Annotated in this window: 55 protein-coding genes and 1 pseudogene (1 of these 56 running past the window's edge); 30 read left to right on the top strand and 26 right to left on the bottom strand. The window is 73.3% G+C overall.

Annotation, left to right across the window (positions count from 1 at the left end; genetic code table 11):
• Positions 1-219: the start of a helix-turn-helix domain-containing protein gene (locus IE251_RS18410; protein WP_189754080.1), read on the bottom strand. 606 nt of this gene lie to the left of the window's left edge; only the first 219 of its 825 coding nucleotides appear in the window; its start codon is at positions 217-219; its stop codon lies off the left edge, out of view.
• 128 nt (positions 220-347) lie between these two features.
• On the opposite strand from IE251_RS18410, the gene IE251_RS18405 reads away from it, so the two are divergent.
• Genes IE251_RS18405 through IE251_RS18395 form a run of 3 tightly spaced genes read left to right on the top strand, consistent with a single transcriptional unit; the run spans position 348 to position 1,432 of the window.
• Positions 348-551: a hypothetical protein gene (locus IE251_RS18405; RefSeq protein WP_189754079.1), complete on the top strand. Its 204-nt coding sequence runs from the start codon at positions 348-350 to the stop codon at positions 549-551.
• On the top strand, positions 548-853 hold the full coding sequence (locus IE251_RS18400) for a hypothetical protein (protein WP_189754078.1): 306 nt from the start codon (positions 548-550) through the stop codon (positions 851-853). Before IE251_RS18405 ends, IE251_RS18400 begins: the two co-directional genes overlap by 4 nt.
• 39 nt (positions 854-892) lie before the next feature.
• Positions 893-1,432, top strand: a complete 540-nt coding sequence (locus IE251_RS18395; RefSeq protein WP_189754077.1) for a GNAT family N-acetyltransferase — start codon at positions 893-895, stop codon at positions 1,430-1,432.
• 42 nt (positions 1,433-1,474) lie between these two features.
• Here the strand turns inward: IE251_RS18395 and rbsD are convergent, their stop codons facing one another.
• The 5 genes from rbsD to IE251_RS18370 all read right to left on the bottom strand — a co-directional run bounded on the left by rbsD (position 1,475) and on the right by IE251_RS18370 (position 7,359).
• On the bottom strand, positions 1,475-1,864 hold the full coding sequence (rbsD, locus tag IE251_RS18390; protein WP_189754076.1) for a D-ribose pyranase: 390 nt from the start codon (positions 1,862-1,864) through the stop codon (positions 1,475-1,477).
• Positions 1,861-2,763 carry a ribokinase gene (locus IE251_RS18385; RefSeq protein ID WP_189754075.1) on the bottom strand — a complete coding sequence of 301 codons (903 nt, stop codon included), beginning with the start codon at positions 2,761-2,763 and terminating at the stop codon, positions 1,861-1,863. The genes rbsD and IE251_RS18385 overlap by 4 nt, the downstream gene beginning before the upstream one ends.
• Before the next feature lie 87 nt (positions 2,764-2,850).
• Positions 2,851-4,800 (bottom strand): ABC transporter permease/substrate-binding protein, encoded by a 1,950-nt coding sequence (locus tag IE251_RS18380; RefSeq protein WP_189754074.1) that lies wholly within the window; start codon positions 4,798-4,800, stop codon positions 2,851-2,853.
• On the bottom strand, positions 4,790-6,337 hold the full coding sequence (locus tag IE251_RS18375) for a sugar ABC transporter ATP-binding protein (protein WP_189754073.1): 1,548 nt from the start codon (positions 6,335-6,337) through the stop codon (positions 4,790-4,792). Before IE251_RS18375 ends, IE251_RS18380 begins: the two co-directional genes overlap by 11 nt.
• A complete protein-coding gene (locus IE251_RS18370) occupies positions 6,334-7,359 on the bottom strand; it encodes a LacI family DNA-binding transcriptional regulator (protein WP_189754072.1) in 1,026 nt (341 codons plus the stop codon). The genes IE251_RS18375 and IE251_RS18370 overlap by 4 nt, the downstream gene beginning before the upstream one ends.
• A 330-nt stretch (positions 7,360-7,689) precedes the next feature.
• Between IE251_RS18370 and IE251_RS18365 the strand changes: the two genes are divergently transcribed.
• Both IE251_RS18365 and IE251_RS18360 read left to right on the top strand, forming a co-directional pair.
• Positions 7,690-7,950, top strand: coding sequence for a hypothetical protein (locus tag IE251_RS18365; protein ID WP_189754071.1), 261 nt, complete (start codon positions 7,690-7,692; stop codon positions 7,948-7,950).
• Positions 7,951-7,965: 15 nt separating this feature from the next.
• Positions 7,966-8,637: a DUF2637 domain-containing protein gene (locus IE251_RS18360; protein WP_229896835.1), complete on the top strand. Its 672-nt coding sequence runs from the start codon at positions 7,966-7,968 to the stop codon at positions 8,635-8,637.
• A 430-nt stretch (positions 8,638-9,067) separates the two neighbouring features.
• Here IE251_RS18360 and IE251_RS18355 read toward each other — a convergent pair whose 3' ends face one another.
• The 4 genes from IE251_RS18355 to IE251_RS18345 all read right to left on the bottom strand — a co-directional run bounded on the left by IE251_RS18355 (position 9,068) and on the right by IE251_RS18345 (position 10,697).
• Complete coding sequence (locus tag IE251_RS18355) at positions 9,068-9,298, bottom strand: hypothetical protein (protein ID WP_189754070.1); 231 nt, start codon at positions 9,296-9,298, stop codon at positions 9,068-9,070.
• A 14-nt stretch (positions 9,299-9,312) separates the two neighbouring features.
• Positions 9,313-9,546 (bottom strand): hypothetical protein, encoded by a 234-nt coding sequence (locus IE251_RS42115; RefSeq protein ID WP_373302022.1) that lies wholly within the window; start codon positions 9,544-9,546, stop codon positions 9,313-9,315.
• A gap of 25 nt (positions 9,547-9,571) precedes the next feature.
• Positions 9,572-9,847, bottom strand: coding sequence for a hypothetical protein (locus tag IE251_RS42110; protein WP_373302021.1), 276 nt, complete (start codon positions 9,845-9,847; stop codon positions 9,572-9,574).
• Positions 9,848-9,950: 103 nt separating this feature from the next.
• The gene (locus IE251_RS18345) at positions 9,951-10,697 is read right to left on the bottom strand and encodes a GAF domain-containing protein (protein ID WP_189754069.1); all 747 of its coding nucleotides are present in this window, start codon (positions 10,695-10,697) and stop codon (positions 9,951-9,953) included.
• Positions 10,698-11,042: 345 nt separating this feature from the next.
• Here IE251_RS18345 and IE251_RS18340 point away from each other — a divergent pair, with 345 nt between their 5' ends.
• The 3 genes from IE251_RS18340 (at position 11,043) to IE251_RS18330 (ending at position 15,080) form a co-directional block, all read left to right on the top strand.
• A complete protein-coding gene (locus tag IE251_RS18340) occupies positions 11,043-11,282 on the top strand; it encodes a hypothetical protein (RefSeq protein WP_189754068.1) in 240 nt (79 codons plus the stop codon).
• A gap of 55 nt (positions 11,283-11,337) precedes the next feature.
• Positions 11,338-13,593 (top strand): SF1B family DNA helicase RecD2, encoded by a 2,256-nt coding sequence (recD2, locus tag IE251_RS18335; RefSeq protein WP_189754067.1) that lies wholly within the window; start codon positions 11,338-11,340, stop codon positions 13,591-13,593.
• A 197-nt stretch (positions 13,594-13,790) separates the two neighbouring features.
• Positions 13,791-15,080 carry a citrate synthase gene (locus IE251_RS18330; protein ID WP_189754066.1) on the top strand — a complete coding sequence of 430 codons (1,290 nt, stop codon included), beginning with the start codon at positions 13,791-13,793 and terminating at the stop codon, positions 15,078-15,080.
• Between the two features lie 675 nt (positions 15,081-15,755).
• On the opposite strand, the gene IE251_RS18325 is transcribed toward IE251_RS18330, so the two are convergent.
• Together IE251_RS18325 and IE251_RS18320 are read right to left on the bottom strand one after the other, a co-directional pair.
• The gene (locus IE251_RS18325) at positions 15,756-18,008 is read right to left on the bottom strand and encodes a heavy metal translocating P-type ATPase (RefSeq protein ID WP_189754065.1); all 2,253 of its coding nucleotides are present in this window, start codon (positions 18,006-18,008) and stop codon (positions 15,756-15,758) included.
• Between the two features lie 85 nt (positions 18,009-18,093).
• The gene (locus tag IE251_RS18320) at positions 18,094-18,312 is read right to left on the bottom strand and encodes a heavy-metal-associated domain-containing protein (protein WP_030782225.1); all 219 of its coding nucleotides are present in this window, start codon (positions 18,310-18,312) and stop codon (positions 18,094-18,096) included.
• Between the two features lie 147 nt (positions 18,313-18,459).
• On the opposite strand from IE251_RS18320, the gene IE251_RS18315 reads away from it, so the two are divergent.
• Positions 18,460-19,503, top strand: coding sequence for a zinc-dependent alcohol dehydrogenase family protein (locus IE251_RS18315; RefSeq protein WP_189754064.1), 1,044 nt, complete (start codon positions 18,460-18,462; stop codon positions 19,501-19,503).
• Positions 19,504-19,516: 13 nt separating this feature from the next.
• Here IE251_RS18315 and IE251_RS18310 read toward each other — a convergent pair whose 3' ends face one another.
• Positions 19,517-19,717, bottom strand: a complete 201-nt coding sequence (locus tag IE251_RS18310; protein ID WP_189754063.1) for a helix-turn-helix transcriptional regulator — start codon at positions 19,715-19,717, stop codon at positions 19,517-19,519.
• A 280-nt stretch (positions 19,718-19,997) separates the two neighbouring features.
• Between IE251_RS18310 and iolC the strand changes: the two genes are divergently transcribed.
• The 8 genes from iolC (at position 19,998) to IE251_RS18270 (ending at position 31,662) form a co-directional block, all read left to right on the top strand.
• Positions 19,998-20,948: a 5-dehydro-2-deoxygluconokinase gene (iolC, locus tag IE251_RS18305; RefSeq protein ID WP_189754062.1), complete on the top strand. Its 951-nt coding sequence runs from the start codon at positions 19,998-20,000 to the stop codon at positions 20,946-20,948.
• Positions 20,949-21,031: 83 nt separating this feature from the next.
• Positions 21,032-21,910 (top strand): Cgl0159 family (beta/alpha)8-fold protein, encoded by an 879-nt coding sequence (locus IE251_RS18300; protein ID WP_189754302.1) that lies wholly within the window; start codon positions 21,032-21,034, stop codon positions 21,908-21,910.
• A gap of 7 nt (positions 21,911-21,917) precedes the next feature.
• Complete coding sequence (iolB, locus tag IE251_RS18295) at positions 21,918-22,736, top strand: 5-deoxy-glucuronate isomerase (protein ID WP_189754061.1); 819 nt, start codon at positions 21,918-21,920, stop codon at positions 22,734-22,736.
• Complete coding sequence (gene iolD, locus IE251_RS18290; RefSeq protein ID WP_189754060.1) at positions 22,733-24,613, top strand: 3D-(3,5/4)-trihydroxycyclohexane-1,2-dione acylhydrolase (decyclizing); 1,881 nt, start codon at positions 22,733-22,735, stop codon at positions 24,611-24,613. Before iolB ends, iolD begins: the two co-directional genes overlap by 4 nt.
• A gap of 16 nt (positions 24,614-24,629) precedes the next feature.
• On the top strand, positions 24,630-26,132 hold the full coding sequence (gene mmsA, locus IE251_RS18285) for a CoA-acylating methylmalonate-semialdehyde dehydrogenase (protein ID WP_189754059.1): 1,503 nt from the start codon (positions 24,630-24,632) through the stop codon (positions 26,130-26,132).
• Positions 26,133-26,556: 424 nt separating this feature from the next.
• Positions 26,557-28,038, top strand: a complete 1,482-nt coding sequence (locus tag IE251_RS18280) for an APC family permease (protein ID WP_229896834.1) — start codon at positions 26,557-26,559, stop codon at positions 28,036-28,038.
• A 121-nt stretch (positions 28,039-28,159) separates the two neighbouring features.
• On the top strand, positions 28,160-30,811 hold the full coding sequence (locus tag IE251_RS18275; protein WP_189754058.1) for an alpha/beta fold hydrolase: 2,652 nt from the start codon (positions 28,160-28,162) through the stop codon (positions 30,809-30,811).
• On the top strand, positions 30,808-31,662 hold the full coding sequence (locus IE251_RS18270) for an ABC transporter permease (protein WP_189754057.1): 855 nt from the start codon (positions 30,808-30,810) through the stop codon (positions 31,660-31,662). Before IE251_RS18275 ends, IE251_RS18270 begins: the two co-directional genes overlap by 4 nt.
• Positions 31,663-31,744: 82 nt before the next feature.
• On the opposite strand, the gene IE251_RS18265 is transcribed toward IE251_RS18270, so the two are convergent.
• On the bottom strand, positions 31,745-32,143 hold the full coding sequence (locus IE251_RS18265; RefSeq protein ID WP_189754056.1) for a rodlin: 399 nt from the start codon (positions 32,141-32,143) through the stop codon (positions 31,745-31,747).
• A 246-nt stretch (positions 32,144-32,389) separates the two neighbouring features.
• Here IE251_RS18265 and IE251_RS18260 point away from each other — a divergent pair, with 246 nt between their 5' ends.
• The 3 genes from IE251_RS18260 (at position 32,390) to IE251_RS41900 (ending at position 34,094) form a co-directional block, all read left to right on the top strand.
• On the top strand, positions 32,390-32,782 hold the full coding sequence (locus tag IE251_RS18260) for a rodlin (protein ID WP_189754055.1): 393 nt from the start codon (positions 32,390-32,392) through the stop codon (positions 32,780-32,782).
• Positions 32,783-33,022: 240 nt separating this feature from the next.
• Positions 33,023-33,250 (top strand): chaplin, encoded by a 228-nt coding sequence (locus tag IE251_RS18255; RefSeq protein WP_189754054.1) that lies wholly within the window; start codon positions 33,023-33,025, stop codon positions 33,248-33,250.
• A 109-nt stretch (positions 33,251-33,359) separates the two neighbouring features.
• Positions 33,360-34,094 carry a chaplin gene (locus IE251_RS41900; protein WP_229896833.1) on the top strand — a complete coding sequence of 245 codons (735 nt, stop codon included), beginning with the start codon at positions 33,360-33,362 and terminating at the stop codon, positions 34,092-34,094.
• 87 nt (positions 34,095-34,181) lie between these two features.
• Here the strand turns inward: IE251_RS41900 and IE251_RS18245 are convergent, their stop codons facing one another.
• Positions 34,182-35,390, bottom strand: coding sequence for an NAD(P)-binding domain-containing protein (locus tag IE251_RS18245; protein WP_189754053.1), 1,209 nt, complete (start codon positions 35,388-35,390; stop codon positions 34,182-34,184).
• A 143-nt stretch (positions 35,391-35,533) separates the two neighbouring features.
• Here IE251_RS18245 and IE251_RS18240 point away from each other — a divergent pair, with 143 nt between their 5' ends.
• Positions 35,534-36,655, top strand: a complete 1,122-nt coding sequence (locus IE251_RS18240; protein WP_229896832.1) for a glycoside hydrolase family 26 protein — start codon at positions 35,534-35,536, stop codon at positions 36,653-36,655.
• Positions 36,656-36,663: 8 nt separating this feature from the next.
• Here IE251_RS18240 and IE251_RS18235 read toward each other — a convergent pair whose 3' ends face one another.
• The 8 genes from IE251_RS18235 to IE251_RS18200 are packed head-to-tail and all read right to left on the bottom strand — an operon-like array spanning position 36,664 to position 46,085.
• Positions 36,664-37,788, bottom strand: a complete 1,125-nt coding sequence (locus IE251_RS18235; RefSeq protein WP_189754052.1) for a GNAT family N-acetyltransferase — start codon at positions 37,786-37,788, stop codon at positions 36,664-36,666.
• On the bottom strand, positions 37,785-38,441 hold the full coding sequence (locus IE251_RS18230; protein WP_189754051.1) for a lipopolysaccharide biosynthesis protein: 657 nt from the start codon (positions 38,439-38,441) through the stop codon (positions 37,785-37,787). Before IE251_RS18230 ends, IE251_RS18235 begins: the two co-directional genes overlap by 4 nt.
• Positions 38,438-39,595: a glycosyltransferase gene (locus tag IE251_RS18225; RefSeq protein WP_189754050.1), complete on the bottom strand. Its 1,158-nt coding sequence runs from the start codon at positions 39,593-39,595 to the stop codon at positions 38,438-38,440. Before IE251_RS18225 ends, IE251_RS18230 begins: the two co-directional genes overlap by 4 nt.
• Entirely contained in the window at positions 39,592-40,338 is a 747-nt protein-coding gene (locus IE251_RS18220) for a polysaccharide deacetylase family protein (RefSeq protein ID WP_229896831.1), read from the bottom strand. The genes IE251_RS18225 and IE251_RS18220 overlap by 4 nt, the downstream gene beginning before the upstream one ends.
• On the bottom strand, positions 40,319-42,067 hold the full coding sequence (locus IE251_RS18215) for a lipid II flippase MurJ (RefSeq protein ID WP_189754049.1): 1,749 nt from the start codon (positions 42,065-42,067) through the stop codon (positions 40,319-40,321). The genes IE251_RS18220 and IE251_RS18215 overlap by 20 nt, the downstream gene beginning before the upstream one ends.
• Complete coding sequence (locus tag IE251_RS18210) at positions 42,064-43,443, bottom strand: O-antigen ligase family protein (RefSeq protein ID WP_189754048.1); 1,380 nt, start codon at positions 43,441-43,443, stop codon at positions 42,064-42,066. The genes IE251_RS18215 and IE251_RS18210 overlap by 4 nt, the downstream gene beginning before the upstream one ends.
• Before the next feature lie 3 nt (positions 43,444-43,446).
• The gene (locus IE251_RS18205; RefSeq protein ID WP_189754047.1) at positions 43,447-44,877 is read right to left on the bottom strand and encodes an exopolysaccharide biosynthesis polyprenyl glycosylphosphotransferase; all 1,431 of its coding nucleotides are present in this window, start codon (positions 44,875-44,877) and stop codon (positions 43,447-43,449) included.
• The gene (locus IE251_RS18200; RefSeq protein ID WP_189754046.1) at positions 44,874-46,085 is read right to left on the bottom strand and encodes a glycosyltransferase; all 1,212 of its coding nucleotides are present in this window, start codon (positions 46,083-46,085) and stop codon (positions 44,874-44,876) included. Before IE251_RS18200 ends, IE251_RS18205 begins: the two co-directional genes overlap by 4 nt.
• Positions 46,086-46,526: 441 nt before the next feature.
• On the opposite strand from IE251_RS18200, the gene IE251_RS18195 reads away from it, so the two are divergent.
• The 7 genes from IE251_RS18195 to IE251_RS18165 all read left to right on the top strand — a co-directional run bounded on the left by IE251_RS18195 (position 46,527) and on the right by IE251_RS18165 (position 50,887).
• Complete coding sequence (locus IE251_RS18195; RefSeq protein WP_030782144.1) at positions 46,527-46,766, top strand: chaplin; 240 nt, start codon at positions 46,527-46,529, stop codon at positions 46,764-46,766.
• A gap of 173 nt (positions 46,767-46,939) precedes the next feature.
• Positions 46,940-47,659, top strand: coding sequence for a hypothetical protein (locus IE251_RS18190; protein WP_189754045.1), 720 nt, complete (start codon positions 46,940-46,942; stop codon positions 47,657-47,659).
• Between the two features lie 129 nt (positions 47,660-47,788).
• Positions 47,789-48,073 (top strand): hypothetical protein, encoded by a 285-nt coding sequence (locus IE251_RS18185; protein ID WP_189754044.1) that lies wholly within the window; start codon positions 47,789-47,791, stop codon positions 48,071-48,073.
• A gap of 129 nt (positions 48,074-48,202) precedes the next feature.
• Positions 48,203-48,706: a DUF5949 family protein gene (locus IE251_RS18180; protein WP_189754043.1), complete on the top strand. Its 504-nt coding sequence runs from the start codon at positions 48,203-48,205 to the stop codon at positions 48,704-48,706.
• Positions 48,707-48,881: 175 nt separating this feature from the next.
• The gene (locus tag IE251_RS18175) at positions 48,882-49,400 is read left to right on the top strand and encodes a hypothetical protein (RefSeq protein ID WP_189754042.1); all 519 of its coding nucleotides are present in this window, start codon (positions 48,882-48,884) and stop codon (positions 49,398-49,400) included.
• Between the two features lie 106 nt (positions 49,401-49,506).
• Positions 49,507-50,037: a tyrosinase family oxidase copper chaperone gene (locus IE251_RS18170; RefSeq protein ID WP_189754041.1), complete on the top strand. Its 531-nt coding sequence runs from the start codon at positions 49,507-49,509 to the stop codon at positions 50,035-50,037.
• Positions 50,021-50,887, top strand: a complete 867-nt coding sequence (locus tag IE251_RS18165; protein WP_189754040.1) for a tyrosinase family protein — start codon at positions 50,021-50,023, stop codon at positions 50,885-50,887. Before IE251_RS18170 ends, IE251_RS18165 begins: the two co-directional genes overlap by 17 nt.
• A gap of 121 nt (positions 50,888-51,008) precedes the next feature.
• Here the strand turns inward: IE251_RS18165 and IE251_RS18160 are convergent, their stop codons facing one another.
• Complete coding sequence (locus IE251_RS18160; protein ID WP_189754039.1) at positions 51,009-51,344, bottom strand: chaplin; 336 nt, start codon at positions 51,342-51,344, stop codon at positions 51,009-51,011.
• A gap of 259 nt (positions 51,345-51,603) precedes the next feature.
• Positions 51,604-52,563, bottom strand: a complete 960-nt coding sequence (locus IE251_RS18155) for a D-2-hydroxyacid dehydrogenase family protein (RefSeq protein WP_189754038.1) — start codon at positions 52,561-52,563, stop codon at positions 51,604-51,606.
• Between the two features lie 202 nt (positions 52,564-52,765).
• Here IE251_RS18155 and IE251_RS18150 point away from each other — a divergent pair, with 202 nt between their 5' ends.
• Entirely contained in the window at positions 52,766-53,245 is a 480-nt protein-coding gene (locus IE251_RS18150; protein WP_189754037.1) for a hypothetical protein, read from the top strand.
• A gap of 93 nt (positions 53,246-53,338) precedes the next feature.
• Positions 53,339-53,734: a hypothetical protein gene (locus IE251_RS18145; protein ID WP_189754036.1), complete on the top strand. Its 396-nt coding sequence runs from the start codon at positions 53,339-53,341 to the stop codon at positions 53,732-53,734.
• Positions 53,735-53,744: 10 nt separating this feature from the next.
• Here IE251_RS18145 and IE251_RS18140 read toward each other — a convergent pair.
• Positions 53,745-54,200, bottom strand: a pseudogene (locus IE251_RS18140) (2-oxoacid:ferredoxin oxidoreductase subunit beta); the annotation flags it as partial.

Raw genomic sequence — 54,200 nt, 5'->3', positions numbered from 1 at the left:
CCGCTCGAAAAATCCACCTGTCCCCAACGCCTGGTCGATCCGACGGGCGTCATCCGGCTTGGGGAGCCTCCTCCCCGCCTCCCAGTGGCTGATCAGCGTCGGCGAGCAGACCACGATCTCGCTCAGTTGCTCCTGGGTGAGCCCGGCCGCGATGCGCCGCAGCCTCAGCTCCTCCCCGTACTTCTCGCGCGGCGTCTTCGGCCTGCGGACCACGCTCATCCGGCCAACTCCCTTGGTGACAGGCGCAATGTCAACCCCCCGCCCCTGGCAGCGTAGCCATGTCCGACCCCACTCTGTGAGGAAATCAGCACACAACGCAGTCACCGCAGGTGAGAAAGCAGGTCGGCATGGTTCGTCTCCTGGCCCGGCTGGTCAGGCCGTCGCGTCGGCGCCGTAGGCCGGTCGTACCCCCGCCGTACCCGGACGTGCCCCCGTACTCGTGCCCGTACGTCGGCGCTCCCACGGCGTACCGGAGGGGCGAGGCTCCGCTGCGCGGGGAGGACAGCCCGCTCGTCCGCCCGTATCTGGACCTGGTGGAGATCTACGCATGAGCGAGCGGACGTACGACGAACCCCCGGCGGACGGGCGCCTGCTGCCCTGGACCGGTGACGGGGGCAAGCCCTGTTACGTGCTGGGCGACGGCACGGGTTACGTGTCCCGACTCGCGGACCAGATCGAGAGCGTGCAGCTCGGGATGGCGGGAGAGCTGATCGACCACGCGGCCGAACTCCTCACCGAGCACCGGCTGACGGACCTGGAACTGCACTACCTCGCCCGGCAGCTCACGGAATCCCTCCGGGAGGTCAAGCGCGTCGCGGAGAGCAGGGGAGCGCGGCTGTCGGGCGGCGGTTAGAGGATGGCGGGGCGTCTGTCCTTGATCCAGAATGACCGGATGGTCACGCTGGAGACTCCCCGTTTGGTCCTGCGCCGTTGGCGCGAGGAGGACATCGAGCCCATGGCCGCCGTCAACGCCGACCCCGAGGTGATGCGGTGGATCCGTGACGGCAGCGTCCTCGATGAACAGCAGACGCGCGACAAGGTCAAGGCATGGGACGACGGGTGGGAGACGAGGGGCTTCGGCCTGTTCGCCGTGGAGGTCCGGGCCACCGGCGAGCTGGCCGGCTTCGCCGGCTTCTCGGTGCCCGACTTCCTGCCGGAGGTACTGCCGGCGGTCGAGGTCGGCTGGCGGCTGGGACGTTCCCACTGGGGGCAGGGCCTGGCCACCGAGGCCGGCGCGGCCGCCATGCGGTTCGGGTTCGAGGAACTGGGACTGGAGCGGATCCTCAGCATCGTCCAGGTGGGCAACGAGGCATCCGAACGGATCACGGCGAAACTGGGGATGCGCCTGGAGCGGGAGACCGTGACCCCCGCCGGCGGGCGGCGGGTCCGGGTCTTCGAGCTGTCGGCGGAGCGGTACGCCCGCACCCGCTGAGGCACTCGCCGAGAACGGCCGGTCCCCGGTGGAAGGCGCCCCCTAGAAGAACACCCCGCACCGCAGCAGCACGTTCGCGTACGGGCGGGCCTCGCCCGTGCGGACGATCAGCCGGGCGCCGGACGAGAGGTCCTTCAGGCGCTCGTGCGGCACGTAGGCCAGGTCAGGGAAGCGGCCTTCCAGCAGGGCCGTCACCGCCGGGTTGGCCGTGCGGGCCTCCTCCGCCGCCGTGGCGCCCTCCACCACCAGCTCGGCCAGCAGGCCGTCCAGGACCTCGGCGAAGGACGGCACCCCGGCCCGGAACGCCAGGTCCACGACCCGGGGCCCGTCGGGTATCGGCATGCCCGCGTCGCACACCAGCACCCCGTGTCCGTGGCCGAGTTCGGCCAGCGCACCGGACAAGTGCCGGTTCAGGATCCCCGCCTTCTTCACAGCGCCTCGACCTCCGCCGCCGTCGGGTACGACTCCTGCGCGCCCCGCCGCGTGACGGCCGCCGCGCCCACCCGGGCCGCGTACGCCGCCGCCTCCGCCAGACCCGCGCCCGCGCCCAGCCGCCAGGCCAGCGCGGCGGTGAACGCGTCACCCGCGCCGGTCGTGTCCACCGCGTCCACCTTCACCGACGGCACCAGGGCCGTCCCCGAGCCGTCGCACACCAGCGCCCCGCGCGCGCCCAGCGTGACCACCACCGAGCGCGGCCCCTTGGCCAGCAGCAGCCGGGCCCAGTCCGCCGGGTCGTCGCCCACCAGGGCGTCCCCGAGGATCACCCGGGCCTCGTGCTCGTTGACGATCAGCGGGTCACAGGCCGCCAGCACCTCCGCAGGCAGCTCGCGCGGCGGGGACGGGTTCAGCACGAAGCGGCTGCCCGGTGCCAGGTTCCGCACCACCTCCACGACCGTCTCCAGCGGGATCTCCAGCTGCGCCGACACCACCCGGGAGGCGTGGAACAGGCCGCCCGCCGCCCGTACGTCCTCCGGCCGCAGCCGCCCGTTGGCGCCCGGCGACACCACGATGCTGTTGTCCCCGGACGGGTCCACGGTGATCAGCGCCACCCCCGTCGGGGCGCCGCCGGCCAGCACGCCCACCGTGTCCACCCCGGCCGCGCGCAGGGAGTCGAGCAGCAGCCGGCCGTGGCCGTCGTCGCCCACCCGCGCCAGCAGGGCCGTACGCGCCTGAAGCCGGGCCGCCGCGACCGCCTGGTTGGCGCCCTTGCCGCCCGGGTGCACGGCCAGATCGCCGCCGAGCACCGTCTCGCCCGCGGCCGGCCGCCGCTCGACGCCGATCACCAGGTCCGCGTTGGCCGAACCGACGACCAGCAGGTCGTAGTCGTACATCAGTTGACTCCCCTGACTCCCCTGAAAGATGACCTCGGCGGGCCGCCCCGGAGGAACTCCCCGGGGCGGCCCGCCCGCTGTGGCCCGTCAGCCGGTGAAACCGGCCACGTTGTCCTTCGTGACCACCTTCACCGGCACCTTCACCGTCGGCGCCACCTGCTCGCCCCGGACCGCCTTGAGGGCGTTGTCCACGGCGATCCGGCCCAGCTGCGAGGGCTGCTGGGCGACCGACGCGTACAGCGTGCCGCCCTTGACCGCCGTCAGCCCGTCCGGGGTGCCGTCGAAGCCGACGACCTGCACCGACTTGCCGGCCTTGGAGCCGAGCGCCTTGATCGCGCCGAGGGCCATCTCGTCGTTGGCGGCGATGACGCCCTGCACGTCCGGGTGGGCCTGGAGCAGGTTCGACATCACGTCCAGCCCCTTGGTGCGGTCGAAGTCGGCGGGCTGCTGGGCCAGCACCCGGATGCCCGGGTAGGCCCTCAGGCCCTTGGCGAACCCGGCCGCCCGCTCGCGCGCCGCCGAGGTGCCCGCCTGCCCCTGGAGGATGACGATCTTCCCGTGGCCGCCCAGCTTCTCGGCGACGGTCTTCGCGGCCAGCTCACCACCGGCCACGTTGTCGGACGCCACCAGGGTGGCCACCGAGGCGTGGTTGACACCCCGGTCCACGGCGACGACGGGGATGTCCGCCTTGCCGGCGGCCTTCACCGAGTTGCCCGCCGCGTCCGAGTCCACCGGGTTGACGATGATCCCGTCCAGGTTCGTACTGGTGAAGTTCTGCAGCTGGTTGGCCTGCTGCGAGGCGTCGTTCTGGGCGTCGGTCACGGTCAGGTCCACGCCCAGCTTCCGCGCCTCGGCCTGCGCGCCCGACCGGATCTGCACGAAGAACGGGTTGTTCAGGGTGGACAGGGACAGGCCCAGCCGCGGGTTCGCCGACGAGGACGAACCGCCGTGCAGCAGCGAGGTCGCGCCGACCACGGCCACGGTGACCACGGCCGCCAGCCCGTACGTCACCGCCTGCTTGCCCTTCGGCCCGCCCGCACCGGCGGCCACCGGGACGGCACCGGCCTTGCGGCGCACGGTGTCCAGCAGCACCGCCAGCGCGATCACCACACCGATGACGACCTGCTGCCAGAACGCGGAGACGGACAGCAGGTTCAGCCCGTTGCGCAGCACCGCCAGGATCAGCGCGCCGATCAGCGTGCCGGACGCCTTGCCGGTGCCGCCCGCCAGCGAGGCACCGCCGATGACGACGGCGGCGATGGCGTCCAGCTCGTAGCCGTCGGCGGCCTGCGGCTGCGCCGAGGACAGCCGGGCGGCGAGCACCACGCCCGCGACGGCGGCGAACAGCCCGGACAGGGCGTAGATCGCGAGCTTCTGCCGCTTGACCCTGAGGCCCGACAGCCGGGCGGCCTCCTCGTTGCCGCCGATCGCGTACATGGACCGGCCGATGTACGTCCGCCCGAGCACCACGGCCGCGACGAGCCCCATCACCACCATGACCAGCACCGGCACCGGCAGCCAGCCGCCGAGGGTGTCCCCGAGGTGGGAGACGGAGCCGGGGAACGCGATGGGTGAGCCCTGCGAGATCACCAGCGCCAGACCGCGCCCCACCGACAGCATGGCCAGCGTCGCGATGAACGGCGGCAGCTTGCCGTAGGCGATGAGGAAACCGTTCACCAGACCGGCGACGACACCCGTGGCGACCGCCAGGACGACCGCGAGCGCGACCGGCACCCCGTGCGAGGTGGCGCTCCAGCCCAGCATGGTCGCCGACAGCGCGGCCACGGACCCCACGGACAGGTCGATGCCCGCGGAGACGATCACGAACGTCACACCGAAGGCGAGGACGGCCGTCACGGCGGCCTGCACGCCGATGTTCAGCAGGTTGTCCGTGGTCAGGAAGTCACCCGACAGCGCCGACAGGGCGATGACGAGGACGATCAGCGCGGTGAGCGCGCCGTTGTCCAGCAGCAGCCGGCGCAGGCCGCCCGGGGCGCCACTCGCGCCCGGCCTGCTCTTGAGCGTGTCAGTGGCCACGGGTGGCCTCCTTCTCGGTCTCGGTCTCGGTCTCGGTCTTCTCGGTGGTGGGGATGGAGACGGCGAGGGACATCACCGCGTCCTGCGTGGCCTGGTCGGCGGGGAGTTCGCCGGCGATCCGGCCCTGGGCCATCACCAGCACCCGGTCGCTCATGCCGAGCACCTCGGGCAGATCGCTGGAGATCATCAGCACGGCGGCACCGGCGGCCGTCAGCTCGTTGATCAGCTGGTAGATCTCGACCTTGGCGCCGACGTCGATCCCGCGCGTCGGCTCGTCGAGGATCAGCACCTTGGTGTCGGCCAGCAGCCACTTGCCGATGACGACCTTCTGCTGGTTGCCGCCGGACAGCGTCCGCACCTGCTGCCCGAGGCCCGCCATGCGCACCCCGAGCTGCCCGGCGATCCGTTCGGCGGCGGCCCGCTGGCCCTTGCGGTCCACGAGCCCGGCCCGGGTGGCCTTGCGCAGCGTCACCAGCCCCAGGTTCTCCTCGACGGAGGCGTCCAGCACCAGCCCCTGCCCCTTGCGGTCCTCCGGCACGAGCCCGATCCCGGCGTCCATGGCGGCGTTCACGTCATGTCGCCGCAGCTCGGTGCCGGCCACCCGGACGACCCCGCGGTCATAGGGATCGGCGCCGAACACGGCCCGTACGACCTCGGTGCGCCCGGCACCCACCAGGCCCGCGACGCCGACGACCTCACCGGCGTGCACCTCGAAGCTGACGTCGTGGAAGACGCCGTCCCGGCCCAGCCCCTCCACGGACAGCAGCGGGGCGCCCTTCTCGGCCCGCTCCCGCGGATACTGCTGCTCGATGGACCGCCCCACCATCAGCCGGACCAGCTCGTCCTCGGGAGTGGAGGCGGGCACCTGCCCGACGCTCCTGCCGTCCCGGATGACGGTGACCCGGTCGCCGAGGGCGCCGATCTCCTCCAGGTGATGGGTGATGAACACGATGCCCACCCCGTCGGCGCGCAGCCCCCGCACGATGGCGAAGAGCTTCTCCACCTCCTCCGAGGTGAGCACGGCGGTCGGCTCGTCCATGATGAGCACGCGCGCGTTCAGGCTGAGCGCCTTGGCGATCTCCACCATCTGGAGCCGGGCGATCCCGAGGTCCCGCACCCGCGCCCGGGGCGACACATCGACCCCGACCCGCTTCAGCAGCGTCGCGGCGTCGTCCTCCATCCGCTTGCGGTCGATCATCCCGAAGCGGCGCGGCTGCCGCCCGAGGAAGATGTTCTCGGCGACGGTCAGATCGGGAACCAGGTTGAACTCCTGGTAGATGGTGGCGATCCCGAGCCGTTCGGCGTCCTGCGCCCCGTGGACGCGCACCTCCTCACCGTCCACGAGAATCCGGCCGGCGTCGGGGGTGTAGGCACCGGAGAGCATCTTGATCAGCGTGCTCTTGCCGGCCCCGTTCTCACCGAGCAGCACATGGACCTCGCCCCGGCGCAGATCGAAGTCGACGCCGTCGAGCGCGACCACGCCGGGGAAGGTCTTCCGTATGCCCTCGATGCGCAGCAACTCGTCCGGGTTGCTCACGTCGTGCTCCTTTGCACTGGGGAGGGGGTGGGGGGCTCACCGCACGAGCGGCGTACGACGAGCCGGGCGGGCAGCGTGACGGAGCGCGGGGTACGCCCCTCGATCCGGTCGACCAGCGCGCGTACGGCGGCCCGCCCCAGCTCACCGGTGGGCTGGGCGATCGCGGTGACCGGCGGATCGGTGTGCACGAACCACGGGATGTCGTCGAACGCGGCCAGCGCGATGTCGTCGGGCACCCGCAGACCGCGGGCGCGTACGGCGTCCAGCGCGCCGAGCGCCATCAGGTTGTCGGCGGCGAAGACGACGTCGGGCGGCTGAGGCAGATCCAGGAACCCCTCGGTGACCCGCCGCCCGCTCTCGGCCTGGAAGTCGCCCTGGCCTATGCGGGCGTCGGGCAACGGCAGCCCGTACTCGGCGAGGGCGGCCCGGAAGGCCTCGACACGCTCGCTGCCGGTGGTGGTGGCGGCGGGCCCGGCGATGATGGCGAGGCGCCGGTGCCCGAGCCGGTACAGATGCGCCACGAGATCCCGTACGGCGGCCCGCCCGTCGGCCCGTACGACGGGCACGTCCACGCCGGGGATCCACCGGTCGACGAACACCATCGGGGTCCCGGCCCGAGCGGCGTCGAGCATGAGCGGCGACCCGCCGTCCGTGGGCGACACCAGCAGCCCGTCTATGCGCCGGTCCAGCAGATTCCGTACGTGGTGGTCCTGCAACTCGGGCCGCTCGTCGGCGTTCCCGATGATGACGCTGTACCCGAGCGCGCGGGCCTCTTCCTCGACGGACCGCGCCAGTTCGGTGAAGTAGGGATTCAGCACGTCGCTGATGACGAGCCCAAGGGTGTGGGTCTGATCGGTCCGCAGGGACCGGGCGACGGCGTTCGGCCGGTACCCGAGGGCGGCCACGGCGGCCAGCACCCGCTCGCGGGCGTCGGCGCTGACGGACGGATGGCCGTTCAAGACGCGTGACACGGTGGCCACGGACACCCCCGCCGAAGCGGCGACATCCTTGATGCTCGCCATCGCCGGCTCCACCTCCTCGTGGAATCGATTACATCGCTGCGACAGGAGGATTGGAAACGATTACATGGGGTGGGGGCAAGGGGCTGGGGTTGGCCGAAACCCAATCGTGACCGTGACGGCGCGTGACGGGGCGGCCGGCACGGAAGGGACGGCCACCCGGCCGGGACCGCCGACGCGCAGGCGGGCGGGGCGGACGCGCGGGCGGGTGGAGGCGAAGCTCACCCGGACGGATCGGCAGAAATGAAAAAAAGCTCTCCGTAACGTTTTCCGGATGCCGCGTTCACTCATTTGCCGCGCATCTGGAGGAGAGGGGGTGGCGTTAGCCCGAATATGACGACGACGAGGTTCCACGGCCTGCTGCACCGGGACACGGGGAAGGATAGCCAGTCGACGGGCAGTTTGCTGACATTCAGTCCAACAATGCACCCGCCTGGCGGAGCGGGAGCCCCGCCCGAGGCGCGCGAAGATCACGTGCACGCGGTAGGGGTGCTGCTCGACGAATTCCTCGTTCTGCTGGAGGCGGTCCAGAGGGAACTCGACGAGCGATGGAGCGCTCAGAAAAACACCGGCGGCCACTTGGACACCGTCTGACGGGGGAGGATCCTTATGAACCAGAAATTTACCGGCTCACCTTTTACCCATCCGGAATGGTACGCGGACGCGGCCCCGTATCCCGGGGGCGATGTGCTGGTACCGCCGGACGCCCACTGGGACCCGGCGGAAGAACTCGCCAGCCTGTTGCAGGGCACGGTCCCGGCCGAACAGACGGTCACGGTCCCACCACCGCGCAGCGAGCCCGCGTCCGGGGCCGACTTCGCGGGGGCGACGCACCGAAAGAGGCGCGTCCAGAGGAATCACATCAAGTGGATGCGGGCCGGCAGCTTTGTGATCGCCGCGTTCGTGTCCGTCCTGGTCGCGATGGTCAGCGTATTCGGCGGAATTGCGGCGTACGGCCCCCTGCGAAATGCCACCCCGGGAGTGAACGGCGGAATGATCGCCTGGTGGCCGCTTCTCGTGTACGGCCCCTGGATGGCGGCGTCTCTCTCCATCCTGCGAAATGCCCTGCATCAGCGCCGGGCTGCGCACTCGTGGTGCATCGTTGTGCTGTTTTCCTCGGTCGCGATGATCCTGTGCGTGGCCCAGGCCGACCGAACGGTCACCGGAATCGCAGGGGCCGCGCTTCCCGCGTTCGCGTCCTTGGCCTGCTTCCAGCAACTGATCCGCCAGATCACCTTGACGCTGCCGCAGAGCCAGGAAAAACCCCGCCACGGCAGGTAGTGCAGAACCGTTGCGCCAGCCACCCGGCCCGGCCCGGCAAAGTCCCGACCACCCCTCACCTTCTGGACCAGTCATTCCAAAAGTGAGGGAGATGCAGCGGCGGCTTCAACCAGCCGAGCGAACCGGCCAGGTCCCCTGAAGACGAGAACGCACCACTCACCCACTCACCGCAAGCCGCCAGGCACACCCGGCGTGCATGCGAGAAGCGACCGCGCCCCCGGCCGACAGGACCACGAGGCCCACCCGAGGGCCCGGTACCGGCCGGGCCCACCGCACCTTCGGGCCGCTCGCTCGCTTCTGCCCAGGGCTGGAGCGAGGTGTGTCAAGGGTGGCCCGCAGGGCCATCGCCGAAGGCGACGCGCAGCGCCCTTGACTCACCTCGCGGAAGCCCGACACTCCCCAAGAAGCGAGCGGCCCAACGGCCACGCGCTCACTCGTCGGCGAACAACTCCGCGGCGTTGGTGGCATGAACGGCTCGCTGGCCCCAGACCTCCAACTGATCGAAGTCCGTGCAGGCGAGTACTTGCTCACGCACGGCGTCGGACACCGGGATGCCACGCCACTCCAGGACGCGGAGGGTCATCTCCTGCCGCTCCTGAATACGCCCCTCCTCACGCACCTGCTCAGCCAACGGGTGTCGCCAGAAGTACTGGATCGCCATCGTCAGGTCTTCCCTCACTCGTCGGCGAACAACTCCGCGGCGTTGGTGGCATGAACGGCTCGCTGGGCCCAGACCTCGAGCCGATCGAGGTCCTCGCAGGCGAGTACTCGCTCACGCACGGCGTCGGGCACCGGGATGCCACGCCACTCCAGGACGCGGAGGGTCATCTCCTGCCGCTCCTGAATACGCCCCTCCTCACGCACCTGCTCAGCCAACGGGTGACGCCAGAAGTACTGGACAGCTGTCATCAGGTCCCTCCACATCTGCTTCGCCTTACGACAGGTAGTACGGCCAGCTGCCCCGCTTCCGCTCGTCCGCCTTCCCCTGCGACTCCACGACCAGCAGATACGTACCCTCGTCCGTCTCCGCCCGCAGCAACGTGTCCACCCGGCGCTCGACCGGTTCGATCTCCGTCAGGTCCACGTTCAGCGCCGCGATCTCCCTGGGCCTGGGAAACGGCACGTGCAACACCCGCTGCAACGTCCGCGTCAGCAGCTCCGGATCCTTCTGGAAGATCCGGTGCAGCGCCTCATGCGACGAGCCGACCATCAGCTCTCCTTTCGTACGGCCTGCTCAACGAGCCAGGCCGCCGAGAGGTCGCGCACCCGTACGAGGCGCTCAACTCACGTTCGGCTGGGAGACGTTCAAAGACTCAGCGGCGTACCGCCAGCGCCGCGCCCAGCAGGCGGGCCAGTACCTCCACCAGGCGGATGTCCTCCTTGCGGAGGTTCCCGGGGCAAGGGGCGTCCACGCACAGCACGCCGAACGCGTCCTTGCCGGCGGCCGTGATGGTGGCGGTGATGTAGGTCTTGTACGAGTCCGTCTCGGGACGCAGCGCGGGATCGAGCGTGTCGACGTTCTCCACGAACGTGCTCTTGCGGTCGTCCATGAGCTTCAGCAGGGACGCCCCGCGGGCCTGGTCCTCGCGGAACACCGTCCGCGGTGCCTCCGCCCGCCCCGACCACAGGCCGTTCAGGCACTTCATCTCCCGGACGCCGGTCCCCTGGGACGCCGGGTCGACCTCCAGGACACAGGCGCGCGCGTTGTCCGGTCCGATGAGCTGGGCGGTGAGGGAGACGATCGCCTGCTTCATCTGCTGCTGGAGCTGGCTGCGCGTACTCCTGCTGTTCGCGCTGACGATCTCCCCGATGAGGTGGACCAGCACCGTGAGCACGTCTTCCATGACCCCGCGGGCGCTCTCCGCGGCGACCTTTGCGGCCTGTTCCGCGGTGACGAGGTCGCGCCGGGCGGCGACCGCCTCCCGGCGGGACACGATGACCGTGGCCACCGTGGCGATCACGCCGACAGCCATGATGATCATGGCGATCCACATCGGCAGTTTCAGGCCAAGACCGAGGACGATCGGTGCCACGTAGGTGACGACGCTCAGCGTCCCCATCGTCGTGGTACCCCAGCCCACCCGTAATCCACTCAAGGACATAGCGACGGAGCCTACACGCAGAGTTAGGCCAAGTGGGTGGTTCTGTCGTTTCGGTGGGCGTGTCTCTGGGTATCAATACGGTGACGGAAGGTGTCCGGGCCGTGACCGGGAGGCGGACGGTTCGTTCAGGGACGATGTCAGCCTCTTGAACCGGGCCGATTGTCAATCCGTAAGCCATACCGTCGGATTGACGCTGACAAGCCATCAGCCGAGACTGTACCGTCAACGCTTGGAGGGCGCATGCCGACGCAGAACGGCGGGAGCCACCCGTCCTCCGAGTCGAACCCGGGGGGGAGCGCGAGCATGAGCACTGCGCACAGTGAGGTGTGGAGCGGGGTCGTCTTAGACACGGACCCCGCGGTCCGCGAATTCGAGAGAGACCCGGCCGAGTACATGAAGCGGAAAGCCACGGCGCTGCGCTCCATGGACTTCGAGAGCGTACGAGCGAGCCTCAGCGAAGCCAGTGAGCCACGCGCCTCGTTCCTGATGCGTCTGAAGACGCTCCTGTCACCCGGCGACAAGGCCGCCAAGAAGGCCGGCTGAAGCACGGGCCCGGCCGCACGGGCGGCCTGTCATACCCCACCGGTACCGTCGGATCATGGACCGACAGGCGGGGAACTCCAGTGGTGAACGGCGTCTCGCCGTCCTCGAAGGCGTGCTGGAGCGCATCACATACGCCAATGAGGAGAACGGCTACACCGTCGCCCGGGTCGACACGGGCAGAGGCGCCGGCGACCTCCTCACGGTGGTCGGCGCGCTGCTCGGTGCCCAGGTGGGGGAGTCCCTGCGCATGGAGGGCCGCTGGGGCTCGCACCCCCAGTACGGCAAGCAGTTCCACGTCGAGAACTACACGACGGTCCTGCCGGCCACCGTCCAGGGCATCCGACGCTATCTGGGATCCGGGCTGGTCAAGGGCATCGGCCCGGTCTTCGCCGACCGCATCACGCAGCACTTCGGCCTCGACACCCTGCGGATCATCGAGGAGGAGCCGAAGCGCCTGATCGAGGTGCCCGGCCTCGGCCCGAAGCGCACGAAGAAGATCGCCGACGCCTGGGAGGAGCAGAAGGCGATCAAGGAGGTCATGCTCTTCCTCCAGACCGTCGAGGTGTCCACCTCCATCGCCGTGCGGATCTACAAGAAGTACGGGGACGAGTCCATCTCCGTCGTCAAGGAGCAGCCGTACCGGCTCGCCGCCGACGTCTGGGGCATCGGCTTCCTCACCGCCGACAAGATCGCCCAGTCGGTCGGCATCCCGCACGACAGCCCCGCGCGCGTGAAGGCCGGCCTGCAGTACGCGCTGTCGCAGTCCGCCGACCAGGGGCACTGCTTCCTGCCGGAGGAGCGGCTGATCGCCGACGCCGTCAAGCTGCTCCAGGTCGACACCGGGCTGGTCATCGAGTGCCTGGCCGAGCTGGCCGAGCCCCCGGACGACGGCGCCGACCCCGGTGTCGTACGGGAGAAGGTGCCCGGCCCCGACGGCGACGAGGAGCCGGTCAGCGCGGTCTACCTGGTGCCCTTCCACCGCGCCGAACTCTCCCTGTCCGCCCAGCTGCTGCGGCTGCTGCGCACCGGTGAGGACCGGATGCCGGGCTTCCGGGACGTCGACTGGGCGAAGGCGCTCGGCTGGCTGAGGTCCCGTACCGGCGCCGATCTCGCGCCCGAGCAGGAGGCGGCGGTCAAGCTGGCGCTGACGGAGAAGGTCGCCGTCCTCACCGGCGGGCCGGGCTGCGGCAAGTCCTTCACCGTCCGCTCGATCGTGGAGCTGGCCCGGGCCCGGCGCGCCAAGGTGCTGCTGGCCGCCCCGACCGGCCGCGCGGCCAAGCGGCTGGCGGAGCTGACCGGCGCCGAGGCATCCACCGTGCACCGCCTGCTGGAGCTGAAGCCCGGCGGTGACGCGGCCTATGACCGCGACCGCCCGCTGGACGCCGACCTGGTGGTGGTGGACGAGGCATCCATGCTGGACCTGCTGCTCGCCAACAAGCTGGTCAAGGCCGTGCCCCCGGGCGCCCATCTGCTGTTCGTCGGGGACGTGGACCAGCTGCCCAGCGTCGGCGCCGGAGAGGTGCTGCGGGACCTGCTCGCCGACGGCAGCCCCGTCCCCGCCGTCCGGCTCACCCGGGTCTTCCGGCAGGCCCAGCAGTCCGGGGTGGTCACCAACGCGCACCGCATCAACGCCGGGCAGCACCCGCTCACCGACGGGATGAAGGACTTCTTCCTGTTCGTGGAGGACGACACCGAGGCCGCCGGCCGGCTCACCGTGGACGTCGCCGCACGGCGAATTCCCGCCAAATTCGGGCTGGACCCGCGCCGGGACGTGCAGGTGCTCGCGCCGATGCACCGCGGCCCGGCCGGCGCCGGCGCGCTCAACGGCCTGCTCCAGCAGGCCATCACGCCCGGCCGCCCCGATCAGCCGGAGAAGCGGTTCGGCGGCCGGGTCTTCCGCGTCGGCGACAAGGTCACCCAGATTCGCAACAATTACGAGAAAGGGAAGAACGGTGTCTTCAACGGCACCGTGGGCGTCGTGACCTCGCTCGACCCGGTCGACCAGCGTCTGACGGTGCTGACGGACGAGGACGAGGAGGTCCCGTACGAATTCGACGAACTGGACGAACTGGCCCACGCGTACGCGGTGACCATCCACCGTTCGCAGGGCAGCGAGTATCCCGCCGTGGTGATTCCCGTCACGACCGGGGCATGGATGATGCTCCAGCGGAACCTGCTGTACACGGCGGTCACCCGGGCCCGGCGGCTGGTCGTGCTCGTCGGATCACGCAAGGCGATCGGCCAGGCGGTGCGCACGGTGTCGGCCGGACGGCGCTGTACGGCCCTGGACTTCAGGCTCGGCACAAAATGATCGATCAAACGAGTCGTGAAGGTCACAGAGCACTTCCGGAACCCCCGCGAAGGGGGCAGGATGGGCAGGCTGGCGGCACTGAGTGCCGTCAATAGGCCCAATGGTCGACCCCGAGTGCACTCTCCTGAGCCAAATGGGGGATGGTAGAGACAGTCAGGGCACCTCGAAGATGAGGCACTACGTCGGTGAGGGAAGACGTGAGCGACAACTCTGTAGTACTGCGGTACGGCGACGGCGAGTACACCTACCCGGTGGTCGACAGCACCGTCGGCGACAAGGGCTTCGACATCGGGAAGCTCCGCGCCCAGACCGGTCTGGTGACCCTGGACAGCGGGTACGGCAACACGGCCGCCTATAAATCCGCGATCACCTACCTCGACGGCGAGGCGGGCATCCTCCGCTACCGCGGCTACCCCATCGAGCAGCTGGCCGAGCGCTCCACCTTCCTCGAGGTGGCGTACCTGCTCATCAACGGCGAGCTCCCCACCGTCGACCAGCTGACGACGTTCAAGAACGACATCACGCGGCACACGCTGCTGCACGAGGACGTCAAGAACTTCTACCGGGGCTTCCCGCGCGACGCGCACCCGATGGCGATGCTGTCCTCGGTCGTCTCGGCGCTGTCCACCTTCTACCAGGACAGCCACAACCCGTTCGACGAGAAGCAGCGCGACCTCTCCACGATCCGGCTGCTCGCCAAGCTCCCGACCATCGCCGCGTACGCGTACAAGAAGTCGATCGGCCACCCGTTCGTCTACCCGCGCAACGACCTCGGCTACGTCGAGAACTTCCTGCGCATGACCTTCTCGGTCCCGGCGCAGGAGTACGAGCTGGACCCGGTCGTGGTCTCGGCGCTGGACAAGCTGCTGATCCTGCACGCCGACCACGAGCAGAACTGTTCGACCTCCACGGTCCGTCTGGTCGGCTCCTCGCAGGCCAACATGTTCGCGTCGATCTCGGCCGGCATCAACGCGCTGTGGGGCCCGCTGCACGGCGGCGCCAACCAGTCGGTGCTGGAGATGCTGGAGGGCATCCGCGACTCCGGCTCCGGCGTCGACACCTTCATCCGCAAGGTGAAGAACAAGGAGGACGGCGTCCGCCTGATGGGCTTCGGCCACCGGGTCTACAAGAACTTCGACCCGCGCGCCAAGATCATCAAGGCCGCCGCGCACGATGTCCTCTCCGCGCTGGGCAAGGAGGACGAGCTCCTCGACATCGCCCTGAAGCTGGAGGAGCACGCGCTCTCCGACGACTACTTCACCGAGCGCAAGCTCTACCCGAACGTGGACTTCTACACCGGTCTGATCTACCGGGCCATGGGCTTCCCGACCGAGATGTTCACGGTCCTGTTCGCCCTCGGCCGGCTGCCGGGCTGGATCGCCCAGTGGACCGAGATGATCAAGGAGCCGGGCTCCCGCATCGGCCGCCCGCGCCAGATCTACACCGGCGTGGTCGAGCGCGACTTCGTCCCGGTCGAGGAGCGCTGAGCGCATCGAGCGCGGGGCCTGTCCAGGCGGACGGGCCCCGGTTCGGCGCTCGGAAGTGATCACCCTCGGGTGATCGAGAGGCGGAGAAGCCTCACGGCAAGCGTCACAAAAGGTGGAAGGCGCCCCGAGCCGCCGGTCCCCCCACGGGCCGACGACCAGGGCGCCTTCCCATGTCCCGGTGCGGATTCCCCCCACGGGATCCGGCCGGGCGCTCGGAGAGGACAGCGCCTGAATCGCTGTCTGAGCACGCGCGAGCGAACTCGCCGTACTCCAGTGATGCGGTGCGGTCTGCCGGGACAGCGCACGCTGGGAGGGCCGCTCAAAGCTTCCCGGTGTACGTGCCCCGGCAACGCTCCCCCAAGCTCTCAACGTCGTGCGAGCCGGGAGGTACCCCCTTCTGGGAAAGTCCCCCAAGACATCCCCAGACGCCAGTCGACGCCCCCCAAGACGTCGGCCTGACAATCGCCAACTTAGACCTTCGAACCCCTTCGATGGTTACGTTCGCATCACTGTGATGTGCGTCTCTTGCATATGTCCCTTAAGTGCGCAAGAGCCCCGATATGGCAATCGAGGCCCAAGCGTAAGGAAGATGCGCGAGGCTTGTGAAGAGCTTATGTGAGGCTCGCGCAGGACTCCAGGGGGATCGGAAGATCGATTCCGAAATTCGGCTTCCGTTCACCGGAAGGCGCGCAGCCGCAGGCTGTTGGTCACCACGAAGACCGAGGAGAAGGCCATGGCGGCCCCGGCGATCATCGGGTTGAGCAGCCCGGCGGCGGCCAGCGGCAGCGCGGCGACGTTGTAGCCGAAGGCCCACACCAGGTTGCCCTTGATGGTGGCCAGCGTCCGGCGGGACAGCCGGATGGCGTCCGCGGCCACCCGCAGGTCCCCGCGCACCAGCGTCAGATCGCCGGCCTCGATCGCCGCGTCCGTACCGGTGCCCATGGCCAGGCCCAGGTCGGCGGTGGCCAGCGCGGCGGCGTCGTTCACGCCGTCGCCGACCATGGCCACGGCCCGGCCCTCGGCCTGGAGCCGCCGTACGACGTCCACCTTGTCCTCGGGCAGCACCTCGGCGTACACATTTCCCGGGTCGATGCCGACGGTCCCCGCGACCGCCTCGGCGACCGTGCGGTTGTCCCCGGTGAGCAGCACCGGCGTCAGGCCCAGTCCGCGCAGCTCGCGGATGGCCTCGGCGCTGGTCTCCTTGACCGCGTCGGCGACCGCGAGGACCCCGCGGGCCCGCCCGTCCCAGCCGGCCACGACGGCCGTACGGCCCTGCTCCTCGGCCTCCCGGGCCGCGCGCGCCAGCTCCGGCGGCAGCTCGTCGTAGAGCCGCCCCACGGCCACCTCACGGCCGTTCACGCGCCCGCGTACGCCCCGCCCGGGCACGTTCTCGAAGTGCTCGACCGGCGGAAGGACTCCGGCGCGTTCTTCCGCGCCGGCGGCGATGGCGCGGGCCACCGGGTGCTCGGAGGCGTGTTCCAGGGCGCCCGCGAGACGCAGCAGCTCCTTCTCGTCCTCGCCCTCGGCGACGTACACGTCCTGGAGGGTCATCCGGCCGGTGGTGACCGTGCCGGTCTTGTCCAGGACGACCGTGTCCACCCGGCGCGTGGACTCCAGCACCTCGGGACCCTTGATCAGGATGCCCAGCTGGGCGCCGCGCCCGGTGCCCACCATCAGCGCGGTCGGCGTGGCCAGGCCCAGCGCGCAGGGGCAGGCGATGATCAGGACGGCGACGGCGGCCGTGAACGCGGCGACCGTGTCCCCGGTGACCGCCAGCCAGACGCCGAAGGTGCCGAGCGCGATCAGGATGACCACCGGGACGAAGACGGCGGAGATCCGGTCGGCGAGCCGCTGTACCTCGGCCTTGCCGTTCTGCGCGTCCTCCACCAGCCGGGCCATCCGGGCGAGCTGGGTGTCCGCGCCGACCCGGGTCGCCTCGACGACCAGCCGGCCGCCGGCGTTGACCGTGGCGCCGGTGACCCGGTCGCCGGGGCCGACGTCGACCGGCACCGACTCGCCGGTCAGCATGGAGGCGTCCACCGCGGAGATGCCCTCGACCACCGTGCCGTCGGTGGCGATCTTCTCGCCGGGCCGTACGACGAACCGGTCGCCCACGGCGAGACCGGACACCGGCACCCGCACCTCGCGCCCGTCCCGCAGTACCGCCACGTCCTTGGCGCCCAGCTCCATCAGTGCCTTCAGGGCGGCACCGGCACGGCGCTTGGAGCGGGCCTCCAGATAGCGGCCGAGCAGGATCAGCGCGATCACCCCGGAGGCGACCTCCAGGTAGATGGTGGAGGCGCCGTCCATGCGGGAGACGGTGAGCCGGAACTCGTCGTGCATGCCGTGCGTGCCCGCGTCGCCGAAGAACAGCGCCCACAGCGACCAGCCGAACGCGGCCAGCGTGCCGACCGAGACGAGGGTGTCCATGGTGGCCGCGCCGTGCCGGAGGTTGGTCCAGGCGGCCCGGTGGAAGGGCGCGCCGCCCCAGACGACGACCGGCGCGGCCAGGGTGAGCGAGAGCCACTGCCAGTTGGCGAACTGCAGCGCGGGGACCATCGCGAGCAGGACCACGGGCGCGGCGAGCAGCGCCGAGACGAGCAGGCGGTGCCTCAGCTCGCCGAGATCGGCGTCCCGGCCGGGGCTCTCCGGCGCGGTCTCGGTCTCGGGCTCCGGCGGCCGGGGCTCCTCGGCGGTGTAGCCGGTCTTCTCGACGGTGGCGATCAGGTCGGCGACCTCGATGCCGTCGGCGAAGGTGACCTTGGCCTTCTCGGTGGCGAAGTTGACGGTGGCGCTGACGCCGTCCATCCGGTTGAGCTTCTTCTCCACCCGGGCGGCACAGGAGGCGCAGGTCATGCCGCCGATGAGCAGCTCGACCTGTTCGGTGCCGGGCGCCGTGGCCGGCGGCTTGGCGGTGGTGCTGGTCATGTCCGGACTCCAGACATCGGACCGGGCCGTACGGATCCAGTATCAGCTGGTCGGCACGGCCCGGTCGGGGATCGGGGGGTGGTGCTCAGGCCTGGCCGGCCAGCTCGTAGCCGGCCTCGTCGACGGCGGCGCGCACGGCCTCCTCGTCGAGCGGGGCGGCGGACACGACGGTCACCTCGCCGCTCGACGCGACGGCCTTCACCGAGCTGACGCCGGGGATGCGGGAGATCTCCTCGGAGACGGAGCCCTCGCAGTGGCCGCAGCTCATGCCGGTGACCTTGTAGACGGTGGTGACGGTGGTCATGTCGTTACTCCTCGTCGAGGCGCGTGTGGGTCCGGTGGGGTACCCGGAGGAACCCCGATATCCGTACTGTATACCCCTAGGGGGTATGAAGCCAAGCGACTCCCCGGAGCGTCTAGCCTTCCTTCGGGTTTCCCGAAAGGAGCGGGTATGCGAGCCGTGGTCTTCGAGGAGTACGGAAAGCCGGCCGGGATACGGGAGGTGCCCGACCCGGAACCGGCGGCGCACGGCGTGGTCGTCCGGGTGGAGGCCACCGGACTGTGCCGCAGCGACTGGCACGGCTGGGCGGGGCACGACCCGGACATCACGCTGCCGCACGTGCCGGGGCACGAACTCGCCGGAGTGGTCGAGGCGGCCGGCGCCCGGGTCACCCGGTGGCGGCCCGGCGACCGGGTCACCGTGCCGTTCGTCTGCGCCTGCGGCACCTGCGGGCCCTGTGCGGCGGGCGACCAGCAGGTGTGCGAACGGCAGACCCAGCCCGGCTTCAGCCACTGGGGCTCCTTCGCCGAGTACGTCGCCCTCGACCACGCCGACGTCAACCTCGTCGCGCTCCCGGACGACATGGCGTACGCCACCGCCGCCGCCCTCGGCTGCCGCTTCGCCACCGCCTTCCGGGCCGTGGTCCAGCAGGGCCGGGTGGCGGCCGGGGAGTGGGTCGCGGTGCACGGCTGCGGCGGGGTCGGCCTGTCGGCGGTGATGATCGCGGCGGCCGCGGGCGCCCGGGTGGTGGCGGTCGACATCTCACCCCGGGCCCTGGAACTGGCCCGCGGCTTCGGTGCCGCCGAGTGCCTCGACGCGACCGGCGTGCCCGACCCGGCCGCCGCCGTCCGGGAACTGACCGGCGGCGGCGCCCATCTCTCGCTCGACGCCCTCGGCTCGCCCGCCACCTGCGCCGCCTCCGTGAACGGACTGCGCCGCCGCGGCCGGCACGTCCAGGTCGGCCTGCTGCCCTCGGCCGACGGCACCACCCCGGTCCCGCTGGCCCGCGCGATCGCCCTGGAGCTGGAGCTGCTCGGCAGTCACGGCATGGCCGCCCACGCCTACCCCGGCATGCTCCACCTGGTCGGCACCGGCGTCCTGCGCCCCGACCTCCTGGTGACCCGCACCATCCCGCTCGACGCGGCCCCGGCCGCGCTCGCGGCGATGGGCACGGCGACGGAGGCGGGCGTCACGGTGATCGAACCCTGGAGCTGACGCCCCCGGGCGGTCAGCCGGCTCCGCGCCGGCGGTTGCCGGGGCGCCCGGCGACCCAGGCGCGGACGGTGTCGGCGTACCAGTAGGGCCTGCCGCCCTCCACGTGGTCGGGCGGGGGCAGGTGTCCGTGCTTGCGGTAGGACCGCACGGTGTCCGGCCGCACCCGGATGTGCGCCGCGATCTCCTTGTAGGACCAGAGTCGCCGGTCGGTCATGAGTCGCACCTCCCTGTGGGTCGATCACCCAGCCTGTGCGGGACGACGACGGTGAGTGACCGCCGGGGCGTCCTGTCGACGGTTTGTGACCGAGAACCCATACAGGCGTGACATCTGTGACAGGAGGGAGGTGTTTGTGACGAACCCGTCACAAAGGGCATCCATGCGAAAGGCGGGTGGTCCGCGTACCGGAGTGGGAGGTCCGTATGTCCGGACAAAACGTTGACACGGTTCCGTACGCGGGCTAGAAAGCCGGAAGAGCCATGACGAAGGGAAGCCGATGGCCTACGACCTGATCACCATGGGGCGGATCGGGGTGGACCTCTACCCGCTCCAGACCGGCGTCCCGCTCGCCCAGGTCTCGTCCTTCGGCAAGTTCCTCGGCGGCTCCGCGGCCAACGTCGCGGTCGCCGCGGCCCGGCTCGGCCGCCGCACCGCCGTGATCACCCGCACCGGCGACGACCCGTTCGGCACCTACCTCCACGAGGCCCTGCGCGACTTCGGCGTCGACGACCGCTGGGTCACCCCCGTCCCCGGCCTGCCCACCCCCGTCACCTTCTGCGAGATCTTCCCGCCGGACGACTTCCCGCTGTACTTCTACCGCCGGCCCAAGGCCCCCGACCTGGAGATCCACCCCCGTGAACTGGACCTGGACGCCATCGCGGCGGCCCGGATCCTCTGGGTCACCGGCACCGGACTGAGCGAGGAGCCGAGCCGTACCGCCACCCTCGCGGCGCTCGCCCACCGGGCCAGGGCCGGCATCACCGTCTTCGACCTGGACTGGCGCCCCGTGTTCTGGGCGGACCCCGACACCGCCCGCCCCTTCTATGCCGAGGCCCTGCGCCACGCCACCGTCGCCGTCGGCAACCTGGACGAGGTGGAGGTCGCCACCGGGACACGCGAGCCGCACGCCGCCGCCCGCGCCCTGCTGGCCGCCGGGGCCGAGCTGGCCGTCGTCAAACAGGGACCCAAGGGCGTCCTCGCCGTCAGCCGTACGGGCGAGACCGCCGAGGTCCCGCCGCTGCCCGTCACCGTCCTGAACGGGCTCGGCGCCGGCGACGCCTTCGGCGGCTCGCTCTGTCACGGCCTGCTGGCCGGGCACGACCTGGAGACGGTGATGCGGCACGCCAACGCGGCCGGTGCCATCGTCGCCTCCCGCCTGGAGTGCTCCTCCGCGATGCCGACCCCCGCCGAGGTGGCCGCCGCGCTCGACGCCGGAGCGGTGCGGTGAGAGCGGGCCGGGTCACGGGCGCGCACACCGGCGGCGGCGCGGGCGCGGGGCCGCCGGCGGACGCCCCCCGTCCCCGGGTCGACGTGGCCGAGCTGGTCCGTATCCGTGCCCGGCACCCCGAGGCCATCGCCGAGGCCGCCGCGCGCCGGGCCCGCCGCCCCCTGCTGGACGACCGCGAGCGGCTGATGATCGTCGCCGCCGACCACCCGGCCCGCGGCTCCCTCGACGTCGGCGACCGGCGGCTCGCCATGGCCGACCGGGCCGACCTGCTGGACCGGCTGTGCCTCGCGCTGTCCCGGCCCGGTGTCGACGGGGTGCTGGCCACCGCCGACATCCTGGACGACCTGCTGCTGCTCGGCGCCCTGGAGCACAAGGTCGTCCTGGGCTCCATGAACCGCGGCGGGCTGCACGGCGCCAGCTTCGAGCTGGACGACCGGTTCACCGGCCACCGCCCCGAGGACATCGAGCGGCTCGGCTTCGACGCGGGCAAGCTGCTGCTGCGCGTCGACTACGCCGACCCGGGCTCCCTGGCCACCCTGGAGTCCGCGGCCCGCGTCATCGACGCCATGGCGGCCCGCCGGCTGCCGGTGTTCGTGGAGCCGTTCATCAGCCGCCGCGGCCCCGGCGGCGAGCTGGTGAACGACCTCTCCGCCGAGGCGGTCACCCGGGCCGTCGCCATCGCCTCCGGCCTCGGCGGCTCCTCCGCCTACACCTGGCTGAAGGTGCCGGTCACCGAGCACCCCGACGACATGGCCCGGGTCATGCGGACGTCCACGCTGCCCGCCGTCCTGCTCGGCGGGGACATCGGCGACTCCCCGGCGGAGCGGGCCGCCGCCTACGGCAAGTGGCGGGACGCGCTGCGCCTGCCCACCGTGCGCGGCCTGGTGGCGGGCCGCTCGCTGCTGTACCCGGCGGACGGCGATGTGGCCGCCGCCGTGGACACCGCCGTGGGACTGCTGTGAGGGGCGCATGAGAAGCACCGGTCTGCATCTGCCCAGGGGCGCCACCGCGAACGACCGCTACGCCCTCGACATCGGCCCCCGGACGGCCGGCTGGACGTACAGCGGTCTGCGGGTCGTGGAGCTGGCGCCCGGCGGCAGCCATGCCTTCGCCACCGGCGACAGCGAGTGGATCGTGCTTCCGCTGCAAGGCGGATGTACCGTACAAACGGAGCAGGACGAGTTCCAACTCCTGGGCCGGGACAGCGTGTTCGCGGACGTCACCGACTTCGCGTACGCCCCCCGGGACGCCCGGGTCCAGATCGCCTCCGGCGCGGGAGGCCGCTTCGCCCTGGCAGGAGCGAAGTGCGAGCGACGACTCCCCGCCCGCTACGGCCCCGCGCCGGAGGTCCCCGTCGAGGAGCGCGGCAGCGGCACCTGCGCCCGCCGGGTGCGCAACTTCGCCGCCGCCGACGCCTTCCCGTGCGACCGGCTGATCGCCGTGGAGGTGATCACCCCCGGCGGCAACTGGTCCTCGTACCCGCCGCACAAGCACGACGAGCACCGGCCGGGCGAGGAGTCGGAGCTGGAGGAGATCTACTACTTCGAGATCGACGGCCCCGGCGGCCTGGGCTACCAGCGGGTGTCCCCCTCCCGCGAGGGCGGTGCCGACGTGCTCGCCGAGGTCCGCTCCGGCGACGCCGTCCTCGTCCCCGACGGCTGGCACGGCCCGTCCATCGCCCAGCCCGGGCACGACATGTACTACCTGAACGTCATGGCGGGCCCGGGGGACGGCCGGGAGTGGCTCATCCGCTTCCATCCCGACCACACCACCGGGGGGTACCGATGACGACGATCCGGCTCACCGTCGCCCAGGCGCTGGTCCGCTTCCTGGCCGCCCAGTACACCGAGCGGGACGGCACCCGGCAGCGGCTGATCGGCGCCATGTGGGGCATCTTCGGGCACGGCAACGTCGCCGGGATCGGCCAGGCGCTGGTCGAGTACGCGGACCTCATGCCGTACCACCAGGGCCGCAACGAGCAGGCGATGGTGCACGCGGCCGTCGGCTACGCCCGCCAGTCGGGCCGGCTGTCCGCCCACGCGGTGACCACCTCCATCGGCCCCGGCGCGACCAACCTCGTCACCGGCGCCGCCCTCGCCACCGTCAACCACCTGCCGGTGCTGCTGCTGCCCGGCGACGTCTTCGCCGCCCGCCCCGCCGACCCGGTCCTGCAACAGCTGGAGGTGCCGTACGCGGGCGATGTCTCGGTCAACGACACCCTGCGCCCGGTGTCGAGGTACTTCGACCGGATCACCCGCCCCGAGGCCCTGATCCCGTCGGCCCTCCAGGCGATGCGGGTGCTCACCGACCCGGTGGACACCGGCGCGGTCACCCTCGCCCTGCCCCAGGACGTGCAGGCGGAAGCCTACGACTGGCCGGAGCGGTTCTTCGCCGAGCGGGTGTGGACCGTACGGCGGCCCGGCGCGGACGCGGCCGAGCTGACCGAGGCGGTCCGGGCGGTCCGCGCGGCACGCCGGCCGCTGATCATCGCCGGCGGCGGCGTCCACCACAGCCGCGCCGAGACCGCCCTCGCCGAGTTCGCCGCGGCCACCGGCATCCCGGTCGCCTCCACCCAGGCCGGCAAGGGATCGCTGCGCCACGACCACCCGCAGGACGTCGGCGGGATCGGGCACACCGGCACCGCGACCGCCGACGCCCTGGCCCGCACCGCCGACCTGGTGATCGGTGTCGGCACCCGCTACACCGACTTCACCACCGCCTCCGGCACCCTCTTCGAGAACCCCGCCGTCCGCTTCCTCAACCTCAACATCGCCCCCTTCGACGGCCACAAGCTCGCCGGGCTCCCGCTGGTCGCGGACGCCCGCAGCGCCCTGGGCGAACTGACCGAGGCGCTCGGCATGCACGGCCACCGGGTGGCGGGGGAGTACGTCGCCGAGTACACCGAGGCCAAGGGGCGCTGGGAGCGGACCGTCGACGCCTGCTTCGCCGCCCCCGACCCCGCCGCCCGTCCCACCCAGCCGCAGGTCCTCGGCGCGCTGGACGCCCTGGCGGACGAGTCGGACATCATCGTCAACGCGGCCGGCTCGCTCCCCGGCGACCTGCACAGACTCTGGCGGGCACGGTCGGCGGACCAGTACCACCTGGAGTACGGCTACTCCTGCATGGGCTACGAGATCCCGGCCGCGCTCGGGGTGAAGCTCGCCGCGCCGGAACGCAGCGTGTGGGCGCTGGTCGGCGACGGCACGTATCTGATGCTGCCGGCGGAGATCGTCACGGCCGTGCAGGAAGGCGTGGCGATCAAGCTCGTCCTGCTGCAGAACCACGGCTACGCCTCCATCGGCGGGCTGTCCGAGGCGGTGGGCGCCGAGCGGTTCGGCACCGCCTACCGCTACCCGGCCGCGGACGGCACCTACACCGGCGCCCCGCTGCCCGTGGACCTCGCGGCCAACGCGGCCAGCCTGGGCATGCGGGTGCTGCGGGCGGGGAACGTGGGGGAGCTGCGGGCGGCGCTCGGCGAGGCGCGCGCCGCCGACGTCCCCACATGTGTCTACGTGGAGACCGAAACGTCCGACACTGTGTCGGGCGCGCCGCCCGCCCAGGCCTGGTGGGATGTTCCCGTGGCCGCGACCGCGACCCGCCCGTCCGCGGTCAAGGCACGCGAGCTGTACGAACGGCACGTCTCCACCCGACGCCGCCATCTGTGAGAAGGAGTCCCCGGACATGACGAAGATCGTCAACCACTGGATCGGCGGCAAGACCGTCGACGGCGCGTCGGGTGCGTACGGGCCGGTCACCGACCCGGCGACCGGCGCGGTGACGACGAAGGTCGCGTTCGCGTCGGCCGAGGAGGTGGACGCTGCGGTCGCGTCGGCCAAGGACGCCTTCGCCGCCTGGGGCCAGTCCTCGCTGGCCCAGCGCACCTCCATCCTGTTCCGGTTCCGGGCGCTGCTGGACGCCCACCGCGACGAGATCGCCGAGCTGATCACCGCCGAGCACGGCAAGGTGCACTCCGACGCGCTCGGCGAGGTCGCGCGCGGCCTGGAGATCGTGGACCTGGCCTGCGGCATCAACGTCCAGCTCAAGGGCGAGCTGTCCACGCAGGTCGCCAGCCGGGTCGACGTGGCCGCGATCCGCCAGCCGCTCGGCGTCGTCGCGGGCATCACGCCGTTCAACTTCCCGGCGATGGTCCCGATGTGGATGTTCCCGATCGCCATCGCCTGCGGCAACACCTTCGTGCTCAAGCCCAGCGAGAAGGACCCGTCCGCGTCCGTGCGGATCGCCGAGCTGCTGTCCGAGGCCGGTCTGCCCGACGGTGTCTTCAACGTCGTCCACGGCGACAAGGTGGCCGTCGACCGCCTCCTGGAGCACCCGGACGTCAAGGCCGTCTCCTTCGTCGGCTCCACCCCGATCGCCCGGCACATCCACGCCACCGCCTCCGCGCACGGCAAGCGGGTGCAGGCCCTCGGCGGCGCCAAGAACCACATGCTGGTGCTGCCGGACGCCGACCTGGACGCGGCGGCCGACGCGGCGGTGAGCGCGGCCTACGGCTCGGCCGGCGAGCGCTGCATGGCCATCTCGGCGGTCGTGGCGGTCGGCTCCATCGGCGACACGCTGGTGGAGAAGATCCGTGAGCGCGCCGAGAAGATCAAGATCGGTCCCGGTAACGACCCGGCGTCCGAGATGGGCCCGCTGATCACCAAGGCGCACCGGGACAAGGTGGCCTCCTACGTCGCGGGCGCCGCCGCCGAGGGCTGCGAGGTCGTGCTCGACGGCACCGGATACACGGTGGAGGGCTTCGAGGACGGCCACTGGATCGGCATCTCGCTGCTGGACCGGGTGCCGACCACCGCCAAGGCGTACCAGGACGAGATCTTCGGCCCGGTGCTGTGCGTGCTGCGCGCCGGCACCTACGAGGAGGGCGTGGCGCTCATCAACGCCTCGCCGTTCGGCAACGGCACCGCGATCTTCACCCGGGACGGCGGCGCGGCCCGGCGCTTCCAGCTGGAGGTCGAGGCGGGCATGGTCGGCGTGAACGTGCCGATCCCGGTGCCGGTGGGCTACCACTCCTTCGGCGGCTGGAAGGACTCGCTCTTCGGCGACCACCACATCTACGGCAACGACGGCACGCACTTCTACACCCGCGGCAAGGTCGTCACCACCCGCTGGCCCGACCCGGCCGACGCCCCGGCGGGCGTGGACCTGGGCTTCCCGCGCAACCACTGAGCCGGACCGGTGCCCCGTCCTCCGCGCGGCGGCGGGCGGGGCACCGGTGTGTCCGCGGACCCTCCGGCGGGCCCGTCCGGATAGCGGACGCCTGACATTTTTTTGAAACGTTCGCTGCGGTTCCCGTGCAGTGCGGACGAAACGGGCGATGAAGGGGTTGCCGCGATGACGCCTTTGAAAGCAAGGTCACAACCGGTTCGGGCTTGATGGATGCACCTGTAGGGCGTAACGGCCTGGGAAAGCGATGCCGCCCACGGAAAAGCGGAGCTGCGGATTCCGAAGGTAAACGCCCATTGACGTGGGGGTTTTCGTCAGGGTTCTATGCAGCGCCGGGAGCGGACGAGACCGAACATTCGACGATCCGCCGGAGGCGATAGCGCTCCCGAGCCCACCCACACTCGCACCAGTCGATCGGAACCGCTCCATGACCGACACCCACCACAAGACCGTGGCCGACGCCGTGACAGCCCCCGCCCCCGGGCTGAAGCGCTCCATCGGTGTCGTGGGCGGCACCCTGCTGACACTGTCCTGCGTCACGCCCGCCTCCACGCTCTTCGTCGTGGTGCCCGACCTGTTCGGCTCCCTCGGCACCGCCACCGCCCTGACCATCGCCATCGGCTCCCTCCTCTGCGTCGCCGTGGCGTTCTGCTACTCGGAGCTGGGCACGCTCATCCCGAGCGCGGGCGGCGAGTACGCCATGGTGTCCACGATGGCCGGGCGGCTCGCGGGCTGGCTCGTCTTCGTGCTCTCCCTGCTGGTCGTCATGATCGTTCCGCCGGTGATCGCGATGGGCACGGCGGACTACCTCGCCCCGATCGTCCACCTCGACCCGTCCATGACCGGCGCCGGCGTGATGCTGCTCGCCACCCTCGCCGGCCTGCTCGACCTGCGCGCCAACGCCTGGATCACCGGCGTCTTCCTGGTCCTGGAGGTCATCGCCGCCGGAGTCGTCGCCGTGCTCGGCTTCTCGCACGGCCACCGCGGGATGGGCAGCCTCGTCTCCATGCAGGTGGCCGGCGCACACGGCCACGCGGACACCGTGACGGCCATGCTGGTGGTCTCCGGCCTCGCCATCGCCCTGTTCATCACCCAGGGCTTCTCCACCGCCGTCTACCTCTCCGAGGAACTGGAGAACCCGCGCCGCAACGTCGCCCGCACGGTCCTCGCCACCCTCGCCATCTCCACCGTGGTCATCCTGGTGCCGGTCGTCGCCATCACCCTCGGCGCCTCCGACCTCTCCGAGCTGACCGGCGGCGACATCAGCTCCATGGTCACCGCCTGGTCCAACTCCGCGGTCGGCACCTTCGTCAGCCTCTGCGTGGCCCTCGCCATCATCAACGCGGGCATCGTCATGGTCATCCAGAACTCCCGCGTGCTGTTCGCCTCCGCCCGCGACAAGGCCTGGCCCGGCCCGGTCAACACGGTCTTCTCCCGGCTCGGCCGGTTCGGCTCCCCCTGGGTGGCCACCCTCGCCGTCGGCGTCCCCGGCGCGGTGCTCTGCTTCGTCAACCTCGACACCCTCTACGGCGTCACCGGCGTCTCGGTCACCGGCATGTACCTGCTGGTCGCGGTCGCCGCGCTGCTCGCCCGCCGCGGCTCCCACAAGCACACGCCCGCCTGGCGGATGCCGCTGTGGCCCGCGGTGCCGGTCCTGCTCATCGCCGTCCTCGCCTACATCCTGACCCAGCAGGAGGCGAGCTACCTGCTGTGGACCGGCGGCATCACCGCCGTCGCCACCCTGTACTGGGCCCTGTACCTGCGGCCCCGCCGCGACACCCGCTGGCTGGTGTCCCTCCCCGAGGACGCGCGGATCGCGGACCCCGCGGACCGGACGGTGACCATCCCGGCCCAGGCCGGTCCGGTGACCCCGGCCCCCGCACCGGTCACCGGCGAAGCGCAGGCCTGAGAAGCGCCCCGGTCCTACCGCGGGCGCGGTACGCGGCAAAGCCTCCGTACACCCCAGGGAGGGGCCGCCCCTCCCCCCGGCGGCAGCAGCGCTTGTCGGTGCGGCCCCGTACCGTTGACCCATGGATCTTCGACCTCGCGCGCCCCGGACGCCCCGGCGGCGGCCGCGCCGGCTCGCAGCCGCCGTGGCCGCCGCCCTGGTGCTCGCCGGCGCCGGGACGTGGACGGCGGCCGTCGCCTCCGACGACACCCGTGCCGTGCGCCGCAGCGAGCAAGTCCTCGCGGTCGACGGGGTGCGCCTGGACACCTCCTACGTCACCCCGGCCGACACCGGCCGCCACCCCGCCGTGCTGCTCGCGCACGGCTTCGGCGGCAGCAAGGACGACATGCGCCGGCAGGCCGAGGACCTGGCCCGCTCCGGGTACGCGGTCCTGACCTGGTCCGCGCGCGGCTTCGGCCGCTCCACCGGGAAGATCGGGCTGAACGACCCCGACGCCGAGGTCGCCGACGTCTCCCGGCTGCTCGACTGGCTGGCGAAACGCCCCGAGGTACGGCTCGACCGGCCCGGCGACCCGCGCGTGGGCGTGGCCGGCGGCTCCTACGGCGGCGCGGTCGCCCTGCTCGCCGCCGGACACGACCGCCGGATCGACGCCATCGCCCCGGCCATCACCTACTGGAACCTCGCCGACGCCCTGCTCCCCAACGGCGTGTTCAAGAAGCTGTGGGCCGGCGTGTTCGTCAACACCGGCGGCGGCTGCGCCAGGTTCCAGCCCGAGCTGTGCCGGATGTACGAGCGCGTCGCCGCCTCCGGCACCCCCGACCCGGCCGCCCGCGCGCTGCTCACGCGACGCTCGCCGTCCGCCGTCGGCGACCGCGTCAAGGTGCCCACCCTGCTCGTACAGGGGCAGACGGACTCCCTGTTCCCCCTCGACCAGGCCGACGCCGCCGCCCGGACCATCCGCGCGAACGGCGCCCCCGTCGCCGTCGACTGGATCGCCGGCGGACACGACGGCGGCGACATGGAGACCGCCCGGATCGAGGCACGCACGCGCGCCTGGTTCGACCGGTACCTGAAGGGCGACAAGGACGCCGACACCGGCCCGGCCTTCCGGATCACCCGCACCGGAGGCGTCGACTCCACCGACGGCACGGCCCGGCTGCGCGGCGCGAGCGCCGACGGCTACCCCGGCCTGCGCGACCACCCGCGCGCCGTCGCCCTCACCGGCCCCGCCCAGCGCGTCGCCAACCCGGCCGGCGCCACCCCGCCCGGCGTCTCCGCCCTGCCCGGCCTCGGCGCCTCCGGCGGCCTGGCCCGGCTGTCCGCGCTCGGCGTCGGCCTCTCCGCGGACTTCCCCGGCCAGTACGCCCGGTTCGACTCGGCACCGCTCACGGGCGACCTGCGGATCACCGGCACCCCGACGGCCACCGTGCACATCACCTCCACCCGCGACGACGCCGTCCTGTTCGGCAAGGTCTACGACGTCGGCCCCGACGGCGGCCGCCCGGTGCTCCCCGCCCAGCTCGTCACCCCGTTCCGGGTGACCGGCGCGAAGGCGGGCAAGGACGTCACCGTCACCCTCCCGGCGATCGACCACGAGGTCCGCAAGGGCCACCGGCTCCGCCTGGTCCTCGCCTCCACCGACCTCGGCTACGCCTCACCGGCCGCCCCGGCCACCTACACCGTCTCCCTGAAGTCGGACCTGAGCGTGCCGACGGCGCCCGAGGTCACCACGGCCGCCGCGCCCCTGCCCGCCTGGGTGTGGTGGCTGCCCGCGGCCGGTGCCGCGGCCGCCCTCGCCCTGCTGCTCACCGCCCGCCGCCGCACGGCCGCCCCCGCCCCCGACCCGGACCTGGCCGAGGTCCCCCTGGTCATCGATGGCCTGAGCAAGCGGTACGCCAAGTCCACGGACCGGTACGCCGTCCGGGACCTGTCCTTCCGGGTGGAGAGGGGCCAGGTCCTCGGACTGCTCGGGCCCAACGGCGCGGGCAAGACCACCACCCTGCGCATGCTCATGGGCCTGATCCGCCCCGACGACGGCGAGATCCGGGTCTTCGGCCACGCCGTCCGGCCCGGCGCGTCGGTGCTCTCCCGGGTCGGCGCCTTCGTGGAGGGCGCCGGTTTCCTGCCCCACCTGTCCGGCCGGGAGAACCTGGAGCTGTACTGGCGGGCCACCGGCCGCCCGCCCGAGGACGCCCACCTGGACGAGGCCCTGGAGATCGCCGGGCTCGGCGACGCCCTGGCCCGCGCGGTGCGCACCTACTCCCAGGGCATGCGCCAGCGCCTGGCCATCGCCCAGGCCATGCTCGGCCTGCCCGACCTGCTCATCCTGGACGAGCCCACCAACGGCCTGGACCCGCCCCAGATCCGCGAGATGCGCGAGGTGATGATCCGCTACGCGGCCGGCGGCCGCACGGTGATCGTCTCCAGCCATCTGCTCGCCGAGGTCGAGCAGACCTGCACCCACCTGGTCGTGATGGACCGCGGCCGGCTGGTGCGGGCCGGAGAGGTACGGGACATCGTCGGCTCCGGCGACACCTTGCTGGTCGGCACCGCCCGGCCCGTGGAGGAGCCGGTGGCGGAGAAGGTGGCCGCGCTGCCCGGCGTCGCCTCCGCCGTGCGCACCGACGACGGGCTGCTGGTCCGGCTCGCCCCCGGCGGCACCGCCGAACGGCTGGTCGCCGAGCTGGTGCGGCTGGAGCTGCCGGTCACCTCCATCGGCCCGCACCGCCGCCTGGAAGACGCCTTCCTCACCCTGATCGGAGGTTCCGCATGAGCACCCTCACCGAGGTCGCCTCCGGCTATCAGGCGGGCCGCACCCTGCCGCTGCGGGTCGAGCTGGTCCGCCAGCTGAAGCGGCGCCGCACCCTGGTCATGGGCGCGGTCCTGGCCGTGCTGCCGTTCGTGCTGCTGATCGCCTTCGCGGTCGGCGGCGACCCGGGCGGCCGCGGCAACCGGGTCACGCTGATGGACACGGCCACCGCCTCCGGCGCCAACTTCGCCGCCGTCAGCCTCTTCGTGTCGGCCGGCTTCCTGCTGGTCATCCCGGTCGCCCTGTTCTGCGGGGACACGGTCGCCTCCGAGGCGAGCTGGTCCTCGCTGCGCTATCTGCTCGCCGCGCCCGTGCCCCGCGCCCGGCTGCTGTGGTCCAAGCTCGTCGTGGCGCTCGGGCTGTCCCTCGCCGCGATGGTGCTGCTGCCGCTCGTGGCGCTCGCCGCCGGCACCGCCGCCTACGGCTGGGGCCCGCTCCGGATCCCCACCGGCGGCGCGCTGGACACCGGTACGGCGGCTCAGCGGCTCCTGGTGGCCGTGGCGTACCTCTTCGTGTCCCAGCTGGTCACCGCCGGGCTGGCGTTCTGGCTGTCCACGGTGACGGACGCCCCGCTGGGCGCGGTCGGCGGCGCGGTCGGCCTGACCATCCTCGGCAACGTCCTGGACGCCGTCACCGCCCTCGGCCACTGGCGCGACTTCCTGCCCGCGCACTGGCAGTTCGCCTGGGCGGACGCCGTCCAGCCGGTCCCCGAGTGGTCCGGCATGATCCAGGGCGCCGCGCTGTCCGTGACGTACGCCCTGGTGCTGTTCGCCCTGGCCTTCCGGAACTTCTCCCGCAAGGACGTCGTCTCCTAGCGCACACCCGGACACGCCCCGAACACGGCGAAGCGGGCCACCGGGAACCCCCGGTGGCCCGCTCCGTGCCGGGTACGCGGGATCAGCTGCCGGACTCGCCGTTCAGGGACAGGATCGACACGTCCTCCAGCAGGTGCGCCAGCGCGCCGTCGCGCTTGACGTTCGAGGAGTTCTCGGTGCACTGCTGCGTCATGTCGTCCGAGAGGATCGGCAGGTCGTTGATCGGCACGATGTTGAGGACCGGGACGCTGATGTCGTTCAGACCGATGCAGGGCTTGTTGAAGGAGCCCTGGATCAGGGCGATCTGCGGGCTCATGTTCCCGTACGTGGCCGAGTTGCCGTAGCTCTGCCAGGCGCCGTTGCCGTTGGCGGCGCTCGGGCCGCTGTCGTTGCCGATCGCCAGCGCCTGCGGTGCCACGGCAGCCGAGGCGCCCACGGCCGAGGCGGCGACGGCCGCGGTGGCAACAATCTTCTTGATCACTGGCCAGTCCTTTCTGAGAAAACCCCGTCCACCGGAGCGCATTGGTCAACTCCCTCGCCCCCGCATGGTTTCTGCCGTTCACCCCGTCGGCCGATAGCCCGGGCTGCTGGTGCGCTTTTCCGATTGGCGGCTGCCGTCACCTCCCGAACGGCGGGGAGCCAACCGAGTGAATAGGCGGAACCATTCCCGTCGCGCCGGGTTGATGAGGCCGTAGGGCATGCGTCGCTACGAGGAAAGGAACGCGAAGTGCTCAAGAAGGCAATGGTCGCCGCCGCGACCGCCGCATCGGTCGTGGGAATGGCGGTGGCGGCCGCGCCGCAGGCGCTTGCCATCGGCAACGACGACGGCCCGACCGTCGCGAATGGCAACGGCGCTCGTGCGGATTGGGGCAACTCGTCCACCGAGGGCGCCCAGAGCCCGCAGCTGTCGCTGGTCCAGGGCTCGCTGAACAAGCCGTGCCTCGCCCTGGAGGACATCCAGATCCCGATCCTCAACATCGTTCCGATCAACGATGTTCCGATCCTGTCGGACGATCTGGACCAGCAGTGCAGCGACCAGTCGTCGAACATCAAGCGCGACGGCGCGCTCTCGCACATCCTGGAGGACCTCTCGGTCCTCTCGGCCAACGGCGAAGGCTGAGCCGGACCGGCAGGGCCCGGGTTGTCCGCGGCGTCGTCTGCGGGCCGCCCGGGCCTTTTTCCACCTACCTCAGGTGAGGGAAGAACGCACGAGGAAGAGGTGCGATCGAGTGATTATCGCGCCATCCGTGTTCCACGGTTCCGTGTTGTGTCAATTCCTCGTTCCGTGCCGCGACCGTTCACGTCGGGCTCGCACGGTTCTGGCCGTCATCGGGGCGTGGCCCCAGAGAAGGGAACATTCATGAAGAAGACCGTCGTCGCCGTCACGGGCGCAGTGCTGGCCCTGGGTATGGCCGGGCCCGCTTTCGCGGACGCCGGGGCCTCCGGTGCCGCCGTGGGCAGCCCGGGTGTCATCTCCGGCAACGTCATCCAGGTCCCGATCCACGTGCCGATCAACCTGTGCGGCAACACCATCGACATCATCGCGCTGCTGAACCCGGCGTTCGGCAACGCCTGCGTCAACCACTGACGTTCGCCCGCGCGATTCACCAGCTTCCCCGGCTGTGTACTGGCCGGCCCCGGATTCGACGACTCGCCGTTCCGGGGCCGGCCTTCCCACTTCTCCGAGCAGGAAGACCATGAGATTGCGACGACAGACTCTCAGCAAGGGCATGGCCGTGGCCGCTGCCGCGACCGGTGTGCTGTCCTGGTACGGCGGCACCGCGCTCGCCGACTCCCACGCGCACGGCACCACGCAGGGCTCTCCCGGGGTGCTGTCCGGGAACAACGTCCAGGTACCGGTGAACGTGCCGGTCAACGTCTGCGGCAACTCCGTCGACGCGGCCGCCGCGTTGAACCCCGCGTTCGGCAACTCCTGCGCCAACGTGGGCCACACCACCCAGCGGCCGCAGGAGAGCCCCCGGCCGCACGACGGGTACGGCGACTCCGACGACTCCGGCACCCGCCCGAGCCCCGGCGACACCCACACCACACCGCCCTACGGCAACGACAAGCCGACGTCGCCTCCGTACGGCGGTGAGGAGACGACTCCGCCTCCGTACGGTGGCGAGGAGACGACTCCGCCTCCTTACGGTGGCGAGGAGACGACTCCGCCTCCCTACGGCGGTGAGGAGACGACTCCACCTCCCTACGGCGGTGAGGAGACCACCCCGCCGCGCGATGATCACAGCACGCCCCCGGACACCGGCCGCACCACGCCTCCCGTGGACCAGGAGCGGCCCGGGCAGCCGCCCGTGCTCGCGCAGACCGGCGGGAACACCCGGACCATGATGGCGGCCTCGGGTGCCGGCGCCGTGCTGATCGGAGCCGGCACCATCCTCTACCGCCGCGGCCGCTCCGCCTGCCGTCGCTAGCGCACCGGGTGCCGGACCGAGCGCCCGGCACCCCGCGCCGTCCCTCCCCGCGCTCCCGTGCCGTAGGCCCTCTGGCGCGAGGCTCCCTCAGCGGGGCCAGCCCGCCGGGCCCGTGCGCAGGCGCCGGCGTACGCCGCGTACCAGTGTGTCCGCGGTGAAGGGCGTGCCGTGCAGGAACCGGGCCGCCGGGCCGAAGCACGCGGCCGTGACCGGACCGGCCAGGAACAGTCCCGGGTACGACGACTCGAACTCCGGCCCCACCTCCGGCACCCCGCCGGACCCCGTCGCCAGCAGCGCGCGCAGCTCCGGGGCGAGCGGCCGCAGCCGGCCGAGAGCGGGCCGGAAGCCGGTCGCCGCGATGACGTGCCCCGTCTCCAGCGCCGCGGACCCGCCCCGCCGGACCACCGTCTCCAGGCGCAGCCCGCCCGGCACCTCCCGGGCGCCCGCCACCTCCCGCCCCAACAGCACCTCCACCCGGTGCTCCACCCGCTCGCGCACCCACCAGGAGCCGGCCGGGACGAGCGCCCGCGCCGCGATCCCGGCCCGGACCCGCTCCGGCAGCCGCCGGTACAGCCCGGGCCGCTCGGAGTACCACCGGTTCCGCCCGCCGGGGCCGCCGTGCGGGGGCCGGGCCGGGCGCCACCGGGGACGCTCCCGGGGCGGCGGCGCCGTCTCCCAGCGCAGCCGGTCGGCGCGGACCAGCAGCCGTACCCGGGTGCCCTGTTCGGCGAGGAGCGCGGCCGTCTCCAGGGCACCCTGGCCGCCGCCGAGCACGGTGACGTCCCGGTCGCGGAACCGGTCGAGCCGGGCATGCCGGCTGCTGTGGGTGACCAGGGCCGGGGGCAGTCCGCGCAGGGCGGCCGGCAGCTCGGCGAACGGCAGCAGGCCCACGGCCAGCGCGACCGTCCGCGCGGTGTACGTCTCCCCGTCCTCGGTGACGGCCTCGAAGCCGCCGGCGCGCGGCGCCACCCGGGTCACGGTCCGCTCGTCGGTCCCGGGCACGGCGTTGCGGGCGAACCACATGCCGTACTCGGCGAACACCTCCAGCGGGACCGGCTCGGCGTCCCGCGAGGCCAGGCCGCGGAAGGCGCGGAAGACGTCGAGCCGCCAGCGGCCCTCCGGGTCGGACAGGTCGGACGCCCACGGCGGTGACGTCAGGAGCATGCCGCGGGGCATGTGGTCGCGCCAGAACGCCAGGGGCCGCCCGAAGACGCGGACGCGCAGCCCGGCCGCCGTGGCATGCGCCGCGATGGACAGGCCGTACGGTCCGGCACCCACCACCAGCAGGTCGTACATCGGCGATGTGCTCGCTTTCGGTCGCGTTGGCCCGTGCGGGGGGATCCGGGGCCGGACGCGGCGACCGCACTGGCGTTTCTCGTACAGATATGACTGAGTGTCAGAGGCGTGTGACGCGTGTGACGCGCGGAGAGGAGTGGCGGATGGCCTCACACCGGCGTGGGGGGCCGGCCGTGCGCGCGGCCTCGGTCATCGCCTCGGTCGTCGCCGTGTTCGCCGCGATCGTCGCCCTGGCGCCGGCGGCGACCCGTCCCGGGTCCGCCGTGGACGATCCGGCTCCTCCCGCGTCCGCGAGGGCCGCCGCGGCCTTCGGGGCGTTCCTCGACTCCGGTCCGGACGGCGTCGCGCGGATGGCCGGGCTGAGCCGCTGGCTCGGCGGGGCGGACCTGAAGGTCGCCCACACCTATCTGCCCGGCGGCCTGTGGGAGGACATCGAGGGCCCGCCCGGCTTCCTGGAACCCTGGGCCGGCTGGCGGCGCGAGCGGGCCGGCCGGACCCTCGTCCTCAACGTGCCGATGCAGGAACGCAACGAGGAGGACGTCCCGGACGAGGAGGTGCGCGCACTGCTGCGGCAGGGCGCGGACGGCGCGTTCGACGGGCACTTCCGGACCCTGGCCGAGCGGCTGGTGGCGCTGGGGGTGCCGGACACCGTGATCGTCCTGGGCTGGGAGATGAACGGCACCACCTACACCCACCGCTGCGCACCCGACCCCGTGGCCTGGAAGGCGTACTGGAACAGGATCGTCGCTGCCATGCGCGCGGTGCCGGGCCAGCGGTTCCGGTTCGACTTCGCGCCGAGCCGCGGCCGGGACGCCGTGCCCTGGACCGAGTGCTACCCCGGGGACGACACGGTCGACATCCTCGGCATGGACTCCTACGACCAGCCGGCCGGGGTGACCTTCGCCGAGCAGGTGAGCGAGCCCTACGGCCTCCAGTGGCACGTGGACTTCGCCAAGGCCCACGGCAAGCCCGTGTCGTACCCGGAATGGGGCCTGTTCCGCAACGGCGACAACGCCGAGTACATGCGGCGCATGCTCGACTGGATCGGCGAACACCGGCCGGTGTACCACACGCTGACCGACTACTGCCCGCACGGCGTGTGGCAGTGCCCGGCCAACCCGCGCTCGGCGCGGGTCTACCGGACCGCCCTGTACGGCGGCACCGGGCAGCCCGCCTGCGTCCCGCCGGCCCTCGGCGACCGGTCCGCGTACGGGTTCGGCAGCCGGCCGTGCTTCCCCTTCGACCGGTGGCCCGGGGGCCGCTAGGCGGGGGCTCAGTCCTGGCCGCGTGCCCGCCACCGGTGCCGCACCTCCCTGCCCCGCCGCCGGGCCTCCGCCCCGCACAGCGCGGCCGTCAGCAGCGGGGCGGTGGGCCGGCGGGCCATCAGCAGCCGCTGGTTGACGACGCGTTCGGGCCGCCAGTGGTGCTTGTACGGCTCGTCGCCGCGCAGCAGGCTCAGCGTGCCGTGCCCGCCGCCCGTCAGCTGGGCACAGGCGTCCAGCAGCATCACCGCCACGTCCGCCCGGCGCTCCCTGAGGCCCGGATGGGCGCCGTAGAGGTAGCCGCCGGCCATGCCGCCCGAGAGCAGGGTCAGGTCCACGGCCACCACCTCCTCGCCGATCCGGAACTCGGTGACCACCGCGTTGCCCGAGCGCACCATCGGACCCACCGCGCGCAGCAGATGCGCCCGGAACCGGGGCCGCAGATGCTCGCTCGTCACCCCCCGGCCCTGCCACTGCAACCGGTGCAGCGCCAGCAGCCGGACCAGCGCCGTCTCCACCTCCTGTGGCCCCACCGTCCGCCGCCGCACGCCCAGCGCGGCCAGCCGGCGCAGCTTGGCCCGCACCCGCTGGCCGGACTTGCCCGACGGCAGGCGGGCGATCAGCCCGTCCATGGGCAGCGCGGGCAGCTCCAGGCACGGCGAGTCGGGGACCGTGCGGCGCGGCCCGGGCCAGCGGTCGTAGACCCGTTCCACCGCCCCGCCCGGGCGCACCTCGCGGAAGTCGACCAGCGCGGTGCGGGCCGCGTCCGCGAGCGCCGCGGTGAGCGCGCCCGCCACCCGCCCGTCGTCGGCGTCGTCCAGCAGCACGTCCGCGTAGTCGGAGATCCCCGTGCCGAGCGGCAGCAGCGCGGGCAGCGGCCGGCGGACCAGTGTCAGCGGCGCGGCGGCCACCAGGTCACGGCCGGCCCGTACCAGCAGCAGCCGCAGCCGTCCGGGCCGGCCGTACGACAGCCACCACGAGTGCAGCCAGGCGTGGCTCTGGAACGGGGTCGCGGCGGCGCACCGCCCGAACAGCCGTCCCCAGGCCGGGGCCAGCCCGGCGAACACCTCCGGGTCGGTGACGAGCTCCGCGGTGAGGCGGACGCCCCGGGCGCGCGCCGTGACGGTGGCGGTCACCGCCGGCCGCGCGCGCCGTCGAGGACGGCCGGTCCGGGCACCGGGGCCGGGCGCGGGGCCTCCGCCTCCGTTGCCCGGCGCGGCCGTACCAGCAGCGCCAGGGCGCCGAGCAGCCCGCCCCCGGCCGCCCCGACCAGCCCCGTCACCCCGGCGGACGCCGAGGACGGCTCGGTGGGCCGTACCGCGCGGGTGAACGGCACCAGGGACACCCGGGTGCCGGCCCGGGCCGCGTCGGCGCGCCGGGTCAGCGCCCCGGCGACCGCGTTGGCCATGGCGGCGGCCTCGGCCGGGCGGGGCGAGGTGGCGGAGACGGCGACCATCGGCGCGTCCGGCGAGGTCGCGGTGCGCACCCCGGCGCGCAGCGCGGCCGCCGGCACCCCGGCGGCCGCCCGGGCGTCGGCGAGCACCGCGGGCTGGGTGGCGATACGGCCGTAGGCCTGCGCGAAGCCCAGCGCGCCGGCGGAGTCGGAGCGCTCGCCGGGCACGGCGACCAGATAGCTGGTGGCCGTGTACTCGGCGGGCCGCAGCACGCCGTACCCGCCGCCCAGCAGCCCGCCCGCGAGGACCCCGGCCGCCACCAGCGACCAGGGCGGAAGCGCGCGGGGCGGGGTGAGGCGGGGGCCGCGGTGGCGCCGGGTGTTGTTCTCGGTCATGACAGGACGGCTTTCTGCGGGGGGCCGGGGGTCCGGGCCGGGTGGGCGAGCGCCGCCGCGTAGACGTTCAGGAGCCGGGCGGCGCTGCGGGTGACGCAGTAGTGGCGGGCCGCCCCGGCGGGGGCGCGCGGACCGGGCCCGGCGGCGCGCACCCCGGCGAGCGCGCGGGCGTACGCGCCGGGGTCGCACGGGACCCGTACCGCGTCCGGGGCGGCCTCGGGCGGCAGGTCCTCGAGGGCCGGGCAGGAGGTGTAGCGCACCGGCAGCCCGGCCGCGAGCCCCTCCACCACCGCCAGCCCGAACGCCTCCTCGGGGGAGGGGGCGGCCAGCACGTCCATCGCCGAGGCCAGCGCGGGCAGGCCGGGCCCGGGCGAACCGTCGGGCAGACACGGCCGCTCCCCGGCGAACACCACCCGGTCCGCGACGCCGGCCCGGTGCGCGGCCCGCCGCAGCGCGCCGTCCTGCGGGCCGCCGCCGACCAGCAGCAGCCGGCAGTCGGCGGGCAGCCCGGCCAGGGCGTGCACCAGGACGTCGAAGCGCTTGCCGGGGACGAGCCGGCCGATGCCGCCGATCACGAACGCGCCCTCGTCCAGGCCCAGCTCGGCGCGGGCGCGGCGGCGGGCCGCCGGGTCGTAGGCGAACCGGGCGAGGTCGATGCCGTTCGGCACGACCGTGATGCGCGGCTCGGGCACGCCCCAGCGGGCCAGCCGGGCGGCGACCGCCGGGGAGACCGCGACGGTGGTCCGCCCCAGCCGCTCGCCCAGCAGATACAGCGCGCGGACCCCCGCCGTGAGCGGCCGGCCCTCCGTCTGGGTGTCCCCGAGCGAGTGCTCGGTGGCGACGACGGCGCGCACCCCGGCCAGCCGGGCGGCGATCCGGCCGTACAGGCAGGCCCGGTACAGGTGGGTGTGCACCACGTCGTACCGGCCGTGCCGGATGAGCCCGGTCAGCCGGGGCAGCGCGCCCAGGTCGCGGTTGCCGGTCATGCCGAGGTGGATCACCCGCACCCCGTCGGCCGCGAGCCCGTCGGCCACCGGCCCCGGATCGGTCAGCGTGACCACCTCGCACTCGACGGGCAGATGCCGCAGCAGCAGCCGCAGTTGCTGCTCGGCACCGCCCACGTTGAGCCCGGTGATGATGTGCAGGACCCTCACCGCAGTCCCTCCACCGGCCGTCGGCGCCACCGGTGCAGCCGGCGTTTCAGCAGCAGGCGTACGGCGGTGTCGTCCTGCCCGATGTGCACCCGCGGCAGGGCGTGCCGGCCGGTCAGCTCCCCGGGGTCGATGGCGCACGCGTAGGCGTACCCGGCCTCCCGCACGGCCGCCACCGCGCGCCGGTCGACCGTGCCGTACGGGTAGCAGAAGCCGCGCACCGGGGCGCCCGTCAACTCCTCCAGCGCGGCCCGGCTCTCGGCCGTCTCGGACTTCAGCCGGGTGTCGTCGGCCCGGGTGAGATCGACGTGGGTGAGGCCGTGCGAGCCGATCTCCACGCCCTCGGCGGCGGCCCGCCGGATGCCGTCGGCGGTCAGCAGCGGCCTGCGCGGGCCCAGCGGGTCCCAGGCGTTGTCGCCGCCGAGCCGGCCGGGCAGCACGAACAGCGTGGCCGTGCACTTCCAACGCGCCAGCAGCGGAAGGGCGTTGACGAGGAAGTCGGCATACCCGTCGTCGAAGGTGAGACCCACCAGGTCCCTCCCCTCGCCCCGGTCCCGGGCGGCCAGCAGCTCGGCCACCGACACCCCGCGCAGCCCCCGCCGGACCAGCCAGCGCAGCTGCCGCTCCAGCCGGCCGGGGGAGACGGTGACGCGGTACGGGTCGTCGGAGCAGTCGCCGACCGAGTGGTACATGGCGATCCACGGGGCCGGGCCGGGCGCCGGGGACTCAGCGGGTGGTGAGGGCATGGGCGAGCCTTTGCGGGAGGGAGCGGACGGGGCGGAGGGCGGGGGCCAGGGCGCGGGCACCCGGGGCGCCGCCGAGCAGCAGGAAGACGACGGTCACCGTGGCCGCGCCGGCGGCGAGCCCGGCCGGGGCGGCCGACGGCACGCCCGCCGCGAGCCCGCCCGCCACGGTGGCCGCGCCGGCTGCCCCCAGGGGACGGCCCAGCCCGCGCAGCACGGTCCCGGCCCGCAGCGGTACCCGGCGGCGGCCGGTGCCCGCGAGCAGCAGCGCGGCGGTCAGGGTGATCCCGGCGGCGTTGGCGGCGGCGATCCCGACGGCACCCAGGGAATCGGCCGTGCACGCGCCGAGCCCGCAGGTCGCGGCGATCCCCGCGGCCATCGCGGCCAGCGGGTACCAGGTGGCGCGGCCCGCCGAGAAGTACGAGCGGACCAGGACCCCGGTCAGGGTCTGGGCGAGCAGCCCGAGCGCGTAGACGCGCATGACACCGGCGGTCGCCGCCGTGTCCTGGGCCGTGAACGCGCCCCGCTGGAACAGCAGCCCGATCAGCTGCGGGGCGCAGGCCACGACGGCGGCCGCGCCGAGCAGCACCAGGCGGGCGGCCACCGCGACGTCCCGCTCGACCCGGCCCCGGGCCCGCTCGGTGTCGCCGTCGGCCAGCGCCCGCGCCACCACCGGGAAGGTGACCGTGGACAGCATCATGGACAGCGTCATCGGGATCTGCGCGACCTTCTGCGCGTAGTTCAGGTGGGAGATGGCCCCGGCGGGCAGCCCGGAGGCCAGGAACCGCTCGATGAGCACCTGCGACTGCCGGCACAGCGCGAACAGCAGCACGGCGGCCAGCAGCGGCACGTCCAGCGGGGGCGCCGGGGCGGCGGGCCGCAGCTCCGTACGACCGCCCCTGAGCCTCGTACGGCCGCCCCTGCCGCGACGTAACTCGCCGAGCAGCGAAGGGAGTTGCACGGCCACCATCAGGCAGCCGCCCGCCGCGACCCCGAACGCGGCCGACCGTACGCCCCACCGGCCGCCGAACGCGTACATCGCCGTGATGATCGCGACGTTGTGGACGATGTAGATCGCGGCCGGCGCGAGGAAGCGGCGGTGTGCCCGCAGGGCAGCGCTGCAGTACCCGGCGAGGCCGAAGCTCAGCACGCAACTCGCCGTCAGCCGGGTGCAGTCCACGGCCAGGTCCGGGTCGGGCAGGCCCGGCGCGAGCACCGCGACACACCACGGCGCGGCCAGCGCGAGCAGCACCCCGGCCGCCGCGAACGCCGCCGCCAGCCGGGGCAGGGTGCCGGCCATCAGCGACCGCACCGGATCCCCGGCATCGCCCCGCGCGCGGCGGGCCAGGGCCGCGCTGAACGCCGGGATCAGCGCGAAGGCCAGCCCGTCCTCGATGAGCAGCGTGGCCGCGAACTCCGGCACGGTCCAGGCGACCAGAAAGGCGTCCGTGTCCCGCCCGGCCCCGAACAACCGTGCCAGCGACTGGTCCCGCACCAGCCCGAGCAGCGCCGCCGCGACGGACAGACAGGCGGTGAGGAGCGCGGCCCGCGCCAGGAGACGGGAGGTGAGGGGAGCGGATTCCGGGGGGCGGCCCGCGGGGGAGGGGAGCGGGGCTGCTACGGCGGACGGGCCGAGGCCGCTCTCCGGTTGCAGTGCCCCGGCCACGGCGGTCACGGCGGACGTGCCGGTGCCGGGCTGTGGTTCCCCGGTTCCGTCGGGCGTGCGGGTCATCGCGTGGCCGCCTGTCCCCGTACCGCCGGACGCGGGAGCCGGGGGGTGCGGGGATCCGCCGGGCCGGGGTGGCCGGCGGCCGGGAGGGCCCACCACGCTGCCAGGCCGAGGGACACCGCCGTCAGCACGGTCGACGGGCCGCCGATGTCGGCGTACGCGAAGTCCACGAGCTGCCAGACCAGCAGCCCGCAGGCGACCAGCGCGCAGTCCAGGCCCCGGCCGCCGGCCGCGCGGGTGAGGCGCAGGCCGCGCAGGGCGCACACCAGCAGGGCCAGCCAGCCGCCCGCCAGGCACAGCAGCCCGGTCAGCCCCTGCTCGCCGAGGACCAGCAGGTACATGTTGTGCGGGGACAGCAGCGGCTGCCGGCGGAAGGCCGCGCCCGCGCCCTCCGTGTCGCTGCCCGAGGACAGCGCGAGCGAGGCGTGCGCGTCGCGGTACTCGGGAAACGCCTTCAGCCCGACGCCGGTCAGCGGACGCTCCCGCCACATGCCGAGGGCCGCCGCCCACATCGTGTACCGGTCGGTGACCGACTGGTCCGGCGCGTCGGCGACCCGCGTGATGCTGTCGATCCGCTCCCGGAGCATCGTCGTACCCACCCCCAGGCCGCCCACCAGCACCACCCCCGCCGCCAGCACCGCCGCGGCCACCCGCACCGCCCGGCGCACCCCGGCCAGCAGCAGCTGCACGGTGAGGGTGACGGCGGTGGCGATCCAGGCGCCCCGGCTGAAGGACAGGGCGAGCGGCACCGGCAGCAGCAGCGCGCAGGCGAGGGCCACGGCCCGTTCCCGGGGCCCGGTACGGCCCAGCGCCAGCCCCACCGCGCACACCAGCCCGAACGACACCACCGTGGCCATGCCCATCACGTCCGCCACCCCGAAGGTGCCGACCGCCCGGACGTCCCGGCCCTGGTACGAGGCCCCGGTCCCGGTGACGTACTGGTGCGTGCCGACCGCCCCCTGCCAGAGCGCGAGCCCCACGAACGACCAGGCCAGCAGCCGGAAGTCGGCCCGGTCGCGGAGCAGGAGCACCACGGCGGCCGGGACGAGGACGAAGATCTGGAGGTAGCGGCCCAGGCCGGTGATCCCGGCGTCGGCCGGGACCGCGTGCAGCGCGGCCGGCACCAGTCCGGCCACCGGCAGGCCGAGGATCACCGCGGCGGCCGGGGTCAGCGGGCGGCGGCGCGCGCGCAGCAGCCGTACCGCGCAGGCGACGACGACCAGCGCGGACAGCGCGTCGGCGGGACCCGCGCCGCCGTCCGCGCCGGGCGCGACCGGCAGCGCGAGCAGCGCCACCACGGCCACCACCGGCAGGACCGGCAGTACGGGCAGCAGCGGGCGCAGCCGGGTGAGGAGGCCGGGCGGCGGGGCGAGGGCCATCGGTCAGCTCCCCGTGGACCGCACGACCGCGGCGGCGGTGCGCAGCAGGATGCGGATGTCCTGCCACAGCGACCAGTTGTCGATGTAGGCGTTGTCGAAGCGGGCCCGGTCCTCGATGGAGGTGTCCCCGCGCAACCCGTTGACCTGGGCCAGCCCGGTGATGCCGGTCCGCATGCGGTGCCGGGCCGCGTAGCCCGGGTGCATCCGGCTGAACTGCGCGACGAAGTACGGGCGTTCGGGGCGCGGGCCGACCAGGCTCATGTCGCCCCGGAAGACGTTCCACAGCTGGAGCAGCTCGTCCATCGAGGTCCGCCGCAGCAACCGGCAGAAGGGGCGTATCCGCTGGTCGCCGGCCACGCTCCACCGGGTGGCCGCCTCCTGCTCGTCGGCCGGGCGGTGGGTGCGGAACTTCAGCATGGTGAAGGGGCGGCCGTCCATGCCGACGCGCTCCTGCCGGAACACCACACCGGGTCCGCCGGTGAGCCGCAGCACCGTCGCGCACACCAGCAGCACCGGGCTGACCAGCACCAGCAGCGTCCCGGACACCACGACGTCCAGCAGCCGCTTGCCGGCGGCGCCGCGCCGCCGCGCGCCCGTGTCCAGCCGGCGCACGGCGAACCCGGCGAGCTGTTCGCGCATCTCGTACGCCGGGGAGTCCGCCTCCGCCTCCCACAGCGCGCACCCCGATGCGGCGAGCGCCCGCAGCAGCGGAGCCCGCGCGGTGCGTACGGCCGGGTGGACGGTGAGCACGACCCGCACCCCGTTGCGGATGAGCGCCCGCTCCACCTCCTCGCCGGTGGTGAGGACCGGCAGCCCGGCGGCACCCTCCGGGCGGTCGGCGACCACGCCCACCGGCCGTACCCCGCAGCGGGGGTGGCGCAGCAGCGCGGCGGCCACCCGCTGCGCGGTCGCGGCGGGCCCGACGACCAGGGCGGTACGCGGATGCCGCAGCAGCGCGGCCCGGCGCCGCCAGTGCACCGCGCCCCGGCCCGCCCCGGCCGCCGCCGCGTGCAGCGCCCAGCCGAGCAGCAGGGTCCGGGCGGTCAGGGCGCGCGCGGGATCGTACGCGGCGAGCAGCGCGGCCAGGCCCAGCCAGGTCACCGCCGCCCGCCCGCACAGGGCGGGGAGTTCGTCGAGCACGCCGGGGGCCCCGGGCCCCGGCCGGGCGGAGCGCGGACGCAGCAGCAGCGCGCCGGCGACCAGCGCGGCGGCCGGCAGCGGCCGGCCGGCGGCCTCCTCCAGGACGACCGCGCCCGCCAGCGCGGCGAGCAGATCGGCGGCGAACAGCGGCAGCGGCGAGTCGGACCGCGCGGGCGGGCGCCGCGACGGGAACCGGAAGCCGCCGACGTGGCGCGCCGGCCGGACCGGGCCGTGCGGGATCCCGGACGCCCATTGCTGCGTGCCGGGCGAGGGGACGGTGGTCTCCGTGGTCACGAGCGCCCGGCCCCCTCGCACCGCCCGGGCAGGGCCCGGTGCGGTCCACTGGCGCGCGCGGGGCCGGGAAGGCGCGGTGCGCGGTGCCCGGCCGGCGTGAGGAGTTCGTCGTAGACGGCCGTGATCCGTGCGGCGGTGAGCCGTACGTCGTGCCGGGAGGCGATGTGCCGGCGCCCCTGGTCGCCGAGTGCCGCGCGCAGCGGCGGGTCGGCCAGCAGGCCGGTGATCGCCCGGGCCAGCGCCACGGGATCCTCCGGCGGCACCAGGCAGCGCGCGGCGAGCGCGGGCGGCAGGCTCTCCCGGGCGCCGTCGACATCGGTGAGGACGACCGGCCGTCCGCAGCCCAGCGCCTCCAGCGGGGCGAGCGCCATGCCCTCCCAGCGCGAGGGCAGCACGACCAGGTCGGCGGCCCGGTACCAGGGCACGACATCGGCGACGGCACCGGCGAACTCCACCGAGGGGTGCGCCCGCAGCCGCAGCGCCGTACCGTCCGGGCCGTCGCCGACCAGCGCGAGCCGGGCCCCGGGCAGCGCGCCGAGGACGGTGGGCCAGGCGCGCAGCAGCACGTCCTGGCCCTTCTGCCGGCACAGGCGGCCCACACAGACGACGAGCGGCCGGTCCGTCCCCTGGCCGGCACACCGCGCGGAGGGCGCGGCGGGGCCCGGTGCGAACCGGATGGTGTCGACGCCGTTCGGGACGACCGTGTACGCGGCGCGTACCCCGGCGCGCAGTCCGGTCGCCCGCTCCGCCGCGCTGACGCACACCACCCGGTCGGCCCAGCGCGCCCCCCACCGCTCCCAGCGCAGGGCGAGCGCCCCGGTGAGTCCGCCGGCCGCCTCGAAGGACCAGGCGTGCGGCTGGTACACCGTCGGCACACGCCCGCGCAGGGCGAGCCGCGCGGCCAGCCCGGCCTTGGCGCTGTGCGCGTGCACCAGGGCGGGGCGCACCTGCTCGACCAGGCGCGCCAGGCGCCGTACCTCGCCCGGCAGTCCGGGCCCCGGGGGCCGGCGGGCGGGCCAGTCGCGGACCTCGGCGCCCAGCTCCCGCAGGCCCGCGGCGAGCGCGCCGCCGGGACAGCCGACCGTGACCGGCACGCCCGCCGCGAGCTGGGCCCGTACCAGGTCGAGCACGACCCGGGCGACACCGCCGTCGACGGGTTGCGCGAGGTGCAGGACCCGGGGCCGGAGGGCGGGGACTGACTGGTGCATGCGCGGGGTACCTCGCTCACGGGCGCTCGGGACTGCGGTCGTGAACGCGCCCTCGGTCCGGGGCGTCCACGGCGGCGAAGGGCTCGCGGGCCCACGCCGCGTCCGCGTGGCCAACGAGCCGGAAGCCCGGCGGGTCACCGCACGCGCCGGGGAGCCGGGCCGGGATCACCCGGATCGCCGGTGGTGCCGGGCGCGTCGGCGTAGGCCCGCCTGCGCAGACACCGGTAGGGCACCCGGTGCGCCGGGCGTGGGTCCGCTACGCCGTGCGGGGGAGCGGCCGGGCCCGGGGTCCCGCCGGCCGCGGTGGCGCCCCGGCCACGTCGTCACCCGCCGGCACCCGCACGTCACCCCTTTGGCGGCACAACTCCAGGCGGCGCCGGGCGTTGACACAACGCCGGGTATCCGCCCGGATGTTGTGTCGATTCCAAGGAGCACCTCTCCATGTCGCGTATCGCGAAGGGTCTGGTTCTGACCTCCGCCGCCGCCGCGGCCGTCGCCGGTGGTGCCGGTGTGGCTTCCGCCAGCGCCGGTGCGGGCGGCGCCGCTGTCGGTTCGCCGGGCGTCATCTCCGGCAACACCATCCAGATCCCCCTGCACGTGCCGATCAACCTGTGCGGCAACACCATTGACATCGTCGGCCTGCTGAACCCGGCCTTCGGCAACACCTGCCTCAACCACTGACGCCGGGAACGCACCCCCCTTCGGCCGGCCGTCCGGTCCGCGCTCGTGGCGCGGAACGGGCGGCCGGTTCGCGCTCCCTCGTACGGATCACGCGCGGCGGACGAGCGGTTGCGGGGTGCCATCGGTGATCAGACGGTGGGCTCAGGTCCCACCGTCCACCGAAAGGAACCCCCATGCGTGTTCTGCCCGCCCGGCGTCTGGCGTCCACCGTCCTCTGCGCGGCCGTGCTGGCCGGCATCACCGGCCCGGTGGCGCTCGCCGCCGACGCGGCCGGGGAGCACGGGCGTACCGCGTCCCGGGCGTCCGTCCCGGCGGCGGAGAAGGAGAGGCTGCTCGCCCAGGTCAGGTCCCTGGGCCGGACCCATCCCGAGCTGAGCCCGGTCGCCGACCTGCTCAGCCGCTCGCTGGAGGCGGGCAGGCTGCCCGCCGACGAGGCGAGAAGGCTGGGCGAGGCGGCGAAGGAGGCGGTCATCAGGGCCGCCGCGCCCCCGGCCGCCCCGGTGACCGCGCGCCACGCCCACGTCGGTGCGCCCGTGGCCCGTGACGCCCTCGGCGACGCGCTCGGCGCGCTGGTGAGCGCGATCGAGAACCTGGTGAAGGCCGTCACCGGCGCGGTGGACACCGGCCAGACGGCCACCACCGACGAGGCGTCCACCACCGGCCAGACGGCCACCACCGACGAGGCGGCCACCACCGACGACCCCGACCAGCAACTGCCGTCCCTCGACGGTCTGCTGTCCGGTCTGCTCGACTTGCTGACCGGCCTGTTCGGCGGCGGTTCCGGGCTCACCGTGACCGAGCTGCCCACGCCGGCCGGCACGGCCGCGGCCACCCCGGACGGTACGACCGCGGCCACCCCGGCCTCCGTACCCGGCCCGGCCCCGGCCGGCTGACGCGGCACCCCCGCGGTCTCCGGGGGATCTCATATGTCTTCTCCGTGCGGGGTTTCCGGGTCGTGCGGAAATCGTTGAGCAGGGCGTCCGCATTTCCTGGGTGACGTGAGTTGCCAAGAAAGGAACACGATGAAGTCCCTCAAGGCCGCCGCCGTTGTCGCCGGTTCCGTGGCCCTCGTCGGCGTCACCGCACCCGCGTTCGCCTACGACGCCCAGCACCTGCCGCCCATGAGCCTCAACGGCGGACTCGCCCAGCTGACGGAACACCCGCCCGGCGTGAAGGACCTGATGCCGCTCCAGCAACAGTCGGACGCGCTCGACACCGAGAACAAGGGCTCCGTGCTGAACAGCGTCAAGGGCGCCACCACGACGCTCAACCAGCGGGGGCTGCTCGGCGGTCTGCCCCTGCGCTGACGCCCGCCCCGGCCCCGCCCCGGTACGTCCGGGACCACGTCGCCCGATCGTGTGGCGAGGTCCCGGACGCTGCTCCGGACGGGTGAGAGAGCACCGGGCCGCTGCTCCGCCCGTCGATATGGTCGCGCGATGACCTCAGCATCAAGCGAAACCCGCCCCTTCCGCGCCGCCGACCTCGGCACGCTCGCGCTGCTCGCCTGGATGGCCAGGAACGAGGAGGGCAACGGCCACACCCCCTGTCTGCTCGCCTGCTCCCTGGGCGACGGCCCCGACGGCCCGCAGGGCGCGTCCGCCGCCGTCGCCCGGCTCCTGAAGGACATGGACCTGCCCGTGGGCGGCGAGCCCGTGATCGGCATGGCCCGGCCGAGTCTGAAGGTCTCCATGCTGGTCCTCGCCGGGCAGATCGTGCTGCAGATGCCGCAGCTCAGCCGCCAGGCCACGCCGCCGGCGGACTGGCTGGAGGCGGTCGGGGAACTCGGCTACGCCTACTTCATGTTCACCACCCGGATCTGCCCGTCGGCCGGCCCCCGCCGCTCGGTGGAGGGACCGGAGCTGGCCGCGTTCGCCGGTTCCCCGGAGACCACGGACGCCGCCGCGCACGTCTATCTGCCCGCCCGCGGCCTGCGCACCTGACACCCCGGTCCACGGGCCCGGCAGCCCGGCCGGAATCCTCGTACCGACCGCTGGTGGGACTTCTGGACGAGCTGACTATTACGGCACCCGGGGGAATTGTGAAATGCGGGCCTTTCCCGCTCGTTACGCGGTACGGACGTCGAACCCCCGCATTCCGAAAGGGCCCGTACCCGTGATGAAACCGATCACCCTCACCCGAGGCACCCTCGCCGCCGTCGTCGCGGGCCTCGCGGCCACCGTGGGAGCCGCCGGTCCCGCCGCCGCGGCCGGTACGGTTCCCGTCCCCGTGCCCCTGGGCGGTGTGTCCCGGGCGCTGGACATGGAGGTGCCCAGGCTGCGCGCCGAGGTGCCGCTGGTCAAGCCCGGCGCCCCCGAGGGGCCCCGCTACGTCACCGGCCGGCTGCTGCCCGACCGGACCCTGCCCCAGCTGCCGGTGAGCGGCGGGCTGCCCGGTCTGGACGGCAGGGCTCCGCTGCCGCGCCTCTTGGGCGACGACTTCGACCACCTCGACGTGAACGCGCCCGCCGGTGACGTACGGGCCCTCGCGCCCGGCCTGGCGCTGGACGCCCCGCTGACCGCACCGGACGCGGACCGCTTCGGCCTGCCGTCCACCAAGCTCCCCCAGGCCGGTGTCCTCGCGCCGGTCCTGCGCACCGTCGCGGGCGGCAACCTGGCCACGGGCCCGGGCCGCTGACCGACGCCCTACGGCCCCTGTGGCTCGTATGGCTCTACGGCGGTGACCCCGCGCGCCCTCGGCCGGTTAGCCCGTACGGACATCTGCACCCGGACGAGGAGCGAGCATGGTCGTCGGTGTCGGCGAAGTGACGGTCGGACCCCACCAGGACGCCGGACCCCATCAGGAGGCCGGGCCCCATCGGGAGGGCAAGGTTCATCGGGAGGCCGGGGCCGGGCGGTCCCGCAGGGAGGTGGCGCGGGGGCTGCTGGCCTCCGCCGCCGCGCTGGCGCTGACCCCGGTCGTCGCCGCCTCCCGGCCCGCGCACCCGGCCGGGCCGGCCGACGGCGGCGTCTTCGACGAGAACTACCGGGGCCGCCGTATCCAGGGTGTCCTGGTGCCCGCGGCGGGGCGTCAGGCGGCGGGCGGCGGCACATGGCGGATCACGGTGGACGGCCGTCCGCTGCACCTGATGCGCCGGGCCGACGGCTCCTGGCTGAGCATGGTCGACCACTACACGTCGTACCGGACGCCGCTGGAGGCGACCCGGGCGGCCGTGGACGAGATGGGGCCCGGCCGGCGGCTGCGCGACCTGACGGAGGCCGGGCCGGCCGCCGGCCACGCGCATATGGGGGGACGGCATGGCGTACGTGCGTAAGAACGTCGGCGCGCTCACCGCCGGGGAGCGGCGCCGGTTCGTGAACGCGCTGCTGGAGCTCAAACGGCGCGGTGAGTACGACGAGTTCGTGCGGATGCACATCGACTACTACAACGCCGACGGCGAGGCGGGCCTGCGCAGCGCCCACATGGCGCCGTCCTTCCTGCCCTGGCACCGCAGGTTCCTGCTGGAGCTGGAGCGGGCCCTGCGCCGGGTCGACTCCTCGGTGACGGTGCCGTACTGGGACTGGACCCGGGACCGTACGACTACGTCCGTGCCGTGGACGGAGGACCTGCTCGGCGGCAACGGGCGGCGCTCCGACCGGCAGGTGACGACCGGTCCGTTCGCCTACGCGGCGGGTCACTGGACCATCAAGGAGGGCGTCACCGACGGCAGGTTCCTCACCCGGGACCTGGGCCGTTCGGCCGCCCCCATCCAACTGCCCACCCGCAGCGAGCTCCAGTGGGCGCTCGACGACCCCGTCTACGACGCCTGGCCCTGGGACTCGACCGTCCGCAAGGGCTTCCGCAACAAGCTGGAGGGCTGGGGCAGCGGCAGCGGCAGCGCCTCCTGGCGCAATCACAACCGGGTGCACCGCTGGGTCGGCGGGGTCATGCTCGGCGGCGCGTCCGTCAACGACCCGGTGTTCTGGCTGCACCACGCCTTCCTGGACCTCCAGTGGTACCGCTGGCAGCGAGCGCACCGCGATCGGCGCTATCTGCCGGCCGAGCCGCCCCGGGCCGGCGACGCCCAGCACGGCCGGGTCGTGGCCCGGCACCAGAAGCTGCCGCCGTGGGACGAGACACCGGACCAGCTGGAGGACATGAGCCGGGTCTACCGGTACGCGTGAACGGCTCTGCCGGGGGCACGTGAGGAGGTGTGCGCTTGCGCGCGTGAGCAGGTGTGGAGTGGGTGCGGCAAGGCCCCGGCGCTCGGAGTGCCGGGGCTCTTGTCTGCGGGGTGCCGACGGTTCAGCGGCCGTAGCCGTCGTCGCCGTGGCCGTGGTTGCCGGGCTTGCCGGGCTTGGTGGGACCGGGCTTGCCGGGCTTCTCGTGCTTGCCCTCGTCGCCCACGTTGGCGCAGGCGTTGCCGAAGGCCGGGTTCAGCAGGGCGATGATGTCGATGGTGTTGCCGCACACGTTGATCGGGATGCCGATCGGCACCTGGATCAGGTTGCCGGAAATGACGCCCGGGCTGCCGACGGCCGCGCCGTGGGCGTCCGCGTCGGCCAGGGCCAGGCCGGACCCGCTGACCACCACGGCGCCGGCGCCGAGGGCGACAGCGGCCGCCTTCGCGATGCGAGACATCACGTTCTCCTTTTGTTGCTTGTGGGGAAGCGCGCGGCGGCAGGCCAGCCGCCGCACTTCCCGTTCAACGGCGCCGCGCGGAGCGGGTCACGCCGATCAGCCGGGGATCACCCTTTCAACGGCAAGGGACCGTGCCGTTCCGTGCGGACACCGGAACGGCGGCTGGGCTGTTCGTGTGACGGCGGACGGGCCCCGTGTTGACCCGTGGGACGGGGTGCCCGTCTCCCCGGTCCGCACGGGGCGGCCGTCGCGGCGGGGCTCAGGGGAGCCGTCGTAGCGGGGAGCCCGCGAGGTAGGCCTGGATGTTCTCCACGGCCTGGCCGTAGTACGTCGTGTAATTGGCCTGGGAGACGTAGCCGAGGTGGGGTGTGGCCAGGAGGCGGGGCGCGGTGCGCATCGGGTGGCCGGCGGGCAGCGGCTCGATGTCGAAGACGTCGACACCGGCGCCGGCGATGCGGCCCTCGTGCAGCGCGGCCAGCAGCGCGTCCTGGTCGACGATGGCCGCGCGGGAGGTGTTGACCAGATAGGCGGTCGGCTTCATCAGGGCGAGTTCGGCGGCGCCGACGAGGCCGCGGGTGCGGTCGCCGAGGGCCAGGTGAACGGAGACGAAGTCGCTGCCGGCGAGCAGTTCCTCCTTCGAGCCGGCCAGTTCCACGCCCACCTCCCCGGCCCGCTCCTCGGTGAGGTTCCGGCTCCACGCGCAGACCCGCATCCCGAAGGCGAGGCCGACCCGCGCCACCCGGCTGCCGATCCTGCCCAGCCCGAGCAGCCCCAGCCGCCGGCCGTGCAGATCGGCGCCGACGGTCGACTGCCAGGGGCCGCCCGCGCGCAGGGCGTTGTTCTCCTGGACGATGCCCCGGGCGAGACCGAGCAGCAGCGCCCAGGTCAGCTCGACCGGCGGGGTGCCCGAACTCTGCGTACCGCACACGGTGACGCCGTGCGCCTCGGCGGCGGCGTAGTCGATGACGCTGTTGCGCATCCCGGAGGCGATCAGCAGTTTCAGTCGGGGGAGGCGGGAGATCAGGGAGCCGGGGAAGGGGACGCGTTCGCGCAGGGTGACGACGATGTCGTAGTCGGCGAGGGCCGCGGCGAGGGCGTCCTCGTCGTGGAGGTGCTCGCGCAGCGCGACGACCTCCACCCGGTCCCCGAGCACCGACCAGTCGGCGGCCTCGGTGGCCACCCCCTGGAAATCGTCCAGCACCACGCAACGAAGCCGCACGGCGTGTCCTCCCCTGTGTCCTGCGGGCGACTCTACCCACCCTGTGAACTCGCCCCCGAAGGCGGGGCATTCGGCGCCTGTTGCGGAGACTGGCGCCAACAAGGTTGTTACAGAGGCTTGTTGGCGCCCGAACAGTGGCACGTTTCACTGAAGTGAGGGATCCTGGTAAGGCCCCTGCTGACCAGCGGAAAGAGGGGGAGCCATGGAAGAGGCGCGTCCGCAGCGGACGGTGTTCGCCGTCGAGGTGCAGCGCGGGGGCGCCGACGACTGGTGCACGCAGGCCGTCACTCCGACCTGGTTCTACGGGTACCACGCCGCCGACGCCGCCGTGCAGGCCTTCGACCGCTACATGGCCCAGCACCGGCAGACCGTGGCCGCCCTGGTCGCCCCGGACGCCCCCGGCCTGCGGATCCTCGTCCGGGTGCAGGGAACCGGCGGCCGGCCCGCGGTGTTCACCCTGCACAGCGCCCTGGAACACAAGGTGCGCAGGGACGCCGGCCGCCGTCGCGAGGCCCTGGGCCGCCTGGAGGAGGCGACGGAGGCACTCCAGTCCTCACTGCGCGACGCGGCCATAGGCGGCGTCCGTCAGTCGGACCTGGCCCGCATCTCCGGCTGGAGCAGGGAGACACTGCGGAAGCTGAACCGAGGGGAGAGACCCGAGGAGGCCGGCCGGCAGTCGTAGGACACGGGATTCGGTAGCCGTAGGACACGGGTCGGCAGCCGTAGGGCACCGGCCGGCATTCGTGGCGGGCCGGCGGGCTGAAAGAGTGGCCCCATGCTGCTCGAACCCGAGAACACGTTGTTCGTCCGCGGTGCCACGCCCGTGCTCCTGCTGGCGGGAGCGCCCGTCCACGACGCCCTGCCGCCGCTGACCGCGCCCGGCGGGGCGATACCCCGGTGCGAGGGCTGGAGCATCGTGCCCCGGCTCACCCTGTGCGTGGTGGACGGACCCGGCGAGCACGGAGTCCTCGTCCCCGCGCTCGCCGCGCCGGTGGCCGGCGGCTCCGACGACGGCACGGCACCGGGCCACATGGCCGACTGGTGCGACGACACCGAGCGGGCCGGCGGCGCGGTGGTGCTGTCCCTGGACCGGCTCCCGCAGACCCTGGACTGGCCCGCCCTGCTCTCCTCGGACACGACTCGGGGCGGCTTCGTACCGGTCCTGGGCTGACCGTCGCCCGCTAGGGGCGCGTCGCTCGGCCGCCCACGACCGTCCAGGTGTCGCCGCCGGCGAGCAGTGCGGCGAGGTCGCCCTTGCCGCGCTGATCCACGGCGGTGTCGAGTTGGTCGGCCATGAGGGTGTCGTAGACGGGCCGGTCGACGGAGCGGAACACGCCGATGGGGGTGTGGTGGAGGGTGTCGGGGTCGGCGAGGCGGGAGAGGGCGAAGGCGGTGGTCGGGGACGCGGCGTGCGCGTCGTGGACCAGGATGTCCGCCTCGTTCTCCGTGGTCACGGTGACGACCTTCAGGTCACCGGTGGCCCGGTCGCGTACGACCCCTCGTGTGCCGTCGGCGCCGAACCGGATCGGCTGCCCGTGCTCCAGACGGATCAGCGCCTCCTGGGCCTGTTGTTTGTCTTTGAGGGCGTCGAAGGCGCCGTCGTTGAAGATGTTGCAGTTCTGGTAGATCTCGATGAG

The organism is Streptomyces eurythermus (assembly GCF_014649115.1).
GTDB classification, from domain to species: Bacteria; Actinomycetota; Actinomycetes; order Streptomycetales; family Streptomycetaceae; genus Streptomyces; species Streptomyces eurythermus.
The sequence above is the reverse complement of the archived record's forward strand: the minus strand, read 5'-3'. Positions and strand labels throughout refer to the sequence as shown.

Excerpts from the sequence above, each read along its gene's own strand:
- IE251_RS18200 (WP_189754046.1), bottom strand. The coding sequence starts at position 46,085 with ATGCACCAGTCAGTCCCCGCCCTCCGGCCCCGGGTCCTGCACCTCGCG.
- IE251_RS18400 (WP_189754078.1), top strand. The coding sequence starts at position 548 with ATGAGCGAGCGGACGTACGACGAACCCCCGGCGGACGGGCGCCTGCTG.
- iolB (WP_189754061.1), top strand. The coding sequence starts at position 21,918 with ATGAGAAGCACCGGTCTGCATCTGCCCAGGGGCGCCACCGCGAACGAC.
- iolD (WP_189754060.1), top strand. The coding sequence starts at position 22,733 with ATGACGACGATCCGGCTCACCGTCGCCCAGGCGCTGGTCCGCTTCCTG.
- IE251_RS18360 (WP_229896835.1), top strand. The coding sequence starts at position 7,966 with ATGAACCAGAAATTTACCGGCTCACCTTTTACCCATCCGGAATGGTAC.
- IE251_RS41900 (WP_229896833.1), top strand. The coding sequence starts at position 33,360 with ATGAGATTGCGACGACAGACTCTCAGCAAGGGCATGGCCGTGGCCGCT.
- IE251_RS18175 (WP_189754042.1), top strand. The coding sequence starts at position 48,882 with ATGAAACCGATCACCCTCACCCGAGGCACCCTCGCCGCCGTCGTCGCG.
- IE251_RS18365 (WP_189754071.1), top strand. The coding sequence starts at position 7,690 with ATGACGACGACGAGGTTCCACGGCCTGCTGCACCGGGACACGGGGAAG.
- IE251_RS18355 (WP_189754070.1), bottom strand. The coding sequence starts at position 9,298 with ATGGCGATCCAGTACTTCTGGCGACACCCGTTGGCTGAGCAGGTGCGT.
- IE251_RS18210 (WP_189754048.1), bottom strand. The coding sequence starts at position 43,443 with ATGGCCCTCGCCCCGCCGCCCGGCCTCCTCACCCGGCTGCGCCCGCTG.
- IE251_RS18320 (WP_030782225.1), bottom strand. The coding sequence starts at position 18,312 with ATGACCACCGTCACCACCGTCTACAAGGTCACCGGCATGAGCTGCGGC.
- IE251_RS18340 (WP_189754068.1), top strand. The coding sequence starts at position 11,043 with ATGAGCACTGCGCACAGTGAGGTGTGGAGCGGGGTCGTCTTAGACACG.
- IE251_RS18215 (WP_189754049.1), bottom strand. The coding sequence starts at position 42,067 with ATGACCCGCACGCCCGACGGAACCGGGGAACCACAGCCCGGCACCGGC.
- IE251_RS18220 (WP_229896831.1), bottom strand. The coding sequence starts at position 40,338 with ATGCCCTCACCACCCGCTGAGTCCCCGGCGCCCGGCCCGGCCCCGTGG.
- IE251_RS18370 (WP_189754072.1), bottom strand. The coding sequence starts at position 7,359 with ATGGCGAGCATCAAGGATGTCGCCGCTTCGGCGGGGGTGTCCGTGGCC.
- IE251_RS18160 (WP_189754039.1), bottom strand. The coding sequence starts at position 51,344 with ATGTCTCGCATCGCGAAGGCGGCCGCTGTCGCCCTCGGCGCCGGCGCC.
- IE251_RS18280 (WP_229896834.1), top strand. The coding sequence starts at position 26,557 with ATGACCGACACCCACCACAAGACCGTGGCCGACGCCGTGACAGCCCCC.
- IE251_RS18385 (WP_189754075.1), bottom strand. The coding sequence starts at position 2,763 with ATGTACGACTACGACCTGCTGGTCGTCGGTTCGGCCAACGCGGACCTG.
- IE251_RS42110 (WP_373302021.1), bottom strand. The coding sequence starts at position 9,847 with ATGGTCGGCTCGTCGCATGAGGCGCTGCACCGGATCTTCCAGAAGGAT.
- IE251_RS18170 (WP_189754041.1), top strand. The coding sequence starts at position 49,507 with ATGGTCGTCGGTGTCGGCGAAGTGACGGTCGGACCCCACCAGGACGCC.
- IE251_RS18230 (WP_189754051.1), bottom strand. The coding sequence starts at position 38,441 with ATGACCGAGAACAACACCCGGCGCCACCGCGGCCCCCGCCTCACCCCG.
- iolC (WP_189754062.1), top strand. The coding sequence starts at position 19,998 with ATGGCCTACGACCTGATCACCATGGGGCGGATCGGGGTGGACCTCTAC.
- IE251_RS42115 (WP_373302022.1), bottom strand. The coding sequence starts at position 9,546 with ATGACAGCTGTCCAGTACTTCTGGCGTCACCCGTTGGCTGAGCAGGTG.
- IE251_RS18195 (WP_030782144.1), top strand. The coding sequence starts at position 46,527 with ATGTCGCGTATCGCGAAGGGTCTGGTTCTGACCTCCGCCGCCGCCGCG.
- IE251_RS18270 (WP_189754057.1), top strand. The coding sequence starts at position 30,808 with ATGAGCACCCTCACCGAGGTCGCCTCCGGCTATCAGGCGGGCCGCACC.
- IE251_RS18165 (WP_189754040.1), top strand. The coding sequence starts at position 50,021 with ATGGCGTACGTGCGTAAGAACGTCGGCGCGCTCACCGCCGGGGAGCGG.
- IE251_RS18190 (WP_189754045.1), top strand. The coding sequence starts at position 46,940 with ATGCGTGTTCTGCCCGCCCGGCGTCTGGCGTCCACCGTCCTCTGCGCG.
- mmsA (WP_189754059.1), top strand. The coding sequence starts at position 24,630 with ATGACGAAGATCGTCAACCACTGGATCGGCGGCAAGACCGTCGACGGC.
- IE251_RS18395 (WP_189754077.1), top strand. The coding sequence starts at position 893 with ATGGTCACGCTGGAGACTCCCCGTTTGGTCCTGCGCCGTTGGCGCGAG.
- IE251_RS18255 (WP_189754054.1), top strand. The coding sequence starts at position 33,023 with ATGAAGAAGACCGTCGTCGCCGTCACGGGCGCAGTGCTGGCCCTGGGT.
- IE251_RS18150 (WP_189754037.1), top strand. The coding sequence starts at position 52,766 with ATGGAAGAGGCGCGTCCGCAGCGGACGGTGTTCGCCGTCGAGGTGCAG.
- IE251_RS18345 (WP_189754069.1), bottom strand. The coding sequence starts at position 10,697 with ATGGGGACGCTGAGCGTCGTCACCTACGTGGCACCGATCGTCCTCGGT.
- IE251_RS18315 (WP_189754064.1), top strand. The coding sequence starts at position 18,460 with ATGCGAGCCGTGGTCTTCGAGGAGTACGGAAAGCCGGCCGGGATACGG.
- IE251_RS18310 (WP_189754063.1), bottom strand. The coding sequence starts at position 19,717 with ATGACCGACCGGCGACTCTGGTCCTACAAGGAGATCGCGGCGCACATC.
- IE251_RS18240 (WP_229896832.1), top strand. The coding sequence starts at position 35,534 with ATGGCCTCACACCGGCGTGGGGGGCCGGCCGTGCGCGCGGCCTCGGTC.
- recD2 (WP_189754067.1), top strand. The coding sequence starts at position 11,338 with ATGGACCGACAGGCGGGGAACTCCAGTGGTGAACGGCGTCTCGCCGTC.
- IE251_RS18405 (WP_189754079.1), top strand. The coding sequence starts at position 348 with ATGGTTCGTCTCCTGGCCCGGCTGGTCAGGCCGTCGCGTCGGCGCCGT.
- IE251_RS18325 (WP_189754065.1), bottom strand. The coding sequence starts at position 18,008 with ATGACCAGCACCACCGCCAAGCCGCCGGCCACGGCGCCCGGCACCGAA.
- IE251_RS18245 (WP_189754053.1), bottom strand. The coding sequence starts at position 35,390 with ATGTACGACCTGCTGGTGGTGGGTGCCGGACCGTACGGCCTGTCCATC.
- IE251_RS18275 (WP_189754058.1), top strand. The coding sequence starts at position 28,160 with ATGGATCTTCGACCTCGCGCGCCCCGGACGCCCCGGCGGCGGCCGCGC.
- IE251_RS18145 (WP_189754036.1), top strand. The coding sequence starts at position 53,339 with ATGCTGCTCGAACCCGAGAACACGTTGTTCGTCCGCGGTGCCACGCCC.
- IE251_RS18185 (WP_189754044.1), top strand. The coding sequence starts at position 47,789 with ATGAAGTCCCTCAAGGCCGCCGCCGTTGTCGCCGGTTCCGTGGCCCTC.
- IE251_RS18180 (WP_189754043.1), top strand. The coding sequence starts at position 48,203 with ATGACCTCAGCATCAAGCGAAACCCGCCCCTTCCGCGCCGCCGACCTC.